This window comes from Isoptericola sp. MSGPD8_1_ISO-PGPR-S23-394 (genome assembly GCF_058072785.1).
In genome coordinates this window covers 2,269,822-2,326,274 of record NZ_CM176517.1, presented here as the reverse complement: position 1 = coordinate 2,326,274, position 56,453 = coordinate 2,269,822, and the positions used below count along the sequence as shown (strand labels likewise).

General features: G+C 73.7%; 50 protein-coding genes (2 of these 50 only partly in view). 32 read left to right on the top strand and 18 right to left on the bottom strand.

Going from position 1 to position 56,453, the window contains the following annotated elements; all coding sequences use genetic code 11:
* Together AC3RJ8_RS10665 and AC3RJ8_RS10660 are read left to right on the top strand one after the other, a co-directional pair.
* Positions 1-1,589, top strand: partial view of a ribonuclease J gene (locus AC3RJ8_RS10665; protein ID WP_489712608.1) — the 3' portion only. It extends 97 nt beyond the left edge of the window; 1,589 of the gene's 1,686 nt are visible here — the last part of the coding sequence; its start codon lies off the left edge, out of view; it ends in the stop codon at positions 1,587-1,589.
* Between the two features lie 435 nt (positions 1,590-2,024).
* On the top strand, positions 2,025-4,580 hold the full coding sequence (locus AC3RJ8_RS10660) for an FtsK/SpoIIIE family DNA translocase (protein WP_489712607.1): 2,556 nt from the start codon (positions 2,025-2,027) through the stop codon (positions 4,578-4,580).
* A 34-nt stretch (positions 4,581-4,614) separates the two neighbouring features.
* On the opposite strand, the gene AC3RJ8_RS10655 is transcribed toward AC3RJ8_RS10660, so the two are convergent.
* Positions 4,615-5,925 (bottom strand): CapA family protein, encoded by a 1,311-nt coding sequence (locus AC3RJ8_RS10655; RefSeq protein WP_489712606.1) that lies wholly within the window; start codon positions 5,923-5,925, stop codon positions 4,615-4,617.
* 100 nt (positions 5,926-6,025) lie between these two features.
* Between AC3RJ8_RS10655 and pgsA the strand changes: the two genes are divergently transcribed.
* The 3 genes from pgsA (at position 6,026) to AC3RJ8_RS10640 (ending at position 7,614) form a co-directional block, all read left to right on the top strand.
* Complete coding sequence (pgsA, locus tag AC3RJ8_RS10650) at positions 6,026-6,619, top strand: CDP-diacylglycerol--glycerol-3-phosphate 3-phosphatidyltransferase (RefSeq protein WP_489712605.1); 594 nt, start codon at positions 6,026-6,028, stop codon at positions 6,617-6,619.
* On the top strand, positions 6,616-7,080 hold the full coding sequence (locus AC3RJ8_RS10645) for a CinA family protein (RefSeq protein ID WP_489712604.1): 465 nt from the start codon (positions 6,616-6,618) through the stop codon (positions 7,078-7,080). Before pgsA ends, AC3RJ8_RS10645 begins: the two co-directional genes overlap by 4 nt.
* A gap of 204 nt (positions 7,081-7,284) precedes the next feature.
* Positions 7,285-7,614, top strand: a complete 330-nt coding sequence (locus AC3RJ8_RS10640; protein WP_407318259.1) for a helix-turn-helix domain-containing protein — start codon at positions 7,285-7,287, stop codon at positions 7,612-7,614.
* Positions 7,615-7,645: 31 nt separating this feature from the next.
* Here AC3RJ8_RS10640 and AC3RJ8_RS10635 read toward each other — a convergent pair whose 3' ends face one another.
* The gene (locus AC3RJ8_RS10635; protein WP_489712603.1) at positions 7,646-8,446 is read right to left on the bottom strand and encodes a DNA-formamidopyrimidine glycosylase family protein; all 801 of its coding nucleotides are present in this window, start codon (positions 8,444-8,446) and stop codon (positions 7,646-7,648) included.
* Between the two features lie 115 nt (positions 8,447-8,561).
* On the opposite strand from AC3RJ8_RS10635, the gene AC3RJ8_RS10630 reads away from it, so the two are divergent.
* On the top strand, positions 8,562-9,281 hold the full coding sequence (locus AC3RJ8_RS10630; protein ID WP_489712602.1) for a DUF998 domain-containing protein: 720 nt from the start codon (positions 8,562-8,564) through the stop codon (positions 9,279-9,281).
* On the opposite strand, the gene AC3RJ8_RS10625 is transcribed toward AC3RJ8_RS10630, so the two are convergent.
* Positions 9,247-13,962, bottom strand: a complete 4,716-nt coding sequence (locus tag AC3RJ8_RS10625; protein WP_489712601.1) for an ATP-dependent helicase — start codon at positions 13,960-13,962, stop codon at positions 9,247-9,249. The genes AC3RJ8_RS10630 and AC3RJ8_RS10625 overlap by 35 nt on opposite strands.
* Before the next feature lie 70 nt (positions 13,963-14,032).
* On the opposite strand from AC3RJ8_RS10625, the gene AC3RJ8_RS10620 reads away from it, so the two are divergent.
* The 3 genes from AC3RJ8_RS10620 to AC3RJ8_RS10610 all read left to right on the top strand — a co-directional run bounded on the left by AC3RJ8_RS10620 (position 14,033) and on the right by AC3RJ8_RS10610 (position 17,396).
* The gene (locus AC3RJ8_RS10620) at positions 14,033-14,266 is read left to right on the top strand and encodes a DUF3046 domain-containing protein (protein WP_489712600.1); all 234 of its coding nucleotides are present in this window, start codon (positions 14,033-14,035) and stop codon (positions 14,264-14,266) included.
* 270 nt (positions 14,267-14,536) lie between these two features.
* Entirely contained in the window at positions 14,537-16,783 is a 2,247-nt protein-coding gene (gene recA / locus AC3RJ8_RS10615; protein ID WP_489715619.1) for an intein-containing recombinase RecA, read from the top strand.
* Positions 16,784-16,796: 13 nt separating this feature from the next.
* The gene (locus AC3RJ8_RS10610) at positions 16,797-17,396 is read left to right on the top strand and encodes a regulatory protein RecX (protein WP_489712599.1); all 600 of its coding nucleotides are present in this window, start codon (positions 16,797-16,799) and stop codon (positions 17,394-17,396) included.
* Between the two features lie 33 nt (positions 17,397-17,429).
* On the opposite strand, the gene AC3RJ8_RS10605 is transcribed toward AC3RJ8_RS10610, so the two are convergent.
* The 4 genes from AC3RJ8_RS10605 to AC3RJ8_RS10590 all read right to left on the bottom strand — a co-directional run bounded on the left by AC3RJ8_RS10605 (position 17,430) and on the right by AC3RJ8_RS10590 (position 20,852).
* The gene (locus AC3RJ8_RS10605; protein ID WP_489712598.1) at positions 17,430-18,377 is read right to left on the bottom strand and encodes an amino acid ABC transporter permease; all 948 of its coding nucleotides are present in this window, start codon (positions 18,375-18,377) and stop codon (positions 17,430-17,432) included.
* Positions 18,374-19,051 carry an amino acid ABC transporter permease gene (locus AC3RJ8_RS10600; RefSeq protein WP_407318251.1) on the bottom strand — a complete coding sequence of 226 codons (678 nt, stop codon included), beginning with the start codon at positions 19,049-19,051 and terminating at the stop codon, positions 18,374-18,376. The genes AC3RJ8_RS10605 and AC3RJ8_RS10600 overlap by 4 nt, the downstream gene beginning before the upstream one ends.
* A gap of 119 nt (positions 19,052-19,170) precedes the next feature.
* Positions 19,171-20,037 carry a glutamate ABC transporter substrate-binding protein gene (locus tag AC3RJ8_RS10595; protein ID WP_489712597.1) on the bottom strand — a complete coding sequence of 289 codons (867 nt, stop codon included), beginning with the start codon at positions 20,035-20,037 and terminating at the stop codon, positions 19,171-19,173.
* 35 nt (positions 20,038-20,072) lie between these two features.
* Positions 20,073-20,852: an amino acid ABC transporter ATP-binding protein gene (locus AC3RJ8_RS10590; RefSeq protein ID WP_489712596.1), complete on the bottom strand. Its 780-nt coding sequence runs from the start codon at positions 20,850-20,852 to the stop codon at positions 20,073-20,075.
* 148 nt (positions 20,853-21,000) lie between these two features.
* Here AC3RJ8_RS10590 and miaB point away from each other — a divergent pair, with 148 nt between their 5' ends.
* The gene (gene miaB / locus AC3RJ8_RS10585; RefSeq protein ID WP_489712595.1) at positions 21,001-22,647 is read left to right on the top strand and encodes a tRNA (N6-isopentenyl adenosine(37)-C2)-methylthiotransferase MiaB; all 1,647 of its coding nucleotides are present in this window, start codon (positions 21,001-21,003) and stop codon (positions 22,645-22,647) included.
* 33 nt (positions 22,648-22,680) lie between these two features.
* Here the strand turns inward: miaB and AC3RJ8_RS10580 are convergent, their stop codons facing one another.
* Together AC3RJ8_RS10580 and AC3RJ8_RS10575 are read right to left on the bottom strand one after the other, a co-directional pair.
* On the bottom strand, positions 22,681-23,184 hold the full coding sequence (locus AC3RJ8_RS10580; RefSeq protein ID WP_489712594.1) for a type III secretion system chaperone family protein: 504 nt from the start codon (positions 23,182-23,184) through the stop codon (positions 22,681-22,683).
* The gene (locus tag AC3RJ8_RS10575; RefSeq protein ID WP_489712593.1) at positions 23,181-23,747 is read right to left on the bottom strand and encodes a YbjN domain-containing protein; all 567 of its coding nucleotides are present in this window, start codon (positions 23,745-23,747) and stop codon (positions 23,181-23,183) included. Before AC3RJ8_RS10575 ends, AC3RJ8_RS10580 begins: the two co-directional genes overlap by 4 nt.
* Positions 23,748-23,783: 36 nt before the next feature.
* Between AC3RJ8_RS10575 and AC3RJ8_RS10570 the strand changes: the two genes are divergently transcribed.
* Positions 23,784-24,512 (top strand): hypothetical protein, encoded by a 729-nt coding sequence (locus tag AC3RJ8_RS10570; RefSeq protein WP_489712592.1) that lies wholly within the window; start codon positions 23,784-23,786, stop codon positions 24,510-24,512.
* On the opposite strand, the gene AC3RJ8_RS10565 is transcribed toward AC3RJ8_RS10570, so the two are convergent.
* Entirely contained in the window at positions 24,425-24,901 is a 477-nt protein-coding gene (locus AC3RJ8_RS10565) for a hypothetical protein (protein ID WP_489712591.1), read from the bottom strand. The genes AC3RJ8_RS10570 and AC3RJ8_RS10565 overlap by 88 nt on opposite strands.
* Before the next feature lie 43 nt (positions 24,902-24,944).
* Between AC3RJ8_RS10565 and miaA the strand changes: the two genes are divergently transcribed.
* Together miaA and dapF are read left to right on the top strand one after the other, a co-directional pair.
* On the top strand, positions 24,945-25,943 hold the full coding sequence (gene miaA / locus AC3RJ8_RS10560) for a tRNA (adenosine(37)-N6)-dimethylallyltransferase MiaA (protein WP_489712590.1): 999 nt from the start codon (positions 24,945-24,947) through the stop codon (positions 25,941-25,943).
* A complete protein-coding gene (dapF, locus tag AC3RJ8_RS10555) occupies positions 25,940-26,872 on the top strand; it encodes a diaminopimelate epimerase (RefSeq protein WP_489712589.1) in 933 nt (310 codons plus the stop codon). Before miaA ends, dapF begins: the two co-directional genes overlap by 4 nt.
* 52 nt (positions 26,873-26,924) lie before the next feature.
* Here the strand turns inward: dapF and AC3RJ8_RS10550 are convergent, their stop codons facing one another.
* The gene (locus AC3RJ8_RS10550; protein ID WP_489712588.1) at positions 26,925-27,530 is read right to left on the bottom strand and encodes a class I SAM-dependent methyltransferase; all 606 of its coding nucleotides are present in this window, start codon (positions 27,528-27,530) and stop codon (positions 26,925-26,927) included.
* A 95-nt stretch (positions 27,531-27,625) separates the two neighbouring features.
* On the opposite strand from AC3RJ8_RS10550, the gene hflX reads away from it, so the two are divergent.
* The 3 genes from hflX to AC3RJ8_RS10535 are packed head-to-tail and all read left to right on the top strand — an operon-like array spanning position 27,626 to position 32,246.
* Entirely contained in the window at positions 27,626-29,158 is a 1,533-nt protein-coding gene (hflX, locus tag AC3RJ8_RS10545) for a GTPase HflX (RefSeq protein ID WP_489712587.1), read from the top strand.
* 50 nt (positions 29,159-29,208) lie between these two features.
* On the top strand, positions 29,209-31,290 hold the full coding sequence (locus AC3RJ8_RS10540; protein ID WP_489712586.1) for an ATP-dependent DNA helicase: 2,082 nt from the start codon (positions 29,209-29,211) through the stop codon (positions 31,288-31,290).
* Complete coding sequence (locus AC3RJ8_RS10535) at positions 31,287-32,246, top strand: L-lactate dehydrogenase (RefSeq protein WP_489712585.1); 960 nt, start codon at positions 31,287-31,289, stop codon at positions 32,244-32,246. Before AC3RJ8_RS10540 ends, AC3RJ8_RS10535 begins: the two co-directional genes overlap by 4 nt.
* Before the next feature lie 27 nt (positions 32,247-32,273).
* Here AC3RJ8_RS10535 and lexA read toward each other — a convergent pair whose 3' ends face one another.
* Positions 32,274-33,035, bottom strand: a complete 762-nt coding sequence (lexA, locus tag AC3RJ8_RS10530) for a transcriptional repressor LexA (RefSeq protein ID WP_489712584.1) — start codon at positions 33,033-33,035, stop codon at positions 32,274-32,276.
* 240 nt (positions 33,036-33,275) lie between these two features.
* Between lexA and AC3RJ8_RS10525 the strand changes: the two genes are divergently transcribed.
* The 3 genes from AC3RJ8_RS10525 to AC3RJ8_RS10515 all read left to right on the top strand — a co-directional run bounded on the left by AC3RJ8_RS10525 (position 33,276) and on the right by AC3RJ8_RS10515 (position 34,512).
* On the top strand, positions 33,276-33,641 hold the full coding sequence (locus tag AC3RJ8_RS10525; protein WP_489712583.1) for a LysM peptidoglycan-binding domain-containing protein: 366 nt from the start codon (positions 33,276-33,278) through the stop codon (positions 33,639-33,641).
* Positions 33,642-33,721: 80 nt separating this feature from the next.
* The gene (gene nrdR, locus AC3RJ8_RS10520; protein WP_489712582.1) at positions 33,722-34,216 is read left to right on the top strand and encodes a transcriptional regulator NrdR; all 495 of its coding nucleotides are present in this window, start codon (positions 33,722-33,724) and stop codon (positions 34,214-34,216) included.
* A gap of 113 nt (positions 34,217-34,329) precedes the next feature.
* Positions 34,330-34,512 carry a DUF5302 domain-containing protein gene (locus AC3RJ8_RS10515; protein ID WP_489712581.1) on the top strand — a complete coding sequence of 61 codons (183 nt, stop codon included), beginning with the start codon at positions 34,330-34,332 and terminating at the stop codon, positions 34,510-34,512.
* A 126-nt stretch (positions 34,513-34,638) separates the two neighbouring features.
* Here AC3RJ8_RS10515 and serA read toward each other — a convergent pair whose 3' ends face one another.
* Both serA and AC3RJ8_RS10505 read right to left on the bottom strand, forming a co-directional pair.
* A complete protein-coding gene (gene serA / locus AC3RJ8_RS10510; RefSeq protein WP_489712580.1) occupies positions 34,639-35,877 on the bottom strand; it encodes a phosphoglycerate dehydrogenase in 1,239 nt (412 codons plus the stop codon).
* Between the two features lie 42 nt (positions 35,878-35,919).
* Complete coding sequence (locus tag AC3RJ8_RS10505; RefSeq protein WP_489712579.1) at positions 35,920-38,181, bottom strand: HelD family protein; 2,262 nt, start codon at positions 38,179-38,181, stop codon at positions 35,920-35,922.
* A gap of 146 nt (positions 38,182-38,327) precedes the next feature.
* On the opposite strand from AC3RJ8_RS10505, the gene AC3RJ8_RS10500 reads away from it, so the two are divergent.
* The 5 genes from AC3RJ8_RS10500 to AC3RJ8_RS10480 all read left to right on the top strand — a co-directional run bounded on the left by AC3RJ8_RS10500 (position 38,328) and on the right by AC3RJ8_RS10480 (position 42,647).
* Positions 38,328-39,647, top strand: coding sequence for a PP2C family protein-serine/threonine phosphatase (locus AC3RJ8_RS10500; RefSeq protein ID WP_489712578.1), 1,320 nt, complete (start codon positions 38,328-38,330; stop codon positions 39,645-39,647).
* Positions 39,644-40,819 (top strand): sensor histidine kinase, encoded by a 1,176-nt coding sequence (locus tag AC3RJ8_RS10495; protein WP_489712577.1) that lies wholly within the window; start codon positions 39,644-39,646, stop codon positions 40,817-40,819. Before AC3RJ8_RS10500 ends, AC3RJ8_RS10495 begins: the two co-directional genes overlap by 4 nt.
* Positions 40,816-41,256, top strand: coding sequence for a response regulator (locus AC3RJ8_RS10490; RefSeq protein WP_407318222.1), 441 nt, complete (start codon positions 40,816-40,818; stop codon positions 41,254-41,256). Before AC3RJ8_RS10495 ends, AC3RJ8_RS10490 begins: the two co-directional genes overlap by 4 nt.
* Positions 41,257-41,341: 85 nt before the next feature.
* The gene (locus AC3RJ8_RS10485; RefSeq protein WP_489712576.1) at positions 41,342-42,286 is read left to right on the top strand and encodes a PAC2 family protein; all 945 of its coding nucleotides are present in this window, start codon (positions 41,342-41,344) and stop codon (positions 42,284-42,286) included.
* A 157-nt stretch (positions 42,287-42,443) separates the two neighbouring features.
* Positions 42,444-42,647, top strand: coding sequence for a cold-shock protein (locus AC3RJ8_RS10480; protein ID WP_106267998.1), 204 nt, complete (start codon positions 42,444-42,446; stop codon positions 42,645-42,647).
* A gap of 136 nt (positions 42,648-42,783) precedes the next feature.
* On the opposite strand, the gene AC3RJ8_RS10475 is transcribed toward AC3RJ8_RS10480, so the two are convergent.
* Positions 42,784-43,602 (bottom strand): spermidine synthase, encoded by an 819-nt coding sequence (locus AC3RJ8_RS10475; RefSeq protein WP_489712575.1) that lies wholly within the window; start codon positions 43,600-43,602, stop codon positions 42,784-42,786.
* 181 nt (positions 43,603-43,783) lie between these two features.
* On the opposite strand from AC3RJ8_RS10475, the gene AC3RJ8_RS10470 reads away from it, so the two are divergent.
* The 3 genes from AC3RJ8_RS10470 to AC3RJ8_RS10460 are packed head-to-tail and all read left to right on the top strand — an operon-like array spanning position 43,784 to position 45,941.
* Positions 43,784-44,215: an SAV_6107 family HEPN domain-containing protein gene (locus tag AC3RJ8_RS10470; protein WP_489712574.1), complete on the top strand. Its 432-nt coding sequence runs from the start codon at positions 43,784-43,786 to the stop codon at positions 44,213-44,215.
* A complete protein-coding gene (locus tag AC3RJ8_RS10465; RefSeq protein ID WP_489712573.1) occupies positions 44,212-45,462 on the top strand; it encodes a DNA polymerase IV in 1,251 nt (416 codons plus the stop codon). Before AC3RJ8_RS10470 ends, AC3RJ8_RS10465 begins: the two co-directional genes overlap by 4 nt.
* A 38-nt stretch (positions 45,463-45,500) precedes the next feature.
* A complete protein-coding gene (locus AC3RJ8_RS10460) occupies positions 45,501-45,941 on the top strand; it encodes a DUF3040 domain-containing protein (protein ID WP_489712572.1) in 441 nt (146 codons plus the stop codon).
* A gap of 108 nt (positions 45,942-46,049) precedes the next feature.
* On the opposite strand, the gene AC3RJ8_RS10455 is transcribed toward AC3RJ8_RS10460, so the two are convergent.
* From AC3RJ8_RS10455 to AC3RJ8_RS10445, 3 genes are read right to left on the bottom strand one after another with little or no spacing between them, the layout of a single operon-like run.
* Positions 46,050-48,299 carry a transglutaminase TgpA family protein gene (locus AC3RJ8_RS10455; protein WP_489712571.1) on the bottom strand — a complete coding sequence of 750 codons (2,250 nt, stop codon included), beginning with the start codon at positions 48,297-48,299 and terminating at the stop codon, positions 46,050-46,052.
* Entirely contained in the window at positions 48,296-49,690 is a 1,395-nt protein-coding gene (locus AC3RJ8_RS10450; RefSeq protein WP_489712570.1) for a DUF58 domain-containing protein, read from the bottom strand. Before AC3RJ8_RS10450 ends, AC3RJ8_RS10455 begins: the two co-directional genes overlap by 4 nt.
* Position 49,691: 1 nt before the next feature.
* Positions 49,692-50,780, bottom strand: a complete 1,089-nt coding sequence (locus AC3RJ8_RS10445) for an AAA family ATPase (RefSeq protein ID WP_489712569.1) — start codon at positions 50,778-50,780, stop codon at positions 49,692-49,694.
* A 286-nt stretch (positions 50,781-51,066) separates the two neighbouring features.
* On the opposite strand from AC3RJ8_RS10445, the gene mraZ reads away from it, so the two are divergent.
* From mraZ to AC3RJ8_RS10420, 5 genes are all read left to right on the top strand, one after another.
* A complete protein-coding gene (gene mraZ / locus AC3RJ8_RS10440; protein ID WP_106268287.1) occupies positions 51,067-51,501 on the top strand; it encodes a division/cell wall cluster transcriptional repressor MraZ in 435 nt (144 codons plus the stop codon).
* Positions 51,502-51,672: 171 nt separating this feature from the next.
* Positions 51,673-52,701, top strand: coding sequence for a 16S rRNA (cytosine(1402)-N(4))-methyltransferase RsmH (gene rsmH, locus AC3RJ8_RS10435; protein ID WP_489712568.1), 1,029 nt, complete (start codon positions 51,673-51,675; stop codon positions 52,699-52,701).
* Positions 52,698-53,120, top strand: coding sequence for a cell division protein FtsL (gene ftsL / locus AC3RJ8_RS10430; RefSeq protein WP_489712567.1), 423 nt, complete (start codon positions 52,698-52,700; stop codon positions 53,118-53,120). Before rsmH ends, ftsL begins: the two co-directional genes overlap by 4 nt.
* Before the next feature lie 206 nt (positions 53,121-53,326).
* A complete protein-coding gene (locus AC3RJ8_RS10425) occupies positions 53,327-55,045 on the top strand; it encodes a peptidoglycan D,D-transpeptidase FtsI family protein (RefSeq protein ID WP_489712566.1) in 1,719 nt (572 codons plus the stop codon).
* Between the two features lie 28 nt (positions 55,046-55,073).
* A protein-coding gene (locus tag AC3RJ8_RS10420; RefSeq protein WP_489712565.1) for a UDP-N-acetylmuramoyl-L-alanyl-D-glutamate--2,6-diaminopimelate ligase crosses the window boundary here: on the top strand, positions 55,074-56,453 show its 5' portion. The gene runs 249 nt beyond the window's last position; 1,380 of the gene's 1,629 nt are visible here — the first part of the coding sequence; its start codon is at positions 55,074-55,076; the stop codon falls past the right edge of the window.

The following is a 56,453-nucleotide window of genomic DNA, read 5'->3' as shown; positions in this document are numbered from 1 at the left end:
ACATGGCCGTCCTCGAGTACGACGGCCGTCTGCTCGTCATCGACTGCGGCGTGCTCTTCCCCGAGGACCATCAGCCGGGTGTGGACCTGATCCTGCCGGACTTCGAGTACATCGCCGACCGGCTGGACGACATCGAGGCGATCGTCCTGACGCACGGGCACGAGGACCACATCGGGGCGGTGCCGTACCTGCTGCGTCGCCGCCGGGACATCCCGATCTACGGTTCGCAGCTCACCCTCGCGTTCCTCGAGGCGAAGCTCAAGGAGCACCGGATCAAGCCGGTGACGCGGGTCGTCGCCGAGAACGACACGGTCCGCCTGGGCGTGTTCGGGCTCGAGTTCGTCGCGGTGAACCACTCCATCCCCGACGCGCTCGCCGTCGCCGTGACCACCGGTGCGGGCACCGTGCTGCACACGGGCGACTTCAAGATGGACCAGCTCCCGCTCGACGGCCGGGTGACCGACCTGCGTGCCTTCGCACGGCTCGGCGAGCAGGGGGTCGACCTGTTCATGGTCGACTCGACGAACGCCGAGGTCCCGGGCTTCGTGACGAACGAGGTCGAGATCGGGCCGGTCCTCGACAGCGTCTTCGCCCAGGCCGAGACGCGCATCGTCGTCGCGTCCTTCTCATCGCACGTGCACCGCGTCCAGCAGGTTCTCAACGCCGCGCACGCCCACGGCCGCAAGGTCGCCCTGGCCGGCCGCTCGATGATCCGCAACATGGGGATCGCGGCCGAGCTCGGCTACCTCGACGTGCCGCCCGGCGTGCTGATCGACCTCAAGCGCACCGGCGACGTCCCGGACCACGAGCTGGTCTACATGTGCACCGGGTCGCAGGGGGAGCCGATGGCCGCCCTGAGCCGGATGGCGAACGGCGACCACCGCGTCGAGATCGGCCACGGCGACACCGTGATCCTCGCCAGCTCCCTCATCCCGGGCAACGAGAACTCCGTGTTCCGCGTCATCAACGGCCTGACGCGTCTGGGTGCGCGCGTCGTGCACTCGGGCAACGCGAAGGTCCACGTCTCGGGGCACGCCAGCGCGGGCGAGCTCCTCTACTGCTACAACATCCTGCGGCCCAAGAACGTCATGCCGGTGCACGGCGAGGTGCGCCACCTCGTGGCGAACGCGGCGCTGGCGGTCCGGACGGGAGTTCCGGCGGACCGTGTCGTGCTCGCGGAGGACGGCGTCGTCGTCGACCTCGTCGACGGTAGGGCCTCGGTCGTCGGGGCGGTGCCCTGCGGGTACGTCTACGTCGACGGTTCGTCGGTGGGCGAGGTCACAGAGAACGAGCTCAAGGACCGCCGCACCCTCGGCGAGGAGGGTTTCGTGTCCGTCTTCGCCGTCGTCGACTCCGCCACCGGCAAGGTGCTCGCGGGCCCGCAGATCCTGGCGCGCGGCATGGCGGAGGACGACGCGGTCTTCGGCGACATCCAGCCCGACGTCGTCAAGGCGCTCGAGGACGCGATCGCCGGCGGCGCCACCGACACGCACCAGCTCCAGCAGGTGATGCGCCGCGTGATCGGCCAGTGGCTCAACCGCCGGCTGCGCCGTCGCCCGATGATCGTCCCCGTCGTCGTGGAGGCATGACCCGGAGCGAGCGTGCGAGTGCAGGGGCGTGCCGACCAGAGGGTTCGCGAGGCATGACCCGGAGCGAGCATGCGAGTGCAGGGGCGTGCCGACCAGAGGGTTCGCGAGGCATGACCCGGAGCGAGCGTGCGGGGTCCGTGACGGTGCTCACGCCACACCGGCGTGACACGCGTCCGCGACCTGCGGCGTCGTGCCGGTGCGCGCGGGTACCGTGAGAGCATCATGGCCACCCGGACGACTCCCCGGAACAACCGCGGGAACCCTCGAGGTGCGGCACGCACGGGGCGGAAACCTTCGGTGTCCGCCTCCGGACGTCGTGCGTCGTCGACGCGCGCCGGAGCCGGACGCGGCGCGGCCCGGTCGGGGTCGTCCCAGGGGTCGGGGAGACGTCCGGCGGCGAAGCGCCGCCCGGCCGGGCCGCCCTGGCCGGTCCGGATGGTGCGCGGTGCCTACTTGGGCGTCGCGCACGGCCTGGGCGCCGTCACCCGCACGATCACCAAGGGAGCGAGAGACCTGGAACCGGAGCACCGTCGAGACGGCGTCGCCTTCTTCCTCATCGCGCTCGCGCTCGTCGTGGCGGCGCGCGAGTGGTGGGGGATCCCGGGGACGTTCGGTGACGTCGTCCATGCCGTCGTGGCGGGGACGGTCGGGCTGGCCGGCGTGGCGGTGCCGGTGCTGCTGCTGTGGCTCGGGGTGCGCATCATGCGCCACCCGGAGCGTGGGCGGGCGAACTCCCGTGTCGCGATCGGCCTGAGCCTGATCGTCGTCTCGGTCTGCTCCCTGGTGGCGGTCGCGGAGGGGACGCCCTCGCCGCGGGACGGGTTCGCGGACGTGCAGGACGCCGGGGGCATCATCGGCTATCTCGCCGGGACCCCGGTCGTCATCGGCGTGACCCAGTGGGTCGCCGTGCCCCTGTTCCTCCTGCTCGGCTTCTTCGGGCTCCTCGTGGTGACGGCGACGCCCGTGCACCGCATCCCGGAGCGCGTGCAGGGCCTCTACGACCGCCTGACGGGCAACCACCACGAGGCCGACGGCGAGGCGGACGAGGGTCTGCGCCTCGCGGACGGCGTCTCGGCGCACGACGGGTCGGAGGAGCGGGCGCCGCGCAAGCGTCGCAAGCGCCGGACCAAGGCCGAGCGGGCGGCGGACGCTGCGGCCGCGGAGCTCGACCGGTACGCCGGTGACGAGGCGTTCGAGAAGGCTGCCACGCTGGACCCCGCCGCCGACGGCGGGACCGGGCCGGTCGACCGGGCGGCGGCCACGCAGCGGGTCCCCGCGGGCACGAAGGCCGCGCCGACGGCCGCGGCCGCGCCGGTCGCGCGCACCGCCCCGGAGCCGACGCCGGCGCTGGCCGGACGGGCGGAGCAACCGATGCTCTCCGGCGACACGGTCTACCTGCTGCCGAGCGAGGAGGCGCTGGTCGAGGGGGCGCCGCACAAGACGCGGTCGGCCGTGAACGACCGCGTGGTCGAGTCGCTGACGAAGGTGTTCGCCGACTTCGGCGTCGACGCGGAGGTCACGAACTTCACGCGCGGACCGACGGTGACGCGCTACGAGGTCGAGGTCGGGGCGAAGACCAAGGTCGAACGCATCACGTCGCTGTCGAACAACATCGCGTACGCCGTGGCCAGCGCCGACGTGCGGATCCTCTCGCCGATCCCCGGCAAGTCAGCGATCGGCATCGAGATCCCGAACTCCGACCGCGAGACGGTCGTCCTGGGTGACGTCCTGCGCTCGTCGGCGGCCCGGCGCACCGAGCACCCGATGGTCATGGGCGTCGGTAAGGACGTCGAGGGCGGTTTCGTCGTCGCGAACCTGGCGAAGATGCCGCACATCCTCGTCGCCGGTGCGACCGGCGCCGGCAAGTCGAGCTTCATCAACTCGATGATCACCTCCATCCTCATGCGGGCGACGCCGGAGCAGGTGCGGCTGGTCCTGGTCGACCCCAAGCGGGTCGAGCTGACGATCTACGAGGGCATCCCGCACCTGATCACGCCCATCATCACGAACCCGAAGAAGGCGGCCGAGGCGCTGGAGTGGGTCGTGCGGGAGATGGACGCGCGCTACGACGACCTCGCGACGTTCGGCTTCAAGCACATCGACGACTTCAACGCCGGGGTGCGGTCCGGGAAGGTCAAGCCGCTGCCCGGTTCGGAGCGCAAGATCGCCCCGTACCCCTACCTGCTCGTCGTCGTCGACGAGCTGGCGGACCTGATGATGGTCGCCCCGCGCGACGTCGAGGCGTCGATCCAGCGCATCACGCAGCTGGCGCGCGCCGCGGGCATCCACCTGGTGCTGGCGACGCAGCGCCCCTCGGTCGACGTCGTCACCGGCCTGATCAAGGCGAACGTGCCCTCGCGGCTCGCGTTCGCCACGTCGTCGCTGGCCGACTCCCGCGTGGTCCTCGACCAGCCGGGTGCCGAGAAGCTCATCGGCCAGGGCGACGCCCTGTTCCTGCCGATGGGGGCGGCCAAGCCCATGCGCGTGCAGGGCGCCTGGGTGACCGAGTCCGAGGTGCACGCCGTCGTCGAGCACGTGAAGTCGCAGCTCAAACCCGTCTACCGTCCGGACGTCACGGCACCCGCCGCGGCGAAGAAGCAGATCGACGAGGACATCGGCGACGACCTCGACCTGCTGCTGCAGGCCGCCGAGCTGGTGGTCTCCACCCAGTTCGGCTCCACCTCGATGCTGCAGCGCAAGCTGCGCGTCGGGTTCGCGAAGGCCGGCCGGCTCATGGACCTGCTCGAGTCCCGCGAGATCGTGGGGCCCTCGGAGGGTTCGAAGGCACGCGACGTGCTGGTGCAGCCCGACGACCTGCCGGCGGCGCTCGCGCTGATCCGTGGCGAGACCGCTCCGGCGACCGCCTACGACCAGGACTCCGACGGGGCGGGGACGGACCCGTCCGCGGACGGCACCGACGCGCACCGGCCCCCGGTCGCCACGGAGTACCACGACGGCGCCGACACCGACGCCGAGAACCCGGTGCGCTGAGCGGGCGGGACGGAGCAGGTCGGGACCGAGCAGGTCAGTTGTCCGCCGGGTCGCTCGCGCGCGGAAGCACCGTGGGTTCCGGTCCGGTCGATCCGACCGGTTCGAGACGCTCGCTCGCGGCGTCCCGCACGGCGTCCGCGACGCGTTCCTGGCGAGTCGCCAGCTCGGCGGCCGTCAAGGTCGTCGTGCCGGGGTCGTCGAGCACGTCGGGCAGGGCGTGCACCCGGTGCCCGGCGGCGATGTCGACGGTCGTCGCCGTCCATCCGACGTCGGACAGCACCGTGGGGCCGGAGGGGCGTTCCTGGGTGAAGGTGGCCGACAGCAGCACACCGTTGCTGGTCCGGGCGTCGCAGCACGCCGCGCTCTGGTTCGACAGCAGGTTGCCCAGGCCGTAGGCGGCCCACATGCCCTCGTCGGCCGGACCGCCGTCGACCCGTTCGATGCGCTGGGGGACGTGGGCGTGGTGGCCGATCACCAGGTCGACCGCACCGGACTCGCCGAGGGCCCGGACGACGTCGACCTGCTGGTCGGTGAGGTTCTCGGTGTACTCGACGCCGGCGTGCAGGCTCACCAGCACCACGTCGGCGCCGTCCTTGCGGGCCTGCCGGGCGTCGTCGACGAGGCGTCCGGCGTCGATCATGTCCACGGCCCACGGGGCGTCCGCCGGCATCGGCAGCCCGTTGAGCCCGTAGGTCGCCGAGAGGTGCGCCACGGTGAGCGTGCGCCCGGACCGTTCGACGCCGTAGCGCTGCGGTGCGGCCTGCTCCGCCTCCGAGCGGGCGGTGCCCACGTGGCCGAGACCGGCCTCGTCGAACGTGTCCAGGGCCGCGACGACGCCGTCGTACCCGCGGTCCACCGAGTGGTTGGACGCCGTCGAGCAGCCGTCCCAGCCCTGCTCCGCGACGGCGTCCACGAGCCCCGCCGGCGCGGCGAACATCGGGTACCCGCTCGGTGCGGTCCCCTCGGGTGCCACCGGCACCTCCATGTGGCACAGCGCCAGGTCGGCTCCCGCGACCCACGCGTCGAGGCCGGACAGCAGCGTCCCGAAGTCGTCGCCGCCGTCGGCGGAGCGGACGACGGGGCCGTGAGGCAGCAGGTCGCCGGCCGCCAGCACGGTGAAACGCGCGGGCGGGACCGGTGCCGGCGGGTCGGACTTCGCGACGCCGACGTCGGGCGGGGCCGTGACGGTGCGCCCGGGAGCGGGTGGGCCGTCGGCCAGCACCTGCCAGGCGGCGAACGCGACCACCACGGCCGCGAGGAGCGCGAGCAGGATCCCTCGACGACGGGTGGCACCGGGCAGCCGGCGCGCGTGCGCCGGACCGGAGAAGTCCGTGGAGTGCTGCACCCGCGTGAGACTACCGGTGGCCGAGGTGCCGGTGCGGGCGGGACCGAGGAGCCGCCGCGGCCGGCGAGGTCGGACCGCCCCGGGCCAGTAGGCTGGACGGATGACCGACCCCGCTCCTTCACCGTGGAACATCGCGAACGTCGTGACCATGGTGCGCATCGCCCTCGTCCCGGTCTTCGCGTGGGCGTTGCTCGTGGACGACGGGACGTCGGTGACCTGGCGGCTCGTGGCCACGGGCATCTTCGCCGCCGCCGCGCTGAGCGACAAGATCGACGGCTACCTGGCCCGCTCCCGGGGCCTGGTCACGGATCTGGGCAAGCTCCTCGACCCCATCGCGGACAAGGCGCTGGTCGGGTCCGCGCTCGTCCTGCTGTGGTGGCCGTTGGGCGAGCTGCCGTGGTGGGTCCCCGTCGTCATCCTCGCCCGCGAGCTCGGCATCACCGTGATGCGCATGGCGATGCTGCGGTACGCGGTGATGCCGGCCTCCCGCGGCGGCAAGATCAAGACCGTCCTGCAGATCGTGGCGATCCTGCTGTTCCTGCTGCCGCTGGCCCACCTGCCCCAGGCCGTGCTGGTCGTGGCGTGGATCGCCATGGGTGCCGCCGTGGTGGTCACCGTGGTGACGGGCGTCGACTACCTGGTCCAGGGCTGGCGCATCCGGCGCGACGCGCGCCGCACGGGGACGGGCCGGTGAGCGCTCGCAGTCTGCTGGAGCAGGCGGCGCGGCGCGGCTGGACGGTCGGGGTCGCCGAGTCCCTCACCGGCGGGCTCGTCGCCGCCACCCTCGTCGAGGTGCCCGGGGCGTCGGGCGTCGTGCGCGGCGCCGTCGTCGCCTACGCGACCGACCTGAAGGCGACGCTGCTCGGCGTCGACGTCGGTCTCCTCGCGGAGCGCGGAGCCGTCGACCCGGACGTGGCGGCGGCGATGGCGCAGGGTGCCCGGCGGGTGACCGGGTCCGACGTCGGGCTCGCGACGACCGGGGTGGCCGGTCCCGCGCCCCAGGACGGGCACCCGCCGGGGCTGGTCTACGTGGCCGTGGCGACGCCGGGTGCGAGCGCGGTGCGCCGGCTGGACGTCGACGAGGACCGCGCCGGTGTCCGGGCGAGCGCGCTGGACGCGGTGCTGGGGCTGGCGGTCGAGCTGGTGGCCGGGTGAAGGTCCGGTGCGCCGACGGCGAGGATCCCGTCCGGGACCGGAGTGCGGGAACACCGGGGGCCGGCGGGGCGTTGGGCAGGTGTGATCGCAGACAGGCCACGAACCCGTATCGATGCGCGTCCCGGTCGGCGTGCGCTCCCCGGCTCGGGGTACGGTAGTGCCACTCCTCGACACGGGGTGGCGGACAAGGAGAGGGGGCGCGACATGATCGTCCTACGACGAGAGATCGGTGACGTGCTGCGCGACGCGCGGCAGCGTCAGGGGCGCACCCTGCGAGAGGTGTCCTCGGCCGCACGGGTCTCGCTGGGCTATCTCAGCGAGGTCGAGCGTGGTCAGAAGGAAGCCTCCTCGGAGCTGCTCGCCTCGATCTGCGAGGCTCTGGACGTGCCGCTGTCGCTGGTGCTGCGCGAGGTGAGCGACAAGATCGCGGTGGCCGAAGGGCTGCACGTCCCGGACACGATCCCTGCCGACGTCCTCGCGGGGATGTACGCGCGCGGCGGCGCGGCGCGCGAGGACCTCACGCCGGTCGGCTGACCAGCCGCCGTACGGCGCGAGGCCACCCGGCTCAGCCGTGGGTCCCGCTCGCCTGACACGTCGGGCACCAGAACACGGGCCGCTCGTACGGAGGTTCGTTGGCCTGACCGACGGCGATCGGCGTACGGCAGCGTCGGCACGGCTGACCCAGTCGGCCGTGCACGGCACGCTCCACGTGCTGCAACCCGTGGGCGCGGCCCACGTCGACGCTGCGCCCCATGAGCCGCCGGGCCGTCGTCAGGAGCTCTCGTCGTGCCCCGGCGTCGAGCGCGCTCACCGGGGTCCACGGGTGCCGACGTACGGCGAACAGCGTCTCCGCCATCCAGATCGTGCCGAGACCCGCGAGGACCCGCTGGTCGAGCAGGACGTCGCACAGGGGCCGGCTGCCCTGGTCCCCGAGCCGGTCGAGGCCGACGGCGAGGCCCGTGGTGGCGAAGTCGTCAGCGAGCACGTCGGGGCCGAGGTGTGCCAGCAACGCGTGCTCGTCGCGCGTGCGCACCAGGTCCAGCATGCCGAGCCGCCAGCCCACGCAGGTCCAGCGGTCGGTGGCGAGCACCGCCCGCACCTCGGGGTGCCGGGCCGCCGCGGCCCGGCTTCCGGTGCGCTCCACCCGCCAGGCGCCCTCCATCCGCAGGTGCGTGTGCAGCGTGCGGCCGTCGTCGAACCGGGTGAGCAGGTGCTTGCCGTACGCCACGCACGCCGTGACGGCCCGGCCGGTGAGGTCGGCACCGGCCGCGGTGGGCCACCGCAGGTCGGCACGCACCAGCGGGCGGCCGCGCAGTGCCTCGTCGAGGCGTTCCGCCGTCAGTCGCAGCACGTCACCCTCGGGCACGGGGCCTCCCCTCCGCCAGTCCGGCGACGACCAGGGTCGCACACGCGACGATCAGGGACCGACCAGGGAAGTACCTGATGGTTTGTGCTGGACTTTTCGGACATGATGGTGCGCCATGCGCCCCGACGTCGATGCCCACCGTCCCGACCAGACCGGTCGCCGCAGTGTGCGCGGCGTCGGTTGGTCGAGCCTCGCCGCGCTCGCGGCGATGGCTGCCGCCCACACGCTCGGGGCGGGGGTCGTGGACCCGCTGATCGATCCGGTGAGCTTCTACGCGTTCGTGCCCGGTGGCGGGGAGGCGATCCTGGTCGGCGGGACGATCCTCGCGGCGGTCGGCGTGGCGCTGGTGGTCCGGGCCTACCGGGCCGGGCTGGCGACGGGGCGGGTGCCGGCGGTCGCCATGACGACGTTCGCCGTCGCGATGGTGCTCGTGGGGGTCTTCCCGACCGACCCGCCCGGCGTGGCCACCACGTTCTCCGCGGCGGTGCACCGCACGAGCGCCGCCGCAGCCTTCGTCGTGCTCCCGGTCGTCGGGCACTGCGTGGCGCGTGCGGTGCCCTCGCCACGGTCCCTGGCTCCTCGACGGCTGCGACGGGCGACCGTCGGCCTGGCGGTCCTCGTGGTGGCGTTCCTCGCGGTCCACCTGCCGCTGGCCGCCGCCGGCTCGGGCATCGTGGCCTTCGGCCTGCTGGAGAGGGTGGGCTTCGTGCTGATGATCGGCTACCTGTTCCTGCTGGCCGACACCCTGGACCGTGAGGAGACGCACTCCGTACCGATGCCGCCAGGGCCCGCGGCCGGCGTCAGCGGGCCACGACCCGTAGACCTTGCGGTGTGACGCCGAACCCGTGGTGCAGCAGCGCCGCGGCGACGGGCTGGCGGTCGCGGGCCGCGGTCAGCGCGGGGACCCCGTCGACGCGCTGGACCAGCACCTTGCCCAGGCGTCCGGTGAGGGCCGCCTCGGCGAGCCCGGCGGCCGCGGCGTCGAGGTCGGCGGGGTCGTCGGTGAAGGACAGCAGGGTGCGGCCACCGCGTTCCACGTAGAGGGTCAGCGCGCCGGCGGTCAGGAGCACTACGGCACCGGCCTTGCGTCCGGGCCGGTGGCCCGGACCGTCGGCCGTCCCGTCGGGCTGGCGCGGCCAGCCCAGCGCGGCGCCGTACGGGTTCGCGGGATCGGTCGCGGCGAGCAGCACGGCCCGGCGGGACGCGTCGGGGTCCGCGCGGAGGCGCTCGCGGTCGGTGGCATCGCGCCGGAGCTGGTCGACGGCGCCGGGCAGGGCGAACTGGGAGCCGCCCAGCCGCTCCACGAAGTACCCGCGACGCACGGCGCCGCGCTCCTCCAGCCCGGACAGCACGCGGTAGACGTCCCGGAACCGGCCGGCAGCCCCCTCGGACGGCGCCACGGCGCGGGTGAGCACGCCGTGCCGGTCGAGGAGCACCTGGGTGAGCGCGTGGGTGCGCAGCGTGGTGTCGGTCTCGCGGGCCGGCAGGGCCGACCACCGTCCGCCGCCGCCCCGCGGCGTCGTCGGCCGGGTCAGGGCGAACCGGGACCTGCGGACAGGACGGGCACGTGCGGTGGTGCGTGGCGCGCGGTGCGTGCCCCCGCCGGCACCCACCCGCTCGCGGAGCACGGACAGCCCGTCGTTCGTGACGTGGCCCGCCCACACCAGGTCCCACAGCACCTCGAGCGTGTCCGCCACGGTGGCGTCGGCGAGCTCGGCCAGGCGCGGCAGGAAGTGCCCGCCCGAGCCGGTGAGGAGGTCGAGCACCACGCGGTGCCGGTCGGAGTCGAGCGGCCCGTCCGGCTCGAGGTCGGACGGCGTGGCCAGGGTGAGCGGGGCGTCCTCGCTCAGGTGCAGGCTCACGAGCCCGTCGCCCCCGCCCCCGCCGGTCAGCGCGGTGTGCCCCGCCCAGAGGACCTCGCCCGTGGTCGTCAGCTCGTCGAGGAGCGCGGGGGAGTAGTCCGCCACCCGGGCGGGAAGGACCAGGGTCTCCAGGGCCGAGGCGGGGACCGCGGAGCCGGCGAGCTGTTCGACCACCCGCAGCACGCCGTCCGTCCCGCGCAGGGGCGTCGAGGTGACGCCCTGCCAGCGGGGCAGGAACACTCCCAGCGCCTCGGGCTCGACCGGTTCCACCTCGGCCCGCAGCGCGGCCAGCGAGCGCCGGCGCAGGGTGCGCAGCACCCGGGGGTCGCAGAGGTCGTCGGCCGTGCCGCCGAGGACCTCGGGCCGCAGGGCGCCGCGCACGAGCAGCCCTTCGGTCTCGAGCCGCGAGGCGACGGCGGCCACGACCGCGACGCCGAGACCGAGGCGACGGGCGACGTCCGCCGTCGTGAACGGTCCGTGGGTGCGCGCGTGGCGCCGCACGAGGTCCCCGAGCGGGTCGGCGACCGGGGTGGTGTGCGCCTCGGCGACCCCCACGGGGAGCGCCACCCCGAGCGCGTCCCGCAGTCGCGCCGCGTCCTCCACGACGGCCCACTGCTCGGCGCCCGCCACCCGGACCTCGATCACACGCCGCGCCCGCTCCAGGTCGGCGAGCCAGCCGACGACGGCGCCGCGCGCCTCGTCGCGGGTGCGTGCGCGCAACGCTTCGACGGGGTGCGGACCGGTGCGGCGCAGCACGTCCCACAGCGCCTCGGCGTCCTTGGCCTGCCGTTCCGGTGCCAGGCACTGCAGCTCTGCCTCGGTGCGTTCGACGGCCTCCGGGTCCAGGAGGTCGGCCAGGTCGGTGGCGCCCTGCTCCCCGAGCAGCTCCGCCAGGAGCGCGGGGTCGAGCGACAGCGCGGCGGCCCGGCGCTCGGCGAGCGGTGCGTCGCCGTCGTAGAGGAACTGGGCGGTGTAGCCGAACAGCAGCGAGCGGGCGAAGGGCGACGGTTCGGTGGTGGTCACCTCCACCATCCGCACCCTCCGCGCGGCCAGGTCGGCCATGAGGGTGCGCAGCGCGGCGACGTCGAAGTCGTCCTGGAGGCACTCGCGGGCCGCCTCCAGCATGATCGGGAACTCGGGGTGGGCCGAGGCCACCTGCAGCAGCTGGGCCGCGCGCTGGCGTTGCTGCCACAGCGGTGACCTGCGGTCGGGGCGACGGCGCGGCAGGAGCAGCGCACGGGCGGCGGCCTCACGGAACCTCGCCGCGAAGAGCACCGACGAGCCGAGCTCGGCGCGCACGGCGTCGGACACGTCGTCCGGGTCGATCAGCAGGTCCTCGGCGGTGACGGACGGCACCGGAGCGCTCGAGACGTCGACGTCCCACGGCGAGTCGCCGGGCAGCCGGAGCACGATGCCGTCGTCGCCCGGCATGACCGCGACGTCGGCTCCGAGCCGGTCCCGGAGCCGTGCCGCCACGACGAGCGCCCAGGGTGTGTGCACGCGCGCACCGAGCGGCGAGTGCACCACGACCCGCCGGTCGCCGAGCTCGTCGCGGAACGTCTCGACGACCACCGTGCGGTCGTCCGGCAGCCGGCCCGTGGCGGTGCGCTGCTCGGTGAGGTAGCCGGCGAGGTTCTCGGCGGCCCAGTCGTCGAGGCCCGCCTCGCGCAGGTGAGCACGCCCGGCCTCCGGGTCGTCGGCGAGCACCCGGTCCGCCTGGCGCACGAACGCCCCGACCGCTCGCCCGAGTGGCGCCGGCCGACCGGGTGAGTCGCCCTTCCAGAACGGCAGCCGCCCGGGCAGACCGGGAGCGGGGGTGACCACGACGCGGTCGGGCGTGATCTCCTCGATGCGCCAGGTGGACGACCCCAGGGTGAACGTGTCCCCGGCCCGGGACTCGTAGACCATCTCCTCGTCGAGCTCGCCCACGCGCTTGCCCCCACGGCCGCCGTCGTCCCCGGCCAGGAAGACCCCGTAGAGGCCGCGGTCGGGGATGGTCCCGCCGCTGGTGACCGCGAGGCGCTGGGCTCCCGGGCGGGCGGAGAGCCGTCCGGTGGCGCGGTCCCAGACGATCCGGGCACGCAGCTCGCCGAACTCCTCGCTGGGGTACCGCCCGGCGAGCATGTCGAGCACGGCGTGCCAGGTGGCGTCGCCGAGCCCGGCGAAGGGCGTCGAGCGGCGCACGAGCGCGAGCAGGTCGTCCCCGTGCCAGTCGTCCATCGCGAGGGCGGCGACCACCTGCTGGGCGAGCACGTCGAGCGGGTTGGACACGACGTGCAGCGGCTCGATGTCGCCACCGCGCATGCGCTGCGTGACGACGGTGGCCGGGAGCAGCTCGCCCCGGAACGTCGGCAGCACGACGCCACGGGACACGGCGCCGACCTGGTGGCCCGCGCGCCCGATGCGTTGCAGGCCGCTCGCCACCGACGGTGGCGAACCGACCTGGACCACGAGGTCGACCGCCCCCATGTCGATGCCGAGCTCCAGGGACGACGTCGCGACGACCGCGGGCAGCCGGCCGTCCTTGAGCTCGGACTCGGTGCGGGTGCGCTCGGCCCGGCTCATGGACCCGTGGTGGGCGCGGGCCAGCACGGGGGCGTCCTCGGGCGTGGCGACGGCCGTGCCGGACTGGCCCGGGATCACCGCGGCCTGGGCGGCACCGGGGTCCGGGAGAGCGATTCCCTGGCGCTCGGACCAGGCCTCGTTGACCCGCGCCGTCAGCCGCTCCGCGCCGCGCCGGGAGTTGGTGAACACGAGCGTCGAGCGGTGCGCGGCCACCAGGTCGACGACCCGGTCGGTGACGTGCGGCCACACCGAGGCCTGCCGCTGGGGTGTCCGGGGCGACGTCGCCGGCCCGGACAGGTCCGGCTCCTCGCTCCCGCCCAGGTCGGTGAGGTCGGGCACGGGGACGGCCACCTGCAGGTCCCAGCGCTTGTCGGCCGGGGGCTGCACCACCGCCACCTCGCGCCCCCCGTCGTCCGGGGGACGCTCGCCGCCCAGGAACCGTGCGACGTCCTCGACGGGCCGGACGGTCGCGGAGAGACCGATGCGCTGTGCGGGCCGCTCGAGGAGCTCGTCGAGGCGCTCCAGCGTGACGGCGAGGTGGGCGCCGCGCTTCGTGCCGGCCACGGCGTGGATCTCGTCGACGATCACGGTCTCGACGCCGGTGAGCCCGGACCGGGCCGCCGAGGTCAGGACGAGGAACAGGGACTCGGGCGTCGTGATCAGCACGTCCGGTGGTCGGGTCGCGAACGCTCGTCGCTCGGCGGCCGGGGTGTCGCCCGTGCGCATGCCGACGTCCACGTCGTGCACCGGGGTGCCCGCCCGGGCGGCGGTCTGCCGGATGCCCGCCAGCGGGGCGCGGAGGTTGCGCTGCACGTCCGCGGCGAGCGCCTTGAGGGGGGAGACGTACAGCACGCGGCACCGGCGCACCGGGTCCGGTGGCGGCGGCACGGAGGTCAGGCGGTCGATCGCCCAGAGGAACGCCGCCAGGGTCTTGCCGGAGCCGGTGGGGGCCACCACGAGGGCGTGCCGGTCGGCCGCGACCGCCTCCCACGCGCCCGACTGCGCCGCCGTCGGCCCGGCGAACGCGCCGGTGAACCACGCCCGGGTGGCGGGGCTGAACCGGGCGAACGGGTCGGGGAGGGGGGACACCGACCCATCGTGCACCGGGACACCGACAGGCGCGCGCCGCGCCCGTGCGGACCCGTGGCACCCTGGGAGCGTGCGCTACTCCGACTTCTCCCAGCTCGTCGACGAGGTCTTCGGGCGTGCCCTCGGGCGCACGCTCGTGCGCGAGCAGGTGCTGCCGCGGCTCGGCGACCGCACGCCGGCGGAGGCGTTGTCCGCGGGCATGGAGCCGCGGGACGTCTGGCACGCGCTGTGCGACGCGCTCGACGTGCCGGAGGAGCGGCGCTGGGGGACCGACCGGAACCGGCAGGCACCACCGCCGCGCTGAGCCGCTGCGCTGGCCAGAGGCCGGCCCGAGGCCGGTCCGTACCGGTCCGCACCGGCGGGTGCCGCGAGCGGAGGGCCGACACGCCGGGCCGAGCTCCCGGGTCGAACAGATGTTCGGCTAGAGTGTGACCACAGCAGGAGATCCCCGGCCGTCGTCCACACCGGGACGTCGGGACGCGGGCCGTTGTCGGTGGCGCCGAGTACGGTCGTCGACGACATGAGCAGCAAGCCGAAGGCGCGCGGCCGCGCCCAGAACACGAAGGTGACGAACATGCCAGCACCGGAAGACCGTGACAAGGCCCTCGAAGCCGCGCTCGCCCAGATCGACCGCAACTTCGGCAAGGGCTCCGTCATGCGCCTCGGCCAGGAGGGGCGTGCCCCGGTCGAGGTCATCCCGACCGGGTCGATCGCGCTCGACGTCGCGCTGGGTATCGGCGGTCTGCCGCGCGGGCGTGTCATCGAGGTGTACGGCCCCGAGTCCTCCGGCAAGACCACCATCGCGCTGCACGCGGTGGCCAACGCTCAGCGGAACGGCGGCATCGCGGCCTTCATCGACGCCGAGCACGCGCTGGACCCGGACTACGCGAAGAAGCTCGGCGTCGACACCGACGCGCTGCTCGTCTCGCAGCCGGACACCGGCGAGCAGGCCCTGGAGATCACGGACATGCTGATCCGGTCGGGCGCGATCGACATCATCGTCATCGACTCCGTCGCGGCCCTGGTGCCGAAGGCCGAGATCGAGGGCGAGATGGGTGACAGCCACGTGGGTCTGCAGGCACGGCTCATGTCGCAGGCGCTGCGCAAGATCTCCGGTGCCCTCAGCTCCTCGGGCACCACGGCGATCTTCATCAACCAGCTCCGCGAGAAGATCGGTGTGTTCTTCGGCTGCTTCAACTACTCCACGCGCGTCGTTCTGGCGGACGGGACGACGGAGAAGATCGGCAAGATCGTCAACCAGAAGCTGCCGGTCGACGTGATGTCCTACGACCCGGAGTCCGGCCAGGCCGTGCCGCGCAAGGTCGTCAACTGGTTCGACAACGGTCCTGCCGAGCGCTTCCTGCAGTTCACGGTGGAGAAGTCCGGGAGGAACGGGCGAGCACAGTTCGCCGCGACGGAGAACCACCTCATCCGTACCCCTGGTGGCTGGCGCGAGGCGGGCGAGATCCTTGCCGGAGACCGGGTGATGGTCGCGGAGGACGTGCTGCTCTCGGACCAGCAGTGGCAGATGGTGCTCGGTGGACTGCTGGGAGACGCCAACCTGTCCCCGAACCGCCGTGGACGTCGCGGCGTCCGGTTCCGGATGGGACACGGGTCGAAGCAGGTCGAGTACGTAGACTGGAAGGCCTCGATGTTCGGCAACGTCGGTCGGTCACGTTCCGAGCGTCCGAACGGTGCGGTGCACGTCGACCTGCAGCCGCTGCCCGAGCTGTCCGAGCTTCACGACGTCGTGTACTTCGGGGACGGCAAGAAGCACATCACGGACGACTACATCAAGGCGCTGACCCCGTTGGCGCTGGCTGTGTGGTACATGGACGACTTCAGCTTCCAGGCGCGCTCGAAGGGTCTTCAGGAGCGGACGGCCGGTGGTTCGGGTCGAGCGGAGGTCTGCGTCGACGCGATGAGTACGGGCTCACGCGAGCGCCTGGCGGGCTACTTGCGCGACGAGCACGGCGTCGAGTGCTCGCTGCGGCAGCGTGGGACCAGGCAGCAGTGGGTCCTCCAGCTCACGACGGCTGGCACGAAGCGCCTGCAGGAGGTCGTCGCGCCCTACGTCCACCCGTCGATGGAGTACAAGTTGCTGCCGGGTCTGAGGGGACGGTTCGACGTCAGCCCGGAGTTCGTCGCGCCGCGCAGCGTACCGGTTCCGTCGCGGGTCCTGGACATCCACGTCAAGCCGCAGACGAGATCGATGCACCGCTTCGACATCGAGGTGGAGGGCAACCACAACTACTTCGTCGACGGCGTCATGGTTCACAACAGCCCCGAGACCACGACCGGCGGCAAGGCGCTGAAGTTCTACGCGTCGGTGCGCATGGACATCCGCCGGATCGAGACCCTCAAGGAGGGGACCGACGCGGTCGGTAACCGGACCCGGGTCAAGGTCGTCAAGAACAAGATGGCTCCGCCGTTCAAGCAGGCGGAGTTCGACATCCTCTACGGCGTCGGGATCTCCCGTGAGGGCGGACTGATCGACATGGGCGTGGAGCACGGGTTCGTGCGCAAGTCCGGGTCGTGGTTCACCTACGACGGCGACCAGCTCGGTCAGGGCAAGGAGAACGCCCGGTCGTTCCTGCGGGACAACCCGGACCTGGCCGACGAGCTCGAGAAGAAGATCAAGGAGAAGCTCGGCGTCGGGGCGAAGCTCGACACGCCGGCCGAGGGCGATGACATCGCGCCGGCGGCCGGCGATGTCGCGACGGCGGCCTCGGCCTCGTCGGCGGACGAGGGCAAGAGCCCGGCCAAGGCGAGGTCGACCGCGCGGTCGACGGCGGCCAAGACGAAGAAGGCGCCGTTCTGACGGGCGTGCGCTGATGGCAGCCCGAGGACAGGGTGGTCGCGGCGAGGGGAAGCGCCGCGGCCGCCCGAGCGTGGGGGAACGGCTCGAGGCGGGCGAGATCAGCACCGAGGAGGCGGCCGAGCTCGCTCGCGAGGCGGTGCTGCGTACGCTCACGGCGGCTCCCAAGAGCCGGGCGGAGCTCGCCCGTTCGCTCGCGCGCAAGGGATACCCGGAGCAGGTCGTGGCCCCGGTGCTCGACCGGTTCGAGGAGGTCCGTCTCGTCGACGACGCCGAGTACGCCGACATGATCGTCCGGACCCGGCACCACGAGAAGGGCCAGGCGCGCCGGGCGATCTCGGCGGAGCTCTACCGTCGCGGTGTCGACCCCGAGACCGCCGCCGCCGCCCTGGAGCAGGTCGATGGCGACGACGAGCGGGCCGCGGCGGCCGAGCTCGCGCGCAAGCACGTGTCGCGGACGCGTGGTCTCGACCGCGACAAGAGGGTGCGACGTGCCGTGGGAGCGCTGAGCCGCAAGGGCCACAGCCCGTCCGTGGCATTCGCCGCTGTCAAGGACGCCCTGGTCGCCGAGGGCGACGAAGTCGGCGATACCGAGGACGTCTTCCTCGACGACTGAGGTCGGGCCGCTCCGACGCCGGCGCGCCCCGCCCTACGACCAGCGTTCCGGGTGGTCCCGATCGCCCGGCTCTGCCCCGTGGCTCTTGGAGGCTCCGCCGGCGGTTCCTCCGCCCACAGCGGTCGCGCCGACGCCCACACCGGCGTCGAGGCCGGCGGCCATCGTCCCCGTCTTGCCGGCGGTGCGGCGCATCGTTCGGCTGAGCCGCTCGGCGAGCTTCGACAGGCTGTAGTTGATGACGATGAACAGGACCGCCGCCACCGTGAGCGCCTGGAGGATGTTGCCCTCGCCCGAGCCGAGACGGCGCGAGTACTGCAGGAGCTCGGTGTAGGAGATGATCGCGCCGAGCGCCGAGTCCTTGAGGACCACGACGAGCTGCGAGACGAGCGCCGGCAGCATCGCGACGAGGGCCTGCGGGACTTCCACGGTCCGCAGCGACTGGCCGCGGGTGAGACCGACGGAGAGCGCCGCCTCTCGTTGACCGCTCGGCAGGCCGTGGACGCCGGAGCGCACCAGCTCGGCCACGACGGCCCCGTTGTAGAGGATGAGCGCGATGACGACGCCCCAGAACGAGGAGTTCTCCACCCCGGCGTTGGCGAGCAGCAGCCAGAAGAACACCATCATGAGCAGCACGGGCACGGCACGGAAGAACTCCACGACCGTCCCGCACACGGTGCGCACGAGCAGGAGCGACGACAGGCGGCCCACGCCGAACAGCAGGCCGAAGACCATCGCGCCGACGATCGCCAGCGCGGCGGCCCGCACGGTGTTGAGGAACCCGGGCCAGTAGTAGTAGCGCCAGGCGTCGGCGTCGACGGCGTGCAGCCACAGGGTGGGGTCGAGCTGCCCCTTGTCGGCGAGGCGCATCAGGACGAGCGCGGCCACGCCGGCGACGATCACGGCGCCGACGAGGTTGCCGAGCAGGATGCGCCGCCGGGCCCGTGGGCCCGGCGCGTCGAACAGGACGGACTGGGCGCTCATCGGGCCACCGCCAGACTCCTCGAGAGAGATGTGGTCAACAGGCCGACCGGTGTCACGAGGATCACGTAGCCGATCGCGAAGGTGAAGAAGATCGCGTAGATGTAGTCGGGCCGGAACTCGATCATCGTCTTCATCACCGACGACGTCTCGGTGGCCACCGAGGCGGCGGCCGCCACCGTCGTGTTCTTGATGAGGGCGATGAGCACGTTGCCGAGCGGTGCGATCGCGCCACGGAACGCCTGCGGCAGGATGATCAGCCGCGCGGCGGGCAGGAACGACAGGCCGATGGACCGGGCAGCCTCGGCCTGGCCGACCGGCACGGTGTTCACGCCGGAGCGGATCGCCTCGCACACGAAGGCCGCGTGGTAGACGGACAGGCCCACCACGGCCAGCCAGAAGAAGTTGGTGTTGAAGTCGGTGGCGAGGGACAGCTCGAGCTGTCCCCAGGCGCCGAGGACCATGAAGACCATGATGATCGTCAGGGGCATGTTCCGGAAGACCGTCACGTAGGCGGTACCGGCCCACTGCAGGCTGCCGATCGGCGAGATCCGGAACAGCGCCAGGACGGAGCCCAGGGCGAGGGACAGCACGGCGGCCCAGAGCGCGAGCTGGATGTTCACCCAGAACGCGCCGAGCACGTCGTACTCGCGGAGGATGTCGAGGTACTCCTGCACGCGGCAGTCGCTCCTTCGGGGGAGGGGTCGGTCGGTGGTGCGCGGTGCGGGCGTCGCCCGCGAGGTGGACCGGGCCCGCCACGCGGAGCGCGGCGGGCCCGGAGCCGGTCAGGCCCGCGTCACATGTCGCAGGGCTCGTACTCCGGCGGGTTGAGCTCGTCGTTCGGCACGTAGCCGGTGCCCTCGGTGGCGGCGTCGAGCGCCTCCTGCCACGAGCCGTCGTCGACCATCTTGGTGATGGCCTCGTTGATGGCCTCGCACTGGTCGGACTCCTGCGGGATGCCGACGCCGTACTTCTCCTCGGAGAAGGTGTTGCCCACGACCTTCACCTGGCCGGCGTTGGCCGGCTGCGCGCCGAGGCCCGCGAGGATGATGTCGTCGGTCGTCACCGCGTCGACCTGCCCGGAGATGAGCGCGGTGACGCACTCGGCGTACCCCGGCTGCTCGAGCAGGTTGACGCCCTCGGAGTACTCCTCCTTGATGCGCTGGGCCGACGTCGAACCGGTGACCGAGCACAGGTTCTTGCCGTCGAGGGTGTCGGGTCCGGTGATGTCCGTGTTGTCGGCGGCGACCAGCAGGTCCTGGCCGGCGACGAAGTACGGGCCGGCGAAGGAGACCTGCTCGCGCCGCTCGTCGGTGATCGAGTAGGTCGCGAAGATCATGTCGACCTGGCCGGTCGACAGCAGCGTCTCGCGCTGGGCGGACGGTGCCTCGGTCCACTCGATCTGGTCCTCGGAGTAGCCGAGCTCGTTCGCCACGTACTTGGCGACCTCGACGTCGAACCCGGTGGGCGTGTCGCCCTCCATGAACCCGAGGCCGGGCTGGTCGAACTTGATGCCGATGGTGACCGACTCGTCGCCGCCCTCGGTCTCGCCGCCCTCGGTCTCGCCGCCGCTGCCGTTCTCACCGCCGTCCGAGCAGGCGGCGAGCGTCAGAGCGACAGTCGCTGCGAGGGCGACCACCCCGGTGGTGCGTGTGCGTCGCATGATGCTTCCCTTCGTCGTGATGCTGGATGTGGAGGTCAGTGGGTGAGGATCTTCGACAGGAAGTCCTTCGCGCGATCGCTGCGCGGGTGGGTGAAGAACTCCTCGGGGGTGGCCTGCTCGACGATCTGCCCGTCGGCCATGAACACGACGCGGTCGGCAGCCTTGCGGGCGAAGCCCATCTCGTGGGTGACGACGATCATCGTCATCCCCTCGTGCGCGAGCTGGACCATGACGTCCAGGACCTCGTTGATCATCTCGGGGTCGAGCGCGGAGGTCGGCTCGTCGAAGAGCATCACCTTGGGGTGCATCGCCAGCGAGCGGGCGATGGCGACACGCTGCTGCTGTCCTCCGGAGAGCTGGGCCGGCAGCTTGCTCGCCTGGTTCTTCACCCCGACCCGGTCGAGGAGCGCCAGGCCCTCCTCGTCGGCCTGCGCCTTCGACAGGCCGCGCACCCTGCGCGGGCCGAGGGTGACGTTCTCCAGCACCGACTTGTGCGCGAAGAGGTTGAAGGCCTGGAAGACCATGCCCACGTCGGCACGCAGGCGGGCGAGCTCTCGCCCCTCGGCGGGCAGCTCCTCGCCGTCGATGCGGATCGTGCCGTCGTCGACGGTCTCCAGCCGGTTGATCGCCCGGCAGAGGGTGGACTTCCCGGAGCCCGACGGGCCGATGACGACGAGCACCTCTCCCTTGCGGACAGTGAGGTCGATGTCCTGCAGCACGTGCAGGTCGCCGAAGTGCTTGTTGACTCGTTCGAGCTCCACGAGCGGAGCACCCAGGTGCTCTCCCGCGGCACGAGCCGATCCGCTGTGATCCATCCCTCGAACCTAACCAGTCGATGTTACGTTCACCAGCATCGTTGGTCCCGCGTCGGCAACGAATCGGTAACGACACCGCCGCTCGGCGTGCCGTACCGGCCGTCGCGCGTGCGGAGGCCGTCTGTCGCCCGCCGTACCCTAGGAGGCGATGTCCACCACCATGCCCCCACCGCACGCCACCGGCACGCCCGGCCGCGCCGAGGCGGACGCGCGCACCTACGTCGTCCGCACCCTCGGGTGCCAGATGAACGTGCACGACTCCGAGCACATGGCCGGGATGCTCGAGCAGGCCGGCTACACGCGGGCCTCCGCCGCGGACGACGCCGCGAGCCGTGCCGACGTCGTCGTCATCAACACCTGTGCGGTGCGGGAGAACGCCGCGACGCGCCTCTACGGCAACCTCGGCCAGCTCGCGAGCCTCAAGGCGGAGCGTCCGGGCATGCAGATCGCCGTCGGCGGCTGCCTCGCGCAGAAGGACCGTGGCGACATCGTCTCGAGGGCGCCCTGGGTGGACGTCGTCTTCGGCACCCACAACCTCGACGCCCTCCCGGTGCTGCTGGAGCGCGCGCGGCACAACGAGGCGGCGCAGGTGGAGATCGCCGAGTCGCTGCAGGTCTTCCCCTCGACCCTGCCGACCCGTCGGGAGTCGGTGTACGCGGGCTGGGTCTCGATCTCCGTGGGCTGCAACAACACCTGCACGTTCTGCATCGTGCCGCACCTGCGGGGCAAGGAGCGCGACCGGCGACCCGGCGAGGTCCTGGCCGAGGTCCAGGCCCTGGTCGACGCCGGAGCCGTCGAGGTGACGCTGCTCGGCCAGAACGTCAACAGCTACGGCGTCGAGTTCGGCGACCGGGGGGCCTTCGCCAAGCTGCTGCGCGCCTGCGGCCAGATCGACGGGCTCGAGCGCGTACGGTTCACCTCGCCGCACCCGGCGGCGTTCACGGACGACGTGATCCACGCGATGGCCGAGACGCCGAACGTCATGCCCCAGCTGCACATGCCGCTCCAGTCCGGCTCGGACAAGGTGCTGCGGGCGATGCGTCGCAGCTACCGGTCCGAGAAGTTCCTCGGCATCCTGGACCGGGTGCGGGCAGCGATCCCGGACGCCGCCATCACCACGGACGTCATCGTCGGTTTCCCGGGGGAGACCGAGGAGGACTTCGCCGAGACGTTGCGCGTGGTCGAGGCCTCGCGCTTCAGCTCGGCGTTCATGTTCCAGTACTCGCCGCGGCCCGGCACCCCGGCCGCGACGATGGACGACCAGCTGCCCAAGGAGGTCGTCCAGGAGCGGTTCGAGCGGCTCCTGGCACTGCAGGAGCGCATCAGCGCCGAGGAGTCCGCCACGCAGGTCGGCCGCACGCTGGAGGTGCTGGTCGCCGAGGGCTCCGGCAAGAAGGACGGGGCGTCGCACCGGGTCAGCGGACGCGCCCCGGACAACCGCCTGGTCCACCTCGCACTGCCGTCCGGAGTGCTGCCGGACGGGGCCACGCTCGCCGACCGTCCCGCCGGTCTCGACGACCCCCGGCTCACCGACGCCCTGCACCTCGACCCGCGGCTGCCCCGGCCGGGCGACATGGTCACGGTCGAGGTCACGCGCTCCGCGCCGCACCACCTCATCGCGGACTCCGCCGTCGACGGCGGGACGTACGCCGTGCGGCGCACCCGCTCGGGCGACGCCTGGGTGCAGCGCGAGACGACCCGCCTCGGTGGTGGCGAGGACGAGCACTCCCACGGCGCCCCGGCACCGGACGGGCCCGTGGTGCTCGGCATGCCCACGCTGCGCGCGAGGGCGTAGCAGCAGCGCGCTGCGCGGGCCTGCCGGCCCTCGTCAGAGCTCCGTCAGCGGGCCGACGCTCGCGAAGAACTGCGACGCCGTGACGAGGCCGCACGAGACCGTCTCGGCGAGCTGGACGTCCGTCGCGCCGTGCTCCAGGTCCACCGACACCTCGGTGTAGAGCGCGAGGCCGTCGCCCTCGGGGCGGGTGTAGACCTTGGGCCAGATGCGCTCGCGGTTCCAGTCGTTGCAGGCCTGCAGCACCGCGTGCCGGGCGGAGTCCGGCACGGTGCCGGCCCACCGGCCCCGCACCTGGAGGATCTCGGAGTCCTCGCCCAGGAGGAGGAACCAGAACCGGTTGCCGTCCCAGGTGCCGGTGATGTCGCCGTCGTCGTCCGTGCGGAAGCGGTAGCCGCGGCGCGCCAGGTCGTTGCCGACGCGCGCCAGGGACACCGGGCTGGGCAGCGCGGGCCGCACCCCGGGCCGGCCGCCGTCGCGGCCCCGCCGACGGGCGGCCTGGAGGACGGCGGCCGTGGCGCGTCGCAGCGGGCCGCTCACGGGGCGCTCCGCAGCGGGTCGGCGAAGACCTCGTCGAGGTGCTCGAAGAACATGGCCGAGGTGGACAGGCCGCACTGGAGGTGCTGACCGAGCTGGTCGTCGTTCGCTCCGTGCTCGACGCTGATGGTGACCTCCGCGCACACCACCACGGCGCCGTCGTCGCGGACGCGGGCGTACGTCTTGGGCCAGATCCGTTCGGCGTTCCACTCGTTGCAGACCTCGAGGACCTCGCCGAGGCGTTCGATGGTCGCCTCGCGGTGCCACTGCCCGCGGATCTGGAGCACCTCGCCGTCGGGGCCCAGCGCGAGGAAGTGGAACAGCCGACCGTGCCACAGCCCGCCGAGGTCGCCGTCGGTGTCGACGAAGTAGGTGAACCCCGACTGGTCGAGCCAGGCGCTGATCCGCTCCCGCGACACCGGGGCGGGCAGCGCGCCCACGGCGTCCCCGACCGGTCCGGCCAGCAGGACGTTCTGGACGTCGGAACGCAGCCGGTCCGGTTCGCCACCGTCGGGAGCCGGGGGCGTGGACGACCTGTCGGCCCGACGTGATCCGAAGAACCTCACACCACCCACGCTACACGGCCCGGGTACCGTGGCGGCGTGCCCGTCCACGCCGTGGCCCTGCCCGCCACCGTCCTGCTCGTCCCCGGTGCCGCCGGTGGCGCCCGCCCGCTGGCGGAGGTCCGCGCCGCGGTGCTGACGGAGGTCGGCCGGTGCGCCGCCCTGGACGGCGGTCCGGTGCGCACCTGGGGCGTGCTCGCCCCGGCCCGGCGCTCGACCATCGGCCGGCGTCGCCCCTCGTTGGCGGCGGCGGGCATCGCCGACCGCTGGGTGCCCCTGCTGCGGGACACCGGGGACGCCGAGACCTCGGGTGCCGGTGTGCGGACCCCCAGGCCGCCGGTCCCGGCCGGTCTCGCCGCGTCGGTGGTGCTGCTCGTGCTCGCCGAGGCGGCAGGACCGGCCACGGCGGCGGACGCAGTCGTCGTCGAGCTGGCGCCCGCGGCCGGCGAGCTCGCCCGGCAGGCCGCCGTCGACACCCTGGCGCGCTGCGACGCCCTCCTCGTGGCGGACGGCACGGGCACCGGCGGCACCGTCGACGCCGTCGTGGCGCGCCTCGCGGACCGGGCCGGCTGGGAGGCCACTACCCGGCCGGTCGCGGTGACCGGTGCGCACCTGCCCGACCGGTACGACGTGGTCTCGTGGGGTGCGCCGGGCACGTCCGGGCACCGGGACGGGACCGCTCAGAGCGTCGCCGCCGCGAACCAGCCGACACCCGCCAGCAGCAGCCAGAACCGCACGGTGCGTCCCACCAGGAGCGACGGCACGTAGATCGACAGCGGGACCCGCAGCGAGCCGGCGACGACGGCGATGATCATCAGCGGCGGGAACCCGAGGCACGCGGACGCGAGGAGCACGGCGGTCGTGAGGACCGGCCGGCCGGCGATCCGGCCGTGCCAGCGCTCGTACGCCAGCCGCCAGCGCTCCTGGGAGAGCTTGCGCTGCAGGCGGCGCGACTCCATCGACCGCGCCGCCAGGAGGTACCAGGCGACCTTCGCGAGCGTCTGGCCGACACCGGCCGCCAGGGCCAGCGCGGCCACGCGGGCCGGCGACCCGGCGGCATCGGTCGCCGCGGCCACCCCGCCCAGGTACACCTCGATGCTGACGACCGGCACGAGCCCCGACAGCAGGCTCACGGCGAAGGTGGTCAGCAGCAGCACCCGCGGAGCCTAACCCGGCGCCGGTCCCGGCTAGCGTGGACCCGTGATCGTCGCCGTCGTAGGACCCACCGCCACCGGGAAGTCGGACCTCGCCCTGGACCTGGCCGAGGCGTTGTCCCACGCCGGTCGCGGCGGGGTGCCCGTCCCGGCCGAGATCGTCAACGCGGACGCCTTCCAGCTCTACCGCGGCATGGACGTCGGCACAGCCAAGGTGCCGCCGTCGCAGCGCCGCGGCGTCGTGCACCACCAGCTCGACGTCCTCGACCCGGACCAGGACGCCTCGGTGGCGCGGTACCAGGCCGAGGCCCGCGCCGACCTCGACGCGATCAGCGGACGTGGCGCGCGTGCCGTCGTCGTCGGCGGGTCCGGGCTCTACGTGCGGGCCCTCCTGGACCACCTCGACTTTCCCGGCACCGACGCCGCCGTGCGCGCACGGTTGGAGGAGCGTGCCGAGACCGAGGGGCGGCACGCGTTGCACGCCGAGCTCGCCCGCGTCGACCCGGCGGCCGCGGAGTCGATCGGCCCGGCGAACACCCGGCGCATCGTCCGCGCGCTGGAGGTCGTCGAGATCACCGGGCAGCCGTACACCGCGAACCTGCCTCGGCAGGAGTACGTCCGGCCCGCCGTGCAGATCGGGCTCGACTGCGACCGCGAGACGCTGGACGCCCGGGTGGCCGGCCGGGTGGACCGGATGTGGGACGCCGGGCTCGTCGACGAGGTGCGGCGCCTCGCCTCGCCCGCCCAGGGCGGCACCGGCCCGGGCCTCGGGGCCACGGCCGCCCGCGCGGTCGGCTACGCCGAGGTGCTGCGCTGGTTCGCCGGCGAACGGACCGAGGGCGAGGCGCGTGCGGCCGTCGTCGCCAACACCCGCCGCCTGGCCCGCAAGCAGATGGGCTGGTTCGGGCGGGACCCGCGCGTGCGGTGGCTCGACGCCGGGTCGCCGGGCCTGCTCGACGAGGCGCTCGCCGTCGTGCGGGCCGCCGACGCCGGCGAGCTGCCCCCACCGGGCGACGGGCCTGTACGCCGTAGTCTGGGCTCATGACCTTGCGCTTCACCAAGGGCCACGGGACGCACAACGACTTCGTCCTGGTCGCCGACACCCGGGGAGACCTTGACCTCACGCCCGAGCAGGTGCGGCACCTGGCCGACCGCCGCGGGGGCATCGGCGCCGACGGGGTGATCCGCCTCGCCCCGACGGCCGCGGTGGCCCGCGCAGGAGAGGCCGCGGCCGACGCCGTCCTCGCCGAGGAGCCGGAGGCGATCTGGTTCATGGACTACCGCAACTCCGACGGCACCGTGGCCGAGATGTGCGGCAACGGCGTCCGCGTCTTCGCCGCGTTCGCCGAGAGCCTCGGTCTGGTCGACCTGTCCGGCGGCGGTGAGCTCGCCCTCGGCACCCGCGGCGGCGTGAAGCGCGTCCGCAAGGAGCCGAACGGCTGGTACGCGGTCGATATGGGCCCGTGGGTGTACCCCGGCGGGCCGGACGCGGTGGCCTCCGGCGCCGACGCGGCGGTCATGGTGGCCGGCTGGGACGCCCCGCGGCCGGCGCTGAGTGTCGACCTCGGCAACCCGCACACCGTCGTCGCGCTGTCGCGGCCCGCGGAGCTCGACGCGCTCGACCTGAGCCGGACGCCCGCCGTCGATCCCGTGCCGCCGCACGGCACCAACGTCGAGCTCGTCGTCCCGCTCGGCGAGGAGGCGACACCCGACGGCGGCTCCGTCGGCCGCGTCCGCATGCGCGTCCACGAGCGTGGTGTGGGCGAGACGCAGTCCTGCGGCACGGGTGCCTGCGCGGCGGCGCTCGCGGTGCGCGCGTGGGCCTCGCACGGCGCCGCCGACCCCGACCAGGTCCCGACCACCTGGTTCGTCGAGGTCCCGGGTGGTGAGGTCCGCGTGCGGCTCCTCGACGGTGGCCACGTCGAGCTCGCCGGTCCCGCCGAGCTCGTGTTCAGTGGCGACGTCGAGCGGTAGCCGGCGACAAGGCCGCGCTCCGAGGCCTCGCCGTCGCCGGGCCCGCTGCCCGTCAGCGCGTCGTGTGCAGGACGCGGAACCCCTTCGACGACGTCGTCCGTGCCGTCGCCAGCCCCAGCTCGGACTCGATCCAGCGGGCGAGCGAGTCGGACCCGAGGTTCTTCTGCACGACCATCCAGGCGCCGCCCGGCGCACCACCGGGCACCAGCCGCGGCAGCCACCGCCGCAGCATGCCGTGCAGCACCTGCTTGCCGACCCGGATGGGCGGGTTGGACCACAGCGCGGCGAACCGGACGTCGTCGGGCACCTCGTCGGGCGCGACGGCGCGCACCTGGGCGGCGACGCCGAGCCGGTCCGCGTTGCGGCGCACCAGGTCGAGCGCGCGGTGGTTGACGTCGACGGCCCAGACCGTCGCCGCCGGGCTGCGCAACGCCATCGACAGGGCGACCGGGCCCCAGCCGCACCCCAGGTCCAGGAGGTCGCCGGCAGGAGGAGCGGGCACCTCGTCGAGCAGGATGCGGGTGCCCTTGTCGATCCCGCCGGGGGAGAACACACCCCCGGCGACCTCGACCTCGACCGCGCCACCCGCGAGGCGGACCTCGAGCGTGCGGCGCTCGGCGTCGGAGGCGGGCTCGGCCGTGAAGTAGTGGTCGCTCACACCGGCATCGTAGAGGGACACCGGAAAAGTCCTCGGCCGGGACGAATCCGCGTGGGATCCTTGTTCTACCGGCGTACCCCACCGAGAGGACCATCTTGACCTACATCCCGACCGATCCCGAGCGCACTTCCGCCGACCCCGTCGAGCCGAGCGAGTCCCGCGACGCCCAGTCGATCGCGAACGACGTCGTCGCCCGGGTGCTGGCACGGGCCGGGACGGCGCGGTCGGAGGGCACCACGGTCCACACCGCCCACGACGGCGACCAGCTCGACCTCGCCGAGCGCGCGGCGCTGCGCCGCGTCGCGGGTCTGTCGACCGAGCTCGACGACGTCACCGAGGTCGAGTACCGCCAGCTGCGTCTGGAGAAGGTCGTGCTGGTCGGCCTGTTCCCGGGGGGCGAGGCCGCCGCCCGGGAGGCCGACGTCTCGCTGCGCGAGCTCGCCGCGCTGGCCGAGACGGCTGGCTCGCAGGTGCTCGACGGCCTGCTCCAGAAGCGCGTCAAGCCGGACCCCGGGACCTTCCTCGGCTCCGGCAAGGCCGCCGAGCTTGCGGAGATCGTCGCGGCGTCCGGCGCTGACACCGTCGTGGTCGACACCGAGCTGGCCCCGTCCCAGCGCCGCGGGCTGGAGGACATCGTCAAGGTCAAGGTGGTCGACCGCACCGCCCTGATCCTCGACATCTTCGCCCAGCACGCCAAGTCGCGGGAGGGCAAGGCACAGGTCGAGCTCGCGCAGCTCGAGTACCTCCTGCCGCGCCTGCGCGGCTGGGGCGAGTCGATGTCCCGCCAGGCCGGTGGCCAGGTCGGTGGCGCGGGGGCCGGGATGGGCTCGCGCGGACCGGGTGAGACGAAGATCGAGCTCGACCGCCGCCGTATCCGCAACCGGATGGCCAAGCTGCGCCGCGAGATCGCGGCGATGGCACCGGCGCGCGAGACCAAGCGTCACGACCGCAAGCGGCACGCGATCCCGAATGTCGCGATCGCGGGGTACACGAACGCCGGCAAGTCGTCGCTCCTCAACGCGCTGACCGACGCGGGCGTCCTGGTGGAGAACGCACTGTTCGCCACGCTCGATCCCACCGTCCGTCGGTCGCGGACCGAGGACGGGCGCGTCTTCACCTACGCCGACACCGTCGGGTTCGTGCGCCACCTGCCGCACCAGCTCGTCGAGGCCTTCCGCTCGACGCTCGAGGAGGTCGGCGACGCCGCCCTCCTGCTGCACGTCGTGGACGCGTCCCACCCCGACCCCGAGGGGCAGATCGACGCGGTCCGTGAGGTGCTGAGCGAGATCCCCGGCATGGACGCCGTCCCGGAGGTCGTCGTGCTGAACAAGGCGGACGTGGCCGACCCGACCGTGGTCGGACGCGTGCAGCGGCGCGAGCGCCGCACCGCGGTCGTCTCGGCGCACTCCGGCGAGGGGATCGCCGAGCTGCGCGCCCTCATCGCGGACGCGCTGCCGCGCCCGGCGGTCGAGATCGACCTGGTGGTCCCGTACCACCGCGGCGACCTGGTCCACCGGGTCCACGAGAACGGCGAGCTCGTCGGCGAGGAGCACCTCGCCGACGGCACGCGGCTGCGCGGCCGTGTCGACGCCGCGCTGGCCGCGGAGCTGGAGGGCGTCGCGCTCTGAGAGGTGTGGACGAGGTCGGGGGCTCCGGCCTGCGCCCGTAGGATCGTCCGGTGAACTCGTCCGCCGCGTCCGCCGACCCTCCCGAGACCGTGCCCGAGGTCACCGAGCTGCTCGACCTCGCCGTCTCGTCGCTCGGCGGGTCGCGACGGGACGGGCAGGACCGGATGGCCCGGGCGGTGACCGAGGCGGTCGAGTCCGGCCGTCACCTCCTCGTGCAGGCCGGCACCGGCACGGGCAAGTCGCTCGGGTACCTGGTGCCCGCCGTCCGGCACGCCGTCGCGTCGGGGGAGCGGGTGGTGGTCTCCACGGCCACGCTCGCCCTCCAGCGCCAGGTGATCACCCGCGACCTGCCGCTGGTGGCCGAGGCCGTCGCGCCGCGGCTGCCGCGACCACCCCGTGTCGCCCTGCTCAAGGGCTGGCACAACTACCTGTGCCGTCACAAGGTCACCGGCGGCTACCCGGTGGACGGGGCGACGCTCTTCGACCTGCCGGCCGACCCCGGCCCGGGCGAGGGGTCCTCGGCCGAGCAGCACCCCACCGCGGCCGGCGGTGCCTCCGACGACGGCGCGCGGCTCGCCGACCACGTCCGCCGCCTGCACGCGTGGGCGCAGGAAACCACCACCGGCGACCGTGACGACCTCGTGCCGGGCGTGCCGGACCGGGCGTGGCGGCAGGTGTCCGTGACCTCGTTGGAGTGTCTGAACCAGCGCTGCCCGCTCATCGACGAGTGCTTCGGCGAGCAGGCCCGCAACACCGCCCGCGAGGCCGACGTCGTGGTGACGAACCACGCGATGCTCGGCATCGCGGCGTCCGGCAACCCGAACGTCCTGCCGGAGCACGGAGTGCTGGTGGTCGACGAGGCGCACGAGCTCGTCGACCGGATCACGGCGGCCGCCACGGTCGACCTGTCGGGCGGCAGCGTGGAGCACGCCGCCCGGCTGGTGCGTCGGCACGGAGGCATGCTGACCGACGACCTGGACGCAGCGGCGCAGGCGCTGGCCGGGCTGCTCGCCAGCGTCCCGGCGGAGCGATTCCCCCAGGGGCTCCCCGGCGAGCTGCGGACCGCGGTCGAAGCGGTCCGCGACGCCGCACGGTCGTTGCTCAGCGACCTCAAGCCGGAGAAGGGCGCCGAGCCCGATGCCGGTCTGAAGATGGCGCAGTCGGCGACCCAGCAGCTCTTCGAGGTCGCCGAACGCATGGCGGCCCAGGACACGGGCGACGACGTGCTGTGGTGCTCGCGGCCCCCGGCCGACGCGCCCTGGGGCGACGGCGTCGGGCGCCTGCACGCCGCCCCGCTCGCCGTGTCCGGGCTGATCAGCACCCAGCTCCTCGCGGAACGCACCGGGGTGCTGACGTCCGCGACGCTGGCCCTGGGCGGGACGTTCGACCCCGTGGCGCGGTCGCTGGGCATGGCGGCCTCCACGGGCGACGACGGTGCGTGGCGGGGCATGGACGCCGGCAGCCCGTTCGACTACCGCAAGCAGGGCATCTGCTACGTCGCCAAGCACCTGCCCGCCCCCGGTCGCGAGCCGACCACGGCGGCGCAGCTCGACGAGATCGCAGGTCTGATCGAGGCGGCCGGTGGGCGCACCCTCGGCCTGTTCTCCTCCCGTCGGGCCGCGAACGCCGCCGCGGAGGCGATGCGCGAGCGGTTGGACGTGCCGGTGCTCTGCCAGGGGGACGACCAGCTCCCCACGCTCGTGCAACGCTTCGCCGCCGAGCCGGAGACCTGCCTGTTCGGCACCCTCTCACTCTGGCAGGGTGTCGACGTCCCCGGCGACGCCTGCCGCCTCGTCATCATCGACCGGGTGCCCTTTCCCCGGCCGGACGACCCGGTGCGCTCGGCGCGGGCGCGGGCCGTCGAGGAGGCTGGCGGCAACGGCTTCATGCAGGTCGCCGCCACCCACGCCGCACTCCTGCTCGCGCAGGGTGCGGGACGCCTCATCCGGTCCGCGACGGACCGGGGCGTCGTGGCCGTGCTCGACCCGCGACTCGTCACCGCCCGCTACGGTTCGTTCCTCTCCCGGTCGATGCCCGACTTCTGGCGCACCACCGACGCCGACCTGGTGCGGTCCGCGCTGCGCCGGCTCCCCTCGCGCGAGGCAGGCGACAGCCCTAGCCTGGGCGCGTGACAGCACCTCGCAGCACGACCAAGCTCGCCGTCGTCGGTGCCGGGGCGGTGGGCGCCACGCTCGCGTTCACGGCGCTCGCGCGCGGCACCGCCCGGACCGTGGCTCTGATGGACGTGAACCGGGCCAAGGTCGAGGCCGAGGTGCTCGACCTGCAGCACGGCGGGATGTTCGTCCCGCAGGCGGAGGTGATCGGCTCCGACGACGTCGAGGTCTGCCGTGACGCCGACGTCGTGGTCGTCACGGCCGGGGCGAAGCAGCGGCCCGGCCAGTCCCGCCTGGACCTGGCGGAGGCGACCATCGCGCTGACCCGGTCGATCCTGCCGGGGCTGGTCGAGGTCGCCCCGGACGCGACGTACCTGCTCGTGACCAACCCCGTCGACGTGGTGACCTCGGCGGCGCAGCAGGTCTCCGGGCTCCCGCCGGAGCGGGTCTTCGGCTCCGGGACGGTCCTGGACTCGTCGCGGCTGCGCGCGGCGCTCGCGCAGCACTGCGGCGTGGCGACGGCGAACGTGCACGCCTACGTGGCCGGTGAGCACGGCGACTCCGAGATCGCGCTGTGGAGCTCGGCGCGGATCGCCGGGGTCCCGCTGCTGGAGTGGGAGCCGCTGCCGGGGCGCCCGCCCCTCGACGCCCGGGTGCGCCGGTCGATCGCCCGCGAGGTCGTCGAGTCCGCGTACCGAGTGATCGCCGGCAAGGGGGCCACCAACTACGCCGTCGGTCTGGCGGCCACGCGCATCGTGGAGGCCGTGCTCAACGACGAGCACCGCGTCATGCCCGTCTCGACACGGATCGACGGCTTCCACGGGATCGACGGCGTGTGCCTGTCGCTGCCCACCCTGGTCGACGCACGAGGGGCGACCACGGTCGTCGACACGCCGCTGTCCGACGAGGAGGTCGAGGGGCTGCGTGCGTCGGCCGCGAGCGTCCGTGCCGTGCAGCGGCGGTTCGGCCTCTGAGGGACGTCGACCTCGCCGCGGGTCCCGTCAGAGGCTGCGCAGCACGGCGACGACGCGGCCCAGCACCTGCGCCTCGTCCCCGACGATCGGGTCGTACGCCGGGTTCTGCGGCAGCAGCCAGGTGCGGCCGTCGGACTGCTTGAACGTCTTGACCGTCGCCTCGCCGTCGAGCATCGCGGCCACGATCTCACCCTGCTCCGCGACGTTCTGACGACGCACGACGACCCAGTCCCCGTCGCAGATCGCGGCGTCGATCATGGAGTCGCCGGCCACCTTCAGCAGGAACAGCTCGCCGTCGCCGACGAGCTGGCGCGGCAGCGGGAAGACGTCCTCGACGACCTGCTCGGCGAGGATCGGCCCGCCGGCCGCGATCCGGCCGACGAGCGGCACGTAGGAGGGCGCCGGCGTCCCGCCGTCGGTCCCGTCCACGGCCCGCAGGTCCGCCAGGACCGATGGGGTCGCGCTGGCCGACTCCGCCGCGGCCGTGCCGGGTTCCACGACCTCCATCGCGCGGGGTCGGTTCGGGTCGCGCCGCAGGTAGCCCTTGCGCTCGAGGGTGGTCAGCTGGTGCTTCACCGAGGACGGGCTCGCCAGCCCGACGGCCTCGCCGATCTCGCGCATGGTGGGCGGGTACCCGCGGGTCTCGACCGAGTCGCGGATGGTGTCCAGGACGCGGCGCTGGCGCGCGGTGAGCCGGTCCAGCCCGGGGGAGATCTCCGACACCGACGCGAGCTCGCCGCCGCGTGCACCGGTGCTGCCCTCACCGCTCGTCTCGCGTGTCGTCCTCATGCGTCTCTCCCGTCAGTACCGAACCCACCGCGCCGGACAAAAATCGGACAAACCTGCCGTCGATGGACCCAGCGTAGGTCAGATCGCCCCCGACATCAAACATTTGTTCGAGATTCTCTCGACGCGTGTCGGGGTGACGTGCTACCAATGGGTACAGGTGTTCGACGAACAGGTGTATGAAGCACAGGTGTTCGAAGCGGCCGACGGTCCGGGAGTGTCTCCGGCGGAGAGGGGTACGGCATGACAGCGCGCACAGCGGTTCCGGCAGTGTTCGACGAGGTGCGGGAGCTGGGCGACCTGCGGCTGACCGCGCGTGGCCGGCGCGTGCTCGTCGCGCTCGCGGTGCTCGTGCTGTCCGCCTGCCTGATGGCGTGGGGCGCAGCTGCGGTGGCGGACGCCCCGGGACGGGCCATGGAGGTGCAGCTGAGGACGGTCGCGCCGGGGGAGACGCTGTGGCAGTACGCCGAGTCCGTGGCAGAGCCCGGCGACGACCTGCGCGACGTCGTCGCGCAGCTGAAGGAGCTCAACGGCCTGCGCACCACGGCGTTGCAGGTCGGGCAGGTCGTGGTGCTTCCCGACGGTGGGGTCGGGCACGGTCGGACCTGATGTTGCACGGAGGTGGCACCGGCGCATACTTTCGTCGGGCCGCCGGGCACGGGCTCGGCCTCGACCGCAGGAGACTCCGGATGCACTGCCCGTTCTGCCGACACGCCGATTCCCGTGTCGTCGACTCGCGAACCGCCGACGACGGCTCGTCGATCCGGCGTCGCCGCCAGTGCCCCTCCTGCCAGCGACGGTTCACCACGATCGAGACGGCGAGCCTGTCGGTGGTGAAGCGCTCGGGCGTCACGGAACCGTTCAGCCGCGACAAGGTCGTGTCGGGCGTACGCAAGGCGTGCCAGGGGCGCCCGGTCAGTGCCGACGATCTCGCCCTGCTGGCGCAGCGGGTGGAGGAGACGCTGCGCGGGTCCGGCAGCGCGGAGATCGACGCCTACGAGATCGGGCTCGCCATCCTCGGCCCGCTGCGTGAGCTCGACGAGGTCGCGTACCTGCGGTTCGCCTCGGTCTACCAGGCGTTCGACTCGCTCGACGACTTCGACGCGGCCATCACCTCGCTGCGTGCCGAGCGCGCCGAACGAGAGGCGTCCTCCCGCTCGGACGGCGGCTCCGACGAGGGCTGACGGGGCGCTGACGGAGCGCTGACCGGGACGGGCGGGGTCGAGTCGTCGGTCTCCCGCGCGACGCTGCACGAATTCCCCTCGCCACGGAGCCCCGCGCGGGGCATGCTGGTCCCATGAGCGATGACAAGAGAGCGACCGCGCCGGGTGACGAGGCCAAGGCACGGTTCAAGGCGGCGCTTGAGAAGAAGAACGCCGCGCACCACCCGACCACGGAGTCCGGGCGGAACACCGGGTCGGTGCACGGCTCGGAGACCTCCGGACCTGTCCAGCCGATGTTCCGGCGGAAGTCCGGCTGACGCGAGCGACGTGACGTTCACGTCACGACGAAGGGCACGTCACGACGAAGGGCACGTCACGACGAAGGGGGCCGGCACCATCGTGGTGCCGGCCCCCTTCGTGGCGTCGTGATCGGCGTGCGCCGGTCAGCCGGCCGCCGGGCCGGGCGGGAACTCCGGGCGGTCGAAGGCGTCCCGGATCCGGAGCCGGACCGTGGTGTCCATCGCCATGAGCTTCTTGGACGCGCCGCGCTGGGTGACGTCCGAGATGTCCGTGACGACGTAGCCGAGGTCGCCGCGGGTAGCGAGCATCTGCGCCTCGATGTTGGCGCCATGGTCGGCGAAGACCTGGTTGACGGCGGCCAGGACGCCCGGGACGTTGCGGTGCAGCAGGGCGATGCGCCCGACGCCGGTGTGCTCCAGCTGCAGGTTGGGAAGGTTGACGGACAGCGTCGTCGACCCGGTCAGGAAGTAGTCGCGCAGCTTCTTCGCCACGAAGTAGCCGATCGACTCCTGGGCCTCCAGGGTCGATCCGCCGACGTGCGGGGTCAGCACGACGTTGTCGAGTCCGCGCAGCGGGGAGTCGAAGTGGTCGCCCCGCTTCTTCGGCTCGGCCGGGAAGACGTCGACGGCCGCCCCGGCGAGGTGGCCGGACAGGATGTGCTCGCGCAGCGACTCGAGGTCCACGACGAATCCGCGCGAAAGGTTGAGGAAGATGGCTCCGGGCTTCATCCGGGCGAACATGTCCCCGGTGAACATGCCGGCGTTGCCGGCACGGCCGTCGACGTGGATCGTCACGGCGTCGGCGACCTCGAGGAGCTCGTCCAGCGTCTCGACGCGGCGCGCGTTGCCCAGGGCCAGCTTCTCGGCGGCGTCGAAGAAGACGACCTTCATCCCCAGGTTCTCGGCGAGCACCGAGAGCTGCGAGCCGATGTTGCCGTAGCCGATGATGCCGAGCGTGCGGCCGCGCACCTCGTGGGAGCCGTCGGCGGTCTTGTCCCAGACGCCGTCGTGCAGCGCCTTGTCGCGCACCGTCAGGCGCCGGGTCAGGGCGATGATCTCCGCCACGGCGAGCTCGACGACGGAGCGGGTGTTGGAGAACGGTGCGTTGAACACCGCGACGCCGCGGGAGGCGGCCGCGTCGAGGTCGATCTGGTTCGTCCCGATGGAGAACGTGCCCACGGCCAGCAGGCCCGGGACGGACTCCAGGACGTGGCGGGTGACCTGGGTCTTGGAGCGGATGCCGAGGATCTGGAAGTCGGCGAGCGTCTCGATCAGCTCGGCCTCGTCGAGCGCGCCGGAGCGTGTCTCGACCTCGATCCCCGCATCACGGAGGATCTCGACGGCAGCAGGATGGACGTTCTCGAGGAGGAGGGCGCGCAGCACGGACCTATGGTGCGCCACCGCGCCCCGCCCCACAAACCCGTCTCACCCCTCGTGCACCAGACCGTCGGGCAGCTCGCGGGAGTGCACCACCACCAGGGCCTGCGTCGGCCGCGTCATGGCCACGTACAGGTCCCCCCACCGGCCGGGGCCGTCGGCGACGTCCGCCGGCTCGACGAGCACGACGGCGTCGTACTCCAGCCCCTTCGCCTCGCGCGGAGAAGTCACCACGACCTGGGCGTCCTCTGCGCGCTGCGCCTCGAGCCGCGAGGCCTCGGGCGGGCCGAGGGTGTCGGCGAGCGAGCCGCGCACCTGCTCGCGCAGCTTCGCGACGTCGTCCCCGGCGGCGATGATCGCCACGCGCCCGGAGCCGTCCGGGGCGACGTGCTCCTGGGCGAGGTCGGCCGCCCAGGTGGCCGCGCGGCCGAGGGGGTCGTCGGTGCGTTCGAGCCGCAGCGCGCCGGGGACGTCCCGCGCCGCCGTGAGCGGCGAGACGGGCAGGCCTGCCGCCGTGGCGACCCGTTGGGCGGCGTCCGCCACCGCCGCGGGCGTCCGGTAGCTGACCGTCAGCTCGCTGAGGCGCCAGCCGTCGCGCAGGACCGGGTCGAGGGCGTCGGGCCAGCACCCGGCGCCGGCCGCGGACGACGTCTGGGCGACGTCGCCGACGATGGTCAGGGAGCGGGTCGGCACGCGCCGCACGATCGCGTGCCACGCCATCGGGCTCAGCTCCTGCGCCTCGTCGACGACGACGTGCCCGTAGGTCCAGGAGCGGTCCGCCGCGGCTCGTTCGGCGGTCGTCAGCACCGGCCCGCTCGGCGCGAACCGGTCGGCGAGCGTCTGCGCGTCGACGAGCCCCCCGCCCGCGCCCGTGGACTCGAGCACCGACCGGGCGTACTCGACCTCGGCGGCACGCTGCGCCTCCGCGGCGCGGTGCTCCGCACGGGCCACGGAGTCGTCGACCCCGAGCAGCTCGGCCGCCTCGTCGAGGATCGGGACGTCGGACTCCGTCCACGCGGCGTCGGGCGAGCGCCGCAGGAGCCGCCGCTCGGCGGCGCTCAGCTCCGGCGCCGCCTCGGCGAGCCGGTGGGGCTTGGCCCACAGGTCGGCGACGAGCTTCTCGGGCGAGAGGGGGAACCAGGCGAGGTTCACGGCGACCCGCACGTCGCGCTCGCCGCGCAGGTCCCCCTGGAGCACCGCGACGTCGTGCTCGGACAGCTCGGAGTCGGTGCGCTCGCGGTACTGGTCGACCAGGCGTGCGAGGATCTCGCGCACGAACGTCGCCCGTGCCTCGTTGTGCGGCTTGTGCGTGCGCCGGGCCCGGGAGATCGCCTCGCGCACGTCCCGCCGCCGGATCGTCAGGTCGACGCCGTCGACCCGGACGGGGACGTCCTGGGCCGGCACCCGTTCGCGAGCCCGCACGGCACGCCGGACCGCCGTGCGCCACAGCAGCCGCCCCTTGATCTCGGCCACCGGGCCGTCGTCGACTCCGTCCGCGCGCACCCCCGGCAGCAGCTCGCCGACGGTCGTGGAGACGACGCCGGTCTCCCCGAGGGAGGGCAGGACCTGGTCGATGTAGCGCAGGAACGCGCGGCTGGGGCCGACGAGGAGCACCCCCGACCGTTCGAGGACCCGGCGGTGGGCGTAGAGCAGGTAGGCCGCACGGTGCAGCGCGACGGCGGTCTTGCCGGTGCCCGGCCCGCCCTGGACGACCAGGGCGCCGCCGAGGTCGTCACGCACGATCCGGTCCTGCTCGCCCTGGATGGTCGCGACGATGTCGGCCATCCGGCCGGTGCGCCGGGTGGCCAGGGAGGCGAGCAGGGCCCCCTCGCCGGAGAGGGAAGAGGCGTCGAGCCCGTCGGTCACGGCATCGAGGTCGAGCACCTCGTCCTCGACGCCGGTGACGGTCCGTGCCGAGGTGACCACGTGCCGCCGACGGCGCACACCGTCCGGGTGCATCGCCGTCGCCCGGTAGAACGCCTGGGCCGCGGGCGCCCGCCAGTCGGTGAGCAGCGTGCGGTGCTCGTCGTCCGTCAGGCCGAGACGACCGACGTAGCGGACCTCGCCGTCGTCGAGGTCCAGCCGCCCGAAGGCGAGCCGGTCCTCGACGGCGTCGAGCTGGGCGGCGCGGTCCGCGTAGAGGGTCGCGAAGGCGTCCCGTTCGCTGCGGTTCTGCGGCGACCCCGACGGCCCCACCCGCCGTACCTCGGCGAGCCGTTCGCGCGCGGTGGCGCGCAGCTCGTCGAGGCGGGCGTACAGCCTCGTGACGACCGCCTGCTCGCGTGCCAGCTCCTCGCGCCTGCCTGCCACGCGTCCTCCTGGTGCTCCTCGGATGTGCGGCCGACCATCATTCCACGAGTGCGCGGCCCGGCGCGCCGACCCGCACGGTCGGTCGGCGACGCGCCGGACCCCGGTGGCGATGACGCGGGCGGTGGCGACGGCATAGGATCGCGGTCATGATCAGCGGCGACGGGGGACGCGCCGGGTCCGGGGACGGTGAGTCGGCGGAGCCGGCGGTCGTGCTGCTCGTGGAGGACGACGACGGAGACGCCCTCCTCGTCACGGAGCTGCTCGCGGACGCCGAGGTCGAGATCGAGGTGCGCCGCGCGACGTCGGTCGCCGAGGCGGCCGAGGAGCTGGACCAGGGGCGCGTGGACTGCCTGGTCGTGGACCTGGGCCTGCCGGACGCCGTCGGCCTCGACGCGGTCGAGCAGCTGCGCCGTTCGACCGAGCGGCACCCCGTCCCGCCGGCCCTCGTCGTGCTGACGGGCCACGCCGGCATCGACCAGGGCGTCCGGGCCGTGGCCGCGGGCGCCGACGACTACCTCGTCAAGGGCGAGACGGGTGCCGACCTGCTCGGGCGGTCCTTGCGCTACGCGCTCCAGCGCCGCCGGTCGGCCGCCCAGCAGCGGGCGCTGTACCGCAGCGAGGTGCGGGCGGCCGAGACCGCACGGCTGGAGCGTGCGCTGCTGCCCAAGCCGCTCGTCGAGGACACGACGGTCTCGGTGATGGTCGGTTATCTCCCCGGGGGCAACGGGCTGCTCGGCGGCGACTTCTTCGACTCCGTCGAGACGGCCGACGGCACGGTGCTGTCCATGATCGGGGACGTGGCCGGCCACGGACCGGACGAGGCGGCCCTGGGCGCGACGCTGCGCACCGCCTGGCGCACGCTCGTCCTGACGGGGACCCCGCCCGCCGACGTGCTCGGCCACCTCGAGCGCGTCCTGGTGACCGAGCGACCCCGCCCGGAGACGTTCGTGACCCTGTGCCAGGTGGCTGTCGCTGCTGACCGACGCGGTGTCGACGTCTACCTGGCGGGCCACCCGGCGCCGATGCTCCTGACGGGTCCGGTCGGCGACGTCCGGTGCGACGACGTCGTGCCGACGGCCCGCGGACGGGCGCTCGGCGTCCCGGTGGACGGCGGCTGGACGCCGCAGCGCGTGGAGGTCGACGGTCCGTTCGCGGTGCTGATGTACACCGACGGGCTGGTGGAGGCCTCCGTCGCGGAGGGAGCGGGGTCGCCGCCGCAGGAGAGAGGTCGGCGAGGTGCCCGCCGGGTCGGGGTGGACGGGCTGCGCGACCTCGTGCAGCAGGAGCTCGACGAGTCGGGCTTCGTCGGTGTGGTGGAACGAGTACTGCGCCGGGTCCGGGCGGTGCACGGCGGCCCGCTCGTCGACGACGCCGCCGTGCTCGTCGTCGGATGGACGGGTGCGGACGAGGTGGTCGGGGAGCGGTCCTCCACCCTCGCCGACTCGGCGGAGTGGGCGCGCCCGTGAACGCGGCGCCGTCGGTGCTGCACGGCCTGCGTCGCCTGCTGCGGGGCGCCGGCCTGGTGCTGCTGCTGGTTCTCGTGGTGGCGTTCGTCGCGATCCTGGTGTCGTTGCGGCTGCTGACCACCGAGGCGGACCCGGAGGCCATCGAGCTCGCCCGCCGCTGGAACGAGGTGGTGCTGGTCGTCGTGGGCGTGCTCGGCGTCGTCGCGGTGGTGCTCGGCTGGATGGTCTGGCAGGCGCTCCAGCGCGGCGTGACGGCGCCGCTCGGGACCCTCGCGGCCGAGGTGCGCAAGGCCAGCACGGGGGAGCACTCTCACGAGATCCCCCGGGTCGGCACCGGCGAGGTCGCCGCGCTGAGCCGCGACGTCGAGGACATGCGCCGCGAGCTGGTCCAGCAGGTGGCCGAGGCGCTGGCGGCGCACGCCGAGGCCGAGGACGCGCAGGCGCGGCTTCAGGAACAGGCCCAGGAGCTCGAGCGCTCGAACCGCGACCTGGAGCAGTTCGCCTACGTCGCCTCGCACGACCTGCAGGAACCGCTGCGCAAGGTCGCCAGCTTCACGCAACTGCTGCAGAAGCGCTACGGGGACCAGCTCGACGAACGAGCCGACCAGTACATCGCCTTCGCCGTGGACGGGGCGCACCGCATGCAGCGCCTCATCCAGGACCTGCTGAGCTTCTCCCGCGTGGGCAGGTCCGGGGCGCCCCCGGAGGACGTCGACCTCGAGGTGCTGATGGACCAGGTGCTCGCGGACCTCTCGGAGCGTATCGAGGAGCATGCCGCCGAGGTCACCCATGACCCGCTGCCGGTCGTCCGCGGGGAGCGGGGGCTGCTCCAGCTGCTGCTGCGCAACGTCGTCGGCAACGCCTTGAAGTTCCGGCACCCCGACCGCCCCCCACGGGTGCACGTCTCGGCGGCGCCGGCCGCCGACGGCACCGGGTGGGAGCTGTCCTGCCGTGACAACGGCATCGGCATCGACCCGCAGTACGCCGAGCGGGTCTTCGTCATCTTCCAGCGCCTGCACCCCAAGGAGGTGTACAGCGGCACCGGGATCGGCCTCGCCCTCGTCAAGAGGGTCGTGGAGCACCACGGCGGCCGGGTGTGGATCGACACCGGCGCCACGCAGGGCACCACGATCCGCTGGACGCTCCCGGGTCCGCATAGGGTGGCGGGATGACGGAGCAGCAGGTCGGTATCGAGGTCCTCCTCGTCGAGGACGACCCGGGTGACGTCCTCATGACGCGCGAGGCGTTCGCTGAGCACAAGGTCGCGAACCGGTTGTCGGTGGTGTCCGACGGCGTGAGCGCGATGGAGTTCCTGCGTCGCGAGGGCGACCACGCCGACGCACCCCGTCCGGACCTCGTCCTGCTCGACCTGAACCTGCCTCGCATGGACGGCCGTGAGGTGCTCGCCCTCGTCAAGGAGGACCCGGTCCTCAAGCACATCCCGGTGGTCGTGCTCACCACGTCCGAGGCCGAGGAGGACGTGCTGCGCTCGTACACGCTGCACGCCAACGCCTACGTGACCAAGCCCGTGGACTTCGAGCGGTTCATCGACGTCGTGCAGCAGATCGACGAGTTCTTCGTCTCGGTGGTCCGGCTGCCGCGTCACTGACCTCGCGGGAAGATCCGACGGCACCGTCGGGTTGACCCTCATGAGTGGCGCTGCTGCGTCACCGTGGTCGAGAGGAGGAGGCGCGGTGCTGGACCCGCAGGGGATCTACGAGGTCGACGACCAGGCGTTCGCACGGACGCTGGGCGACGGCACGTCCACGGCGTCCGCAGGGACGTCCCAGACCGGACCGGTGCTCGTCCACGCGCTGCGCGGGTTCGTCGACGCGGGGGCGGCGGGCGAGGTGGCCGTCGAGCACCTCCTGGAGCGCTTCGCGGTCACCCGTCTGGTCACGTTCGACGTCGACCGGCTCGTCGACTACCGCTCGCGACGGCCGCCGATGACGTTCGACGCCGACCGCTGGACCGAGTACGACGAGCCGTCGCTCGTCGTGGACCACCTCACCGACGACGAGGGCGCGGGGTTCCTGCTGCTGCACGGTGTCGAGCCCGACCTGCAGTGGGAGCGTGTCGCGGCCGCCGTGCGTGAGCTCGTGGAGCGTTTCGACGTGTCCCTGACCGTCGGCGTCCACGGCATCCCGATGGGGGTGCCGCACACCCGTCCGCTGTCGTTGACGGCGCACGGCACGCGCGAGGGCCTCGTCGAGGACTACACGTCGTTCTTCGGCCGGGTGCGCGTGCCCGGTTCGCTCGGCGCGCTCCTGGAGCTGCGGCTCGGGCAGACCGAGCACGACGCGCTGGGCGTCACCGTGCACGTACCGCACTACCTCGCGCAGTCGAGGTACGTGCCGGCCGCCGTGGTCGCGCTGCAGCACGTGGAGAAGGCGACGGGCCTCGCGCTCGGCACCGACGGGCTGGCGGAGGCCGCCGCCGAGGCACAGGTGGAGGTCGCCGAGCTGGTGGCCCAGAACGACGAGGTGGCTGCCGTCGTGCACCAGCTCGAAGAGCAGTACGACGCCTTCACGCGATCGGTCGGCCGGACGAACCTGCTCGCGGAGGATGCGGCGCTGCCGACGGCCGACGAGCTGGGTGCGGAGTTCGAGCGGTTCCTGGCCCAGCGCGACGAGGGCTGACGTCCGCCCACGTCCTCCGTGCAGATCGGAGTGGTCCGTGCCACACTGACGGGCGTCGCACCTGCTCACCGGCGTACGGGCCGGCACCCCGGGCAGGGGTGGCGGCGGGTGCCCGTCCGGTGCACCCGTGCATCGGACGGAAGGTCGAAGGATCAGCATGGCGCAGGGTTCTGTGAAGTGGTTCAACTCCGAGAAGGGCTACGGGTTCATCGCCCAGGACGGCGGCGGGGCCGACGTCTTCGTCCACTACTCGGCGATCCAGACGCAGGGGTACCGCACGCTCGACGAGGCCCAGCGGGTGGAGTTCGAGATCACGCAGGGGCCGAAGGGCCCGCAGGCGGAGCAGGTCGTCCCGCTCTGACCGCTGGACGTCCCGCGAGGGCCGCCGCCCCGGACCGGGGCGGCGGCCCTCGCGGCGTCCGGGCCTCGACGGCGCGGGCCAGCCGCTGCCGCGTCGGCCGCGGCCCGCCGCCTGCACGGCCCCGGCGCGGGCGTCGTCAGGAAGACAGGTGGGCGAACCGGGTGACCTCGTCGGCGACGAGCAGCCGTGCGGGGACGGGCAGGCTGCGCAGGTCGCGGGCGAGGCCTGCGTCGCGCAGGTCGACGACGGCCGGGTCGCCCGTGCGGCCGGCGGGGTCGTCGGTGGGAGCGCGGACGGCCGCCAGCACCACGTTGCCGTACCGGCGGCCCTTGAGGACGGCGGGCTCGGCGACGAGGCCGAGTCGGCCGGTGCGGGCGCTCTCCGTCCCGAAGGCGTCGGCGAGAGCCGCCGTCTCCCGGCGGGCCAGGTGCAGCGGCGGCCGGTCGGCGCAGTTGGCGAGCAGCACCCCGCCCGGACGTAGCACGCGGTGGGCGGCAGCGGCGAACTCCGCTCCCACGAGGTGGTCGGGTGTCCGGTCGCCGTCGAACACGTCGCGGACGACGACGTCGAAGGACGCCGCCGGGAGCCCGGCGAGCGCGTGGCCGGCGTCCTCGGCCCGCAGCCGCAGGCGGGGTGACCGGGGCAGGTCGAACCAGTCGCGCACGAGGGTCAGGAGGCGCGCGTCGATGTCGACGCCGAGCTGCCGAGACCCCGGGCGGGCGTGCTCCACCTGGCGCGGCAGCGCGCAGCCCGCGGCGCCCAGGTGGAGCGCGCGCACCGGCCCGGGCGGCAGCAGGTCGATCACCGCGGCCATCTGCTGGAGGTACTCGAAGGCGAGGAAACCGGGGTCCGCGAGGTCCAGGCAGGAGCTCGGCACGCCGTTGACGTGCAGGGTCATCCGTGCCGGATGGTCGGGGTCCTGCTCGACGTGCGCCGTGCCGGTGTCTATCGGCACCGGTGCGGTGGGGACTGTCGGTGCCGCGCGGGACGATCGGTCCGGACGGGGACGGGAGCGTCTGGCCATGAGGACAGTCTCTCGCGCCCGCCAGGACAGACGGGCGAGGCCTTGACATGATCGAACAGGCGTTCGAAGATGCTGTCGAGGGATGGTCCCCGGCAGGGTCAGGAGGTGCACGATGACCGCACGAGGTGGTGTCCCGGTGTCCCGCCGCGTGGACGACCTGCTGGCGCGGGCGGACGCGGAGCTCGCGGCGGCGGTGCTGGCCGCCGACCCGGGGGAGCGGTTCGTCCATGCGCACCTCGCTGCGCTGCGTTCGGCGGCGGCGGTCGTGGCGCTCCACGGCGACGCCCCGCGCGGTCGCGCGCGGGCGGTGTGGGAGCTGCTGACCCGGGTCGAGCCGGAGCTGGCCGCCTGGAGCGTGTACTTCGCCTCGGGGGCGCGGCTGCGTGCGGCGGTGGACGCGGGCTTCGGCGACGACGTCCCCCCGGCCCGTGCGGACGAGCTGCTGGCGTGCGCGGAGGACTTCCGCGACGAGGTCGGTCTGCGGGTGGACCCGGGTGCCGGCTTCGCGCTGTCCGGCCGGGGCGCCGCGACGGCGGCGTCGTGAGCCGCGGGCCGCGGTCGACGGCCGTACGCCGCGACTGGGGGCACGACGAGGACGGAGCGTCCGTCCTGCACGTCGACATGGACGCGTTCTTCGCCTCGGTGGAGCTGGCGCGTCGTCCCGAGCTGCGAGGCCGGCCGGTGATCGTCGGCGGTCGGGAACGAGGGGTGGTGCTGGCGGCCACCTACGAGGCGCGCGCCTACGGCGTCCGGTCGGCGATGTCGATGACCCATGCACTGCGGCGCTGCCCGCAGGCGATCGTCGTGCCGCCCGACCATCGCCTCTACCGGGACGTGTCGCGGTCGGTCATGGCGATCCTGGGCGACGTGACGGCGGTCGTCGAGCAGGTGTCGGTCGACGAGGCCTTCCTCGACGTGGCGGGCGCCCGGCGCAGGCTCGGGCTGCCGACGCGGATCGGGGCGGCGCTGCGTGAACGGGTCCGCGCCGAGCACGGCATCACCTGCTCCGTCGGCGTGGGGCGGAACAAGCTGGTGGCCAAGCTGGCGTCGACGCACGCCAAGCCGGACGGGATGCTGCTCGTGCCGGCCGCGGCGACGGAGGAGTTCCTGCGTGCCCTGCCGGTCGGTGCGCTGTGGGGCGTCGGGGACAAGACGGAGCAGGTGCTCGCACGGTGGGGGATCACGACCGTGGCGGAGCTCGCCGACACCGACCTGGACGTCCTGCAGGCAGCGGTCGGGAGGGTCAGCGGCGCGCACCTGCACGATCTCGCGTGGGGGAGAGACCCGCGCCCGGTGGTGGCGGGGCGTGCCGAGCGCAGCATCGGCGCGGAGTCGACCTTCGGGCAGGACGTGCGCGACCTCGACGAGGTGGCTCGCCGGTTGCGGGAGCTCTGCGACCGGGTGGCCGGCCGGCTGCGGCACCAGGGCGTCGTCGCCCGCACGGTCGCGCTGAAGGTCCGCACCAGCGACTTCCGCACCATGTCTCGGTCGCGCACGCTGGAGGTGCCGACCGACGTGGCGCAGGAGCTCTACGCCGTCGCGCGCGAGCTGCTCGTCGCGGTCGACCTGCAGGGCCTGCCGGTGCGGCTCGTCGGGGTCCGGGGGGAGAACCTCCGGGACCGTGCCCGGACCAGCTTGCAGCCCACGCTCTTCGAGGAGGAGGAGACGCCCGGGGGGTCCCGCCGCGACGCGGAGCTCGCGGTGGACGCCGTCCGGGAGAGGTTCGGCTCGGCGGTGATCGCGCTGGGCGCCCCGTCGACTACCGTCCGGGGCTCAGCAGGCATATCCTAGGGGCAGGCCACGAAACTACAGCGAGATCGGGGGGCCCGATGCCTCTGTCCGAGTACGAGCAGCGCGTGCTGGAGCAGATGGAGCGCGCGCTGGAGAGCGACGACCCCCGGCTGGCCACGACGCTTCAGCGGTCCAGCCGACGTTCCCCGCTGCGCTACGTCCTCGCCGGGCTGTGCGTGGTGCTGGGACTGGTGCTCCTGGTCATCGGCGTGGCGTCCTCGCTGACGCTGCTCGGTGTCGCGGGATTCGTCCTGATGTTCGCGGGCGTGGTCTACGCTTTCTCGGCTCCGCGCAAGCAGGGCCCCCAGGGTGTCGTCGACGCCGACGGCACGGTCCACCCGCCGACCGGTTCCGGGAAGGCCTCCGCCGGTGGCCGGCGGTCGGGGTCGACGTCCGCCAAGGGACCGTCCGCCAAGGGGCCAGGGCTCCTGGCGCGGCTCGAGGAGCGGTGGGACCGACGACGCGAGCAGGGTCGCTGACGGCGCTCGACCCACGCCCGCACACCCGCATCCACACACGACGTCTCCCGGACCGCCCCCCCGGGGGCCCACGGCGGCTCCGGCTCGTCAGCCCCGTCGGCCGCTCGCTCACCCGCGGTTCGTCAGCCGCTCGCTCACCCGCGCCGCGACCTCGGCCAGGTCCGGTCCGTCCTCGTCAGCATCGTCCGCATCGTCGGCCTGCTCGGCAGGCGCTGCGTACCGGGTCCGCTCGACCGCCAGCGCCAGGGTCTCCAGGTCGTCGCGCACCCGCGTCGGTGCCCGGCCGTGCGCTCGCTCGACGGCGTCGATCACCGCCTGAGCTGCCTGCCGAGGAGTCGTCGGTGCGGGGAGAGTCACGCCGTCGCGGTCGAGTGCGGTGATCACCCGACGCCACGCGCTCTCGGCGTCGACCGGCCCGGGGTCACGGCGGCGCCGCCACCAGAGGAGCAGGCCGGCGGCTGCCGCCGCCACGACCGCACCGCCGAGGGCGACCCCAGCCCACGGTGACCAGGAGGACTCCGGCTCCGACGACACCGCGACGTCCGGCTCGGCCGGGGCGGGGTCGGTCTCGACGGGGTCCGGCCGCTCGGCCGCGGGTGGTGGGACCTCCTGCGGGTCCGGGGCGGGGGCCGGCGCGTCGGTGGTCGCCGTGGTGTACTCGGGCGCGGCTCCCGTCTGCGTGGCGGGAGTCGGCTCGAACCGGACCCACCCGACGCCCTCGAAGTACAGCTCGGGCCACGCGTGCGACTCCTGTCCGGTCACCTCCCAGCGCGCCTCGCCCGTCGCCGGGTCATCGTCGGGGTCGCCGGGCAGGAACCCGACGCCCAGCCGCGTAGGGATGCCCAGGGTGCGGGCCATCACCGACATGGTCGTCGCGAACTGCACGCAGTAGCCGGTGCGGTGCTGCAGGAAGTCCCACACGGGGTCGCCGGTGCCGCCGCGGGGGAGCTGGGTGGAGTAGGTGAAGGTGGCCGGGTCGCGCAGCCACTGCTGCAGGGCGACGGCCTGGTCGTAGGCGTTGTCGGCGTCGGCGGTCACCTCGGTGGCGATCTCCACCACGTCCTGCGCGTGCTCCGAGTCGGGCACGGTGAGATAGGCGTCCTCGACGACACCGGGCCCGGCGTCGCGCAGCAGCGCCGGGTCGAGGTCCCGCGCGCGGACCCCGAGGGCGTACGTGTCGCCCACGTCCGTGCGGTCGCCGACCACCTCGTCGCGCAAGGGGTCGTAGCCCCACGTGCCCCCGGCGTCGACGCGGCGCGGCTCGACGGCGACGGGAAGCTGGTCGTCGCGCAACGACCCCACGGTGACGGCCACGTCCTGCCGCTCCTGCAGCGCTCCGGTGTCGAGGTCGGTGGGCCACAGCAGCGTGTCGGGCGCGAGGGGCTGGCCGTCGCGCTCGTCGCCGCGCTGCCAGCGCCGGCCGTCGAACGCGCTCGCGGTGTACGTGCGCAGCGGGCCCAGGTCCTCCCCGTCCCCGGTGTACGTCAGCACCACCTCGTCGGACCGCTCGGTGAGGCTGCTCAGCACGTCGAGGTCCTCGGCGAGCTGGATCGTGTCGCCCGTCGTGGTGAAGCTCTGGTACCAGGCCCCGGCGTAGCCGGGCAGGTTGCTCGAGGCGGCCGCCACCACGCCCGCGGTCAGGGCGACCACCAGCGCCACCGCGGTCGTCGCGACGCTCCGGGCGCCCTCGGCCCGTCGTACGGAGGCGGGGGGCCTCTCGGTCCGCGAGGGCCTGCGGTCGTCGATCGAGACCGACAGCAGCAGGAGCAGCGCGGTGACCACCACGACGAACACACCCGTCGGCACCTCGCCGACGAGCACCAGCGGAGGGCACCACAGGGCGAGCAGCGGGAGCCCCACGGCGGCCGGCCAGTGGAGGCCGCCGGCCAGAGCGTCCGCCAGGAGCAGCACCGCCAGCGTCCCGCCCACCGTCAGCAGGGTGATCGGCAGCGTGCCGGGCACCGGAGCGACCTCGGACCGGATGATCTCGCCCGCGTCGCCGAGGCGGTCGACCACCCGGGCGAGGCTCTCCGGCCCGACGAGGAGCTCCGGCCGGGAGGTGGGGCCGCCGTAGTGCGCCAGCACGTACCAACCGGCGACGACGGTGCCGACGAGGGTCGGCACGACGGAGCCCGTGCCGGTGTCGCGGCGGTCGCGCCGCCGAGACCTGCGCTCGAGCAGGGCGCGGGTGAGGCCGGTGGCCACGGCGACCAGCGCGATGCCGGTGAGCCCGGTGCGTACCCAGTCACCGGGGAGCACCAGGGCGGTGAGGGCGAACATCGAGGCCGCCACCGCCGTCGCCACCAGGGCGGTGGCCGCGACGAGCCGGGCCGTCGGGCCCGCGTACGCGGGGATCATGCGACGTGCTCCGTCAGCGTCGCCCAGACGCGTTCGACGGGAGTGCCCGCGAAACAGGTGGTGACACGCCAGCCGGCCGCGCGCAGGTCGTCCACGGTGGGCTCCACGTCGTGGCGGCTCCCGGGTTCGCGGGGGACCAGGAGCAGCGCCCAGGAGGTGCCGTCGGCGCCCAGGGACGCGACCGCGTGCCGCTGGCCCTCGCCGAGGGGGCCGAGCACGGCGACGGTGACCTCCGAACGCACCCGGTCTGCCCGCAGCGCCCGGACCGTGGTGGTCAGCGCCTCGTCGGCCACGGCCCCACGGAGCCCGGCGAGGTCGACCGTCGCGTCGAGGATCTGGGCGTGGCCGCTCCGGCGTCCGGACGCGTGCTCGGTGCGCGTGGGCACGGTGCTGGTGGCGACGAGCCTCGTCGGGTGCCCCGCGCCGAGGAACGACGTCGCCACGGAGGCGGCGAGCTCGACGGCCCACTCGCCGTCGTCGATCTGCGGCCGGCTCGGTGGCCGCGCACCGGGACGGGTCTCCGGAGGCGGGGCCAGGAGCCGGCGGTCCAGCAGGACGGTCGCCGGTCGCAGGCCGGCGCTCTCGTCCGCACGGACCATGAGCCGGCCCTGCCGGGCCGAGCCCGCCCAGTGGACCCGGCGGGGATCGTCGCCCGGGACGTACTCCCGCAGCACCGAGTCGTCGCTGGAGGCGAGGCGAGCCCCGACGGCGGCACGGTCGACGTCGCCGAGCGCCGCCGTGCGGGCCGGCAGCGCGGTGGTCCGGGGCCAGACCGACACCCTGGTCGCGGCGCCGAGCGGCTGGGTGGTCCGGGCGAGCCCGAACACGTCGGTCCGGGTGGTCAGGACCGGCCCCAGCGGCCACCGTCCTCGTCGGGCGGGTGCGAGCGAGTACTGGACCGCGATGTGGTCCGGGTGGGTGCGGACCCGTGCCCGGATGCCGGAGGGCCCCGCGAGCTCGTGGGCCGCCTGCTCCGAGAGCCGCAGACGTGCCAGGCGCTCGTACGCGGCTCCGGTCCGGGCCCGTGCGCGCACGGTCAGCCGGGTGGTCGCCGACCGGCCGGCGACGACGGGGTCCGGCTCGATGTGCCGCTCGACGTCCAGGGCACCGCGGCCGGCGTCGAGGCGCTGCCACCCCAGTGCGACGCAGGCGGCGGCCACGCTCAGGACTCCCGCTGCCCCGAGCCCGACCAGGTCGGGCAGGTCGAGGACGACGCCGGCGGCCGCGAGGACGACACCCGCGACCACGAGCGCACCGCCGCGACCGGTCGGACGGACGCGCGTCAGCTGCCGCAGCACGGTGCCGACGCTCCGTCGGGTGCCCCGCTGTCCGGTGTGCTGCCCGGCACGCTCCTGCGCGGTGTCGTGCCCGCCCGGGTGCTGCCGCGACATCTCAGCGGCTCGGGCCGGAGGGCCCGCCGAAGGCCGGACGCCGCGTCGGGGCGGGCACGGCGACCTCTGCCGGCACGACCGTCCGCTCCACGACGTCCCGGACGACGTCCGTGGCGCTCACCCCGGCGAGCCGCGACTCCGTCGAGAGGATGAGCCGGTGCGCCAGCACGGGGACGGCGAGCGCCTGGACGTCGTCGGGCAGGACGTGCAGGCGCCCGGCCATCGCCGCGTGGGCCTTGGCGACCCGGAGGAGCTGGAGGGAGGCACGGGGGGAGGCGCCCAGCCGCAGACCCGCGTCGTCGCGGGTCCCGACCGCGAGGTCGACGATGTACTGCTTGACGGCAGGTGACGCGTGCACGGCGCGGATCCAGGCGGCGTACCGGGTCATCGCCTCCGCGGACGTGACGGGTTCGAGGTGCGCGAACGGGTCGGCAGCCTGCTGCGAGTCCAGCATGCGCATCTCGGCGGCGTTGTCCGGGTAGCCGACCGCGAGGCGGGCCATGAACCGGTCGCGCTGGGCCTCCGGGAGCGGGTAGGTCCCCTCCATCTCGACCGGGTTCTGCGTCGCGACGACGAGGAACGGTCGCGGCAGCGGGTAGGTGGTGCCGTCGACCGTCGTCTGCCCCTCCTCCATGCACTCGAGCAGCGCGGACTGGGTCTTGGGCGAGGCGCGGTTGATCTCGTCGCCGATCACGACGTTGTTGAACACCGGTCCGGGGCGGAACTCGAACTCCCCGGTGGTGGAGCGGTAGATGTTCACGCCGGTCAGGTCGCTCGGCAGCAGGTCGGGGGTGAACTGGACCCGTCCGACGCGGCAGTCGATGGTCCGGGCGAGGGCCTTGGCGAGGGTGGTCTTGCCCACGCCGGGGACGTCCTCGACGAGCAGGTGGCCACCGGCGAGGAGCACGGCGACGGTGACGCGGGCGAGGTCGGGCCGGCCGGTGACCACGGACTCGACCGCCTGGCGCACCCGGCCGGTCGCGGCGACGAGCTCACCCAGGCCGGCGCGGAGCGCGTCGGGGCCGGGATCGACCGGTGCGGCCGGGGGCTGGCCCGCGCTGACGGCGCTGGCGGGGTGGTCGGTGTGCACAGGTGGCCCTCCGGATCGTGCGTCAGGTGCTGTGAGCAGCCTAGTCGCTCCGTGACCTGCGCGTGACCTCGGTCACGTGGCGACGCGCAGAGCCCTCCACCGCCCTCCACCACGGCGCGCAGTGGCTGACCTGCGGCGATGACGACGGAGCGCGCCGGATGGGCAGCTCTACCCATCGTGCGGCGCGCCTGGTGGAGCAAAGTGGAGTAGCGTGGAGGGAGCGGGAGCCCGAGGGGAGGTGCGGACCGTGGCAGGAGCACTGGGGGACCAGTTCCCGGGCACGGGGCTGCTCCTCGGCACGTACACCCCTCGGCTCGACGAGAAGGGCCGGCTCATCCTTCCGGCGAAGTTCCGTGCCCGGCTCGCCGCAGGGCTCGTCATGACGCGTGGACAGGAACGCTGCCTGTTCCTGCTGCCGATGGACGAGTTCTCCCGCATGTACGAGCAGGTCCGGCAGGCGCCGGTCACCAGCCGGCAGGCGCGCGACTACCTGCGCGTGTTCCTGTCGGGGGCGAGCGACGAGGTGCCGGATAAGCAGGGCCGCGTGGTCATCCCCGCGGCGCTGCGCGAGTACGCAGGTCTCGACCGGGACGTCGCCGTGATCGGCGCCGGCACCCGGGTGGAGGTCTGGGACGCCCGGGCGTGGGAGACCTACCTGGCCGAGCAGGAGTCGTCGTACTCCGACGTGGCCGAGGAGATCTTCCCCGACCTGCAGTTCTGACAGCGCGGACAGCACGACGACGACAGCACGACAACAGATCGACGAGACGGCGGCCCGCACGGCGAGGCCTCCTCCCGCGAGGGTCTGGCGCCACTTCCCCGGCGGCAGAACGACGCGGAGGGAGACCTGACCGGGCGGGCCCGACCCGCAGCAGGGACGAGGGGAGGCAGCATGAGCACGCACGACGACGCCGCACGGCCGGCGCGGGACCGGCACGTCCCGGTGCTGCTGCAGCGCTGCGTCGACCTGCTCGCCCCGGCGCTCGCCGAGCCGGGCAGCGTGCTCGTGGACTGCACCCTCGGGATGGGCGGGCACACGGAGGCCGTCCTCGAGCAGGTCCCCACCGCTCGCGTGCTGGGGGTGGACCGCGACCTGCAGGCTCTCGACCTGGCGTCCGCCCGCCTCGCACGGTTCGGGGACCGCTTCAGACCGGTCCACGCCGTGTACGACGAGGTCGTCGACGTCGCGGCCGAGCACGCGGGCACCGCCGACGGGCTCGTGCAGGCCGTGCTCATGGACCTGGGGGTGTCGTCGCTGCAGCTCGACGAGGCGGACCGCGGGTTCGCGTACGCCCAGGACGCGCCCCTGGACATGCGGATGGACCAGTCGCGGGGGATGACGGCCGCGGACGTGCTCAACACGTACGACGAGCGCGACCTCGCGCGGATCCTGCGGGTGTACGGCGAGGAGCGTTTCGCGCCCCGCGTCGCCCGTGCGCTGGTCCGACGGCGCGAGGAGCGGCCGTGGGAACGCACGGCCGAGCTCGCCGAGACCGTGCGCGCAGCGATCCCGGCCGCCGCGCGCCGTACCGGCGGCAACCCCTCCAAGCGGACCTTCCAGGCGCTGCGCATCGAGGTCAACGGGGAGCTGGAGGTGCTCGAGCGTGCGGTCCCCGCGGCGATCGAGGCGCTCGCGGTCGGCGGCCGGATCGTCGTGGAGTCCTACCACTCGCTCGAGGACCGGATCGTCAAGCGGGCGATCGCTCGCGGCACCACGTCCAGCGCCCCGACCGGTCTGCCCGTCGAGCCCGAGACTCACCGGCCGTACCTCGAGGCGCTGACCCGCGGCGCCGAGGAGGCCGACGACGCCGAGCTGGAGCGCAACCCGCGCTCCGCGTCGGTCCGCCTGCGGGCCGCCCGGCGCCTCCGCCCCACCCCTGACCACCTGCTCGGCAGCACCCCACGGAAGGAGTCGCGATGAGCGCCCTGCGAGCACCCGCGACCATCCCCGAGCGCCGCGGGGACCCGACACCTCGGCGTGCGCCGCTGACCGCCGTCGAGGGCGGCGCGGGGCGTCGTCTCGACGCCGTCCGGGCCCCGTTGCAGGCGACGTCCGGCGTGCCGTTCATGGTGCTCTGCGCGCTGGTGCTCGTCGGTGCGCTGCTCGCCGCCCTGCTGCTCAACACGACGATGGCACGTGGCTCGTACGAGATGTCGCGCCTGCAGCGTGAGGTCGGCCTGGTCGCCCAGGACGTCCAGGAGGTCCAGGCGGAGCTGCGGTCGGCCGAGTCGTCCCTCGCCGAGGAGGCGAACCGGCTCGGCATGGTCCCGGCCGAGGACATGACCATGCTCTCGGTGACCGAGGGCGAGGTCGTCGCGGGGACCGCGGAGAAGCCGTGAGTGCGACACGCCCGGCGCGGCCCCGCGGGTCCGGGGCCGTGCGGACGCAAGATCGAGGAGTGACGAGGCGAGCCACCGGCCGGGGCCGGACGACGCGGGGTGCGGGAGCCACGGGCCGGGGCTCCGGGCGTGGCCGGCGTCCGGGCCCGCGACCCGCGCCGCGCCGCGGTCCGGGTGACCCGGCACGCCGCCAGCGGTGGCTCATCGTGCTCGCTGCTCTCGTGCTGACGGTGTTCGTCGGTCGGCTGGTCCAGGTGCAGGTGGTCCAGGGGGCGACGCTGGCCTCCGAGGCCCAGCAGGACCGGCTCGTCACCCAGGTCACGCCCGCCCACCGGGGCGACGTCCTGGACCGCGACGGCACCGTGCTGGCCACGTCGGTCGACCGATACACGATCATCGCGGACCAGGAGTCGATCCAGAACTTCCGCGGCAACTCCCGGCACGACGCCGAGGGCGAGCCGGTGCAGGACGGCGCCCTGGGCATCGCCCAGCTGCTGGGTCCGGTGCTGGGCGAGGCGAAGGAGACGCTCGCGGCCAAGCTCAACGGCGAGGACCGGTACGTCAAGCTGAAGGAGGGTGTGGTGCCGGAGGTGCAGCGGGCCGTCGTCGAGCTGGACCTGCGGGTGTACATCCGGACCGAGCTGAGCTCGAAGCGGACCTACCCTTCCGGGGCGGTCGCCGGACCGATCCTGGGCTACGTGAACTCCGAGATGGACGGTCAGGGCGGTGTGGAGGCCGCGTTCGACGACGTGCTCGCCGGCACCGACGGCAGCCGCACCTTCGAGCGTGGGAGGGACGGCGTGCCGATCCCGGGCTCCGACATCGAGTCGGTCCCTGCGGTGCCCGGCCAGGACGTCCGGCTGACGATCGACGCGGACGTGCAGTGGAAGGCGGAGGAGCTCCTCGACGAGGCGGTGCGTGACACCGGTGCGGCGTACGGCATGGCCATCGTCCACGACCTGCGCACGGGAGAGGTCCTCACGATGGCCGACTCCGGCGGCGTCGACCCGAACGACCGGTCGACGGCCGCCGTCGCTGACGGCTCGCGCGCGGTGAGCGTGGTCTTCGAGCCCGGGTCGACGGGCAAGGTGATCTCGATCGCGGCGGCGCTCGAGGGCGGGTACTGGGAGCCCACCGACCAGTTCAAGGTGCCCGACACCTACACCGTGGACGGCGAGACGTTCCGCGACTCCCACTCGCACCCGGTCGAGCGGTGGACGCTCGCCGGGATCCTCGCGCAGTCGTCGAACACCGGCACGGTGATGATGGGGCAGGAGATCCCTTTCGCCGTGCGATACGACTACCTGCGCAAGTTCGGGTTCGGTGAGCGGACGGCGCTGGGGATGGCCGGCGAGAGCGCGGGCCTGCTGCCGGACGAGAACATCGACGACATCGAGAACCGCACCCCCTACACGATCCTGTTCGGTCAGGGCGTGGCCGTCAGCGCCATGCAGGCCACGCAGGTGTTCTCCACGATCGCCAACGGAGGCGTGCAGATGCCCGCGACCCTCCTGGACGGCACCCAGACGGACGACGGCGTGCTGACCGACGCCGACCCGGGCGAGGGCACCCGGGTGGTCTCCGAGGAGACGGCGGCCGACGTGCTGACGATGATGGAGGCCGCGACCAGCGAGGAGGGGACGGGGTCGGCCGCCCAGGTGCCGGGCTACCGCGTCGCCGGCAAGACGGGGACGGCGCAGATGTTCGAGAACGGGGGGACGACCTACATGGCCTCGTACATCGGCGTGGCCCCGGCGGACGACCCGCGCTTCACGGTCTCGGTGTTCCTCAAGAGCCCGCGGTCGTCGATCTACGGCGGTGTGGTCGCAGCCCCGGTGTTCCGCGAGCTCATGGGCTTCACGCTGCGCAAGGAGGGTGTGCCGCCCTCGACCGAGCCCGTCGACCAGTTCCCGCTGACCTGGTGACCTGCTCGCAGCAGGTAAGTTCTACCTCGTGACATCCCCGACCGACCGCATCCGTCCCACGGATCCTGTCCCGCGTCGGCTCGCCGACCTGGCTGCTGCGTTCGCGCTGGCCACGGCGTCCGACCCGACCACGACGGGCACGGAGGCGGCCGACGGCGTCCCGCCCGAGACGACGGTCTCCGCGGTCGCCAGCGACAACCGGGCGGTGGCGCCGGGCGACCTGTTCGTCGCCCTGCCCGGTGCCCGCAGCCACGGTGCCGGGTTCGCGGAGGACGCCGTCCGGCGCGGCGCCACCGCCGTGCTCACGGACCGCGACGGTGCCGCGGCGCTCGGTGGCCTCACCGTGCCCGTCCTGGTCACCGAAGACCCTCGCGCGGTGCTCGGGCCCGTGGCGGCGTGGGTGCACGGCGAGCCGGCCGAGCACCTGGCCACGTTCGGGGTCACCGGCACCAACGGCAAGACCACCACCACCTATCAGGTGGACCACCTGCTGCGGGCGCTGGGCCACCGGGCGGGGCTCGTCGGCACCGTCGAGACCCGCGCGGGCGACCGGGTGCTGCCCAGCCGGCTGACGACCCCCGAGGCCGCAGACCTGCAGGCGCTCCTGGCGACCATGCGGGAGGTCGGCGTGGACGCACTGGCCATGGAGGTCTCGTCCCACGCGGTCGCGATGCACCGCGTCGACGGGATCGTCTACGACGTGGCGGGCTTCACCAACCTCAGCCAGGACCACCTGGACTTCCACGGCGACCTGCCGACCTACTTCGCGGCCAAGGCGGAGCTCTTCACGCCCGCGCGCTCCCGTCGGGGCGTCGTGGTCGTGGACGACGCCTGGGGCGAACGGATGGCGGCGACGGCCGGCGTGCCCGTCGAGACGGTGCGCACGGTCGCGGCCGAGGGGGAGGCCCCGGTCGCCGACTGGAGCGTGTCGGACGTCACGGCGCACGGCACGGGTTCGGCCTTCACGCTCACGCACGGGGACGGTCGCACGCTGCGGACCTCGACCTCGCTGCCGGGTGCCTTCAACGTGGCCAACGCCGCCCTCGCAGTGGTGATGGTGCTGGCCTCCGGCGTCCCGCTCGCCGACGTGTCGGCGGCGCTCACCGCGGCCGACGGGCTGTCGGCCCGGGTCCCGGGACGGATGGAAGTGGTCGGCGCCGGCGGCGACGGGCACCCGCGGGTGGTCGTCGACTTCGCGCACAACACCGATGCCCTGGAGCTCGCGCTGGCGGCGCTGCGGCCCACCACGGCCGGACGGCTCGTCGTCGTGTTCGGAGCCACCGGGGACCGCGACCCCGGCAAGCGGCCCGCGATGGGCGCCGCCGCGGTCGCGGGTGCCGACGTCGTCGTGCTGACCGACGACGACCCGCACGACGAGGACGCCGCGAAGGTCCGCCGCGAGGTGCTC

What these genes read in the sequence shown, in the direction of transcription:
- AC3RJ8_RS10660 (WP_489712607.1), top strand. Translation starts at nt 2,025, where the DNA reads ATGGTGCGCGGTGCCTACTTGGGCGTCGCGCACGGCCTGGGCGCCGTC.
- pgsA (WP_489712605.1), top strand. Translation starts at nt 6,026, where the DNA reads ATGACCGACCCCGCTCCTTCACCGTGGAACATCGCGAACGTCGTGACC.
- AC3RJ8_RS10640 (WP_407318259.1), top strand. Translation starts at nt 7,285, where the DNA reads ATGATCGTCCTACGACGAGAGATCGGTGACGTGCTGCGCGACGCGCGG.
- AC3RJ8_RS10630 (WP_489712602.1), top strand. Translation starts at nt 8,562, where the DNA reads ATGCGCCCCGACGTCGATGCCCACCGTCCCGACCAGACCGGTCGCCGC.
- recA (WP_489715619.1), top strand. Translation starts at nt 14,537, where the DNA reads ATGCCAGCACCGGAAGACCGTGACAAGGCCCTCGAAGCCGCGCTCGCC.
- AC3RJ8_RS10610 (WP_489712599.1), top strand. Translation starts at nt 16,797, where the DNA reads ATGGCAGCCCGAGGACAGGGTGGTCGCGGCGAGGGGAAGCGCCGCGGC.
- AC3RJ8_RS10605 (WP_489712598.1), bottom strand. Translation starts at nt 18,377, where the DNA reads ATGAGCGCCCAGTCCGTCCTGTTCGACGCGCCGGGCCCACGGGCCCGG.
- AC3RJ8_RS10595 (WP_489712597.1), bottom strand. Translation starts at nt 20,037, where the DNA reads ATGCGACGCACACGCACCACCGGGGTGGTCGCCCTCGCAGCGACTGTC.
- AC3RJ8_RS10590 (WP_489712596.1), bottom strand. Translation starts at nt 20,852, where the DNA reads ATGGATCACAGCGGATCGGCTCGTGCCGCGGGAGAGCACCTGGGTGCT.
- miaB (WP_489712595.1), top strand. Translation starts at nt 21,001, where the DNA reads ATGTCCACCACCATGCCCCCACCGCACGCCACCGGCACGCCCGGCCGC.
- dapF (WP_489712589.1), top strand. Translation starts at nt 25,940, where the DNA reads ATGACCTTGCGCTTCACCAAGGGCCACGGGACGCACAACGACTTCGTC.
- lexA (WP_489712584.1), bottom strand. Translation starts at nt 33,035, where the DNA reads ATGAGGACGACACGCGAGACGAGCGGTGAGGGCAGCACCGGTGCACGC.
- AC3RJ8_RS10525 (WP_489712583.1), top strand. Translation starts at nt 33,276, where the DNA reads ATGACAGCGCGCACAGCGGTTCCGGCAGTGTTCGACGAGGTGCGGGAG.
- nrdR (WP_489712582.1), top strand. Translation starts at nt 33,722, where the DNA reads ATGCACTGCCCGTTCTGCCGACACGCCGATTCCCGTGTCGTCGACTCG.
- AC3RJ8_RS10515 (WP_489712581.1), top strand. Translation starts at nt 34,330, where the DNA reads ATGAGCGATGACAAGAGAGCGACCGCGCCGGGTGACGAGGCCAAGGCA.
- AC3RJ8_RS10500 (WP_489712578.1), top strand. Translation starts at nt 38,328, where the DNA reads ATGATCAGCGGCGACGGGGGACGCGCCGGGTCCGGGGACGGTGAGTCG.
- AC3RJ8_RS10490 (WP_407318222.1), top strand. Translation starts at nt 40,816, where the DNA reads ATGACGGAGCAGCAGGTCGGTATCGAGGTCCTCCTCGTCGAGGACGAC.
- AC3RJ8_RS10480 (WP_106267998.1), top strand. Translation starts at nt 42,444, where the DNA reads ATGGCGCAGGGTTCTGTGAAGTGGTTCAACTCCGAGAAGGGCTACGGG.
- AC3RJ8_RS10470 (WP_489712574.1), top strand. Translation starts at nt 43,784, where the DNA reads ATGACCGCACGAGGTGGTGTCCCGGTGTCCCGCCGCGTGGACGACCTG.
- AC3RJ8_RS10460 (WP_489712572.1), top strand. Translation starts at nt 45,501, where the DNA reads ATGCCTCTGTCCGAGTACGAGCAGCGCGTGCTGGAGCAGATGGAGCGC.
- AC3RJ8_RS10455 (WP_489712571.1), bottom strand. Translation starts at nt 48,299, where the DNA reads ATGATCCCCGCGTACGCGGGCCCGACGGCCCGGCTCGTCGCGGCCACC.
- AC3RJ8_RS10450 (WP_489712570.1), bottom strand. Translation starts at nt 49,690, where the DNA reads ATGTCGCGGCAGCACCCGGGCGGGCACGACACCGCGCAGGAGCGTGCC.
- rsmH (WP_489712568.1), top strand. Translation starts at nt 51,673, where the DNA reads ATGAGCACGCACGACGACGCCGCACGGCCGGCGCGGGACCGGCACGTC.
- ftsL (WP_489712567.1), top strand. Translation starts at nt 52,698, where the DNA reads ATGAGCGCCCTGCGAGCACCCGCGACCATCCCCGAGCGCCGCGGGGAC.